General features: G+C 57.9%; 32 protein-coding genes and 1 pseudogene. 14 read left to right on the forward strand and 19 right to left on the reverse strand.

Going from position 1 to position 44,879, the window contains the following annotated elements:
- Positions 1-61 precede the first annotated feature (61 nt).
- Positions 62-880, reverse strand: coding sequence for a hypothetical protein (locus GVI59_RS15220; protein WP_242013148.1), 819 nt, complete (start codon positions 878-880; stop codon positions 62-64).
- Positions 881-1,133: 253 nt separating this feature from the next.
- Between GVI59_RS15220 and GVI59_RS19100 the strand changes: the two genes are divergently transcribed.
- Both GVI59_RS19100 and GVI59_RS15230 read left to right on the forward strand, forming a co-directional pair.
- The gene (locus tag GVI59_RS19100; protein ID WP_242013149.1) at positions 1,134-1,280 is read left to right on the forward strand and encodes a hypothetical protein; all 147 of its coding nucleotides are present in this window, start codon (positions 1,134-1,136) and stop codon (positions 1,278-1,280) included.
- A gap of 710 nt (positions 1,281-1,990) precedes the next feature.
- Positions 1,991-4,408, forward strand: a complete 2,418-nt coding sequence (locus GVI59_RS15230; RefSeq protein WP_173574994.1) for a TonB-dependent siderophore receptor — start codon at positions 1,991-1,993, stop codon at positions 4,406-4,408.
- Positions 4,409-4,675: 267 nt separating this feature from the next.
- Here GVI59_RS15230 and GVI59_RS15235 read toward each other — a convergent pair whose 3' ends face one another.
- The 3 genes from GVI59_RS15235 to GVI59_RS15245 all read right to left on the reverse strand — a co-directional run bounded on the left by GVI59_RS15235 (position 4,676) and on the right by GVI59_RS15245 (position 9,757).
- Complete coding sequence (locus tag GVI59_RS15235) at positions 4,676-4,954, reverse strand: hypothetical protein (RefSeq protein ID WP_173574995.1); 279 nt, start codon at positions 4,952-4,954, stop codon at positions 4,676-4,678.
- 134 nt (positions 4,955-5,088) lie between these two features.
- A complete protein-coding gene (locus GVI59_RS15240) occupies positions 5,089-6,681 on the reverse strand; it encodes a bifunctional aspartate transaminase/aspartate 4-decarboxylase (protein ID WP_173575021.1) in 1,593 nt (530 codons plus the stop codon).
- A 106-nt stretch (positions 6,682-6,787) separates the two neighbouring features.
- Positions 6,788-9,757, reverse strand: a complete 2,970-nt coding sequence (locus GVI59_RS15245; RefSeq protein WP_173574996.1) for an ATP-dependent DNA helicase — start codon at positions 9,755-9,757, stop codon at positions 6,788-6,790.
- 363 nt (positions 9,758-10,120) lie between these two features.
- Here GVI59_RS15245 and GVI59_RS15255 point away from each other — a divergent pair, with 363 nt between their 5' ends.
- From GVI59_RS15255 to GVI59_RS15265, 3 genes are all read left to right on the forward strand, one after another.
- Positions 10,121-11,155, forward strand: a complete 1,035-nt coding sequence (locus GVI59_RS15255) for a hypothetical protein (protein ID WP_242013150.1) — start codon at positions 10,121-10,123, stop codon at positions 11,153-11,155.
- Positions 11,156-11,221: 66 nt separating this feature from the next.
- Positions 11,222-12,064, forward strand: a complete 843-nt coding sequence (locus GVI59_RS15260) for a PhzF family phenazine biosynthesis protein (protein ID WP_173574999.1) — start codon at positions 11,222-11,224, stop codon at positions 12,062-12,064.
- Positions 12,065-12,293: 229 nt separating this feature from the next.
- Entirely contained in the window at positions 12,294-12,677 is a 384-nt protein-coding gene (locus GVI59_RS15265; RefSeq protein WP_173575000.1) for a hypothetical protein, read from the forward strand.
- A gap of 410 nt (positions 12,678-13,087) precedes the next feature.
- Here the strand turns inward: GVI59_RS15265 and GVI59_RS15270 are convergent, their stop codons facing one another.
- On the reverse strand, positions 13,088-14,005 hold the full coding sequence (locus GVI59_RS15270; protein WP_173575001.1) for a LysR family transcriptional regulator: 918 nt from the start codon (positions 14,003-14,005) through the stop codon (positions 13,088-13,090).
- A 172-nt stretch (positions 14,006-14,177) separates the two neighbouring features.
- Between GVI59_RS15270 and GVI59_RS15275 the strand changes: the two genes are divergently transcribed.
- Genes GVI59_RS15275 through GVI59_RS15285 form a run of 3 tightly spaced genes read left to right on the forward strand, consistent with a single transcriptional unit; the run spans position 14,178 to position 18,277 of the window.
- Positions 14,178-15,338: an iron-containing alcohol dehydrogenase gene (locus tag GVI59_RS15275; protein ID WP_173575002.1), complete on the forward strand. Its 1,161-nt coding sequence runs from the start codon at positions 14,178-14,180 to the stop codon at positions 15,336-15,338.
- A 16-nt stretch (positions 15,339-15,354) separates the two neighbouring features.
- Positions 15,355-16,743 (forward strand): MFS transporter, encoded by a 1,389-nt coding sequence (locus tag GVI59_RS15280; protein WP_173575003.1) that lies wholly within the window; start codon positions 15,355-15,357, stop codon positions 16,741-16,743.
- Positions 16,744-16,783: 40 nt separating this feature from the next.
- Positions 16,784-18,277, forward strand: a complete 1,494-nt coding sequence (locus GVI59_RS15285; protein ID WP_173575004.1) for a CoA-acylating methylmalonate-semialdehyde dehydrogenase — start codon at positions 16,784-16,786, stop codon at positions 18,275-18,277.
- Between the two features lie 216 nt (positions 18,278-18,493).
- On the opposite strand, the gene GVI59_RS15290 is transcribed toward GVI59_RS15285, so the two are convergent.
- Entirely contained in the window at positions 18,494-19,651 is a 1,158-nt protein-coding gene (locus tag GVI59_RS15290) for a glycosyltransferase family 4 protein (protein WP_173575005.1), read from the reverse strand.
- Positions 19,648-20,862: a glycosyltransferase family 4 protein gene (locus GVI59_RS15295; protein WP_242013151.1), complete on the reverse strand. Its 1,215-nt coding sequence runs from the start codon at positions 20,860-20,862 to the stop codon at positions 19,648-19,650. The genes GVI59_RS15290 and GVI59_RS15295 overlap by 4 nt, the downstream gene beginning before the upstream one ends.
- A gap of 180 nt (positions 20,863-21,042) precedes the next feature.
- On the opposite strand from GVI59_RS15295, the gene argE reads away from it, so the two are divergent.
- Both argE and GVI59_RS15305 read left to right on the forward strand, forming a co-directional pair.
- Positions 21,043-22,284: an acetylornithine deacetylase gene (gene argE, locus GVI59_RS15300; RefSeq protein WP_338422112.1), complete on the forward strand. Its 1,242-nt coding sequence runs from the start codon at positions 21,043-21,045 to the stop codon at positions 22,282-22,284.
- Between the two features lie 19 nt (positions 22,285-22,303).
- Complete coding sequence (locus tag GVI59_RS15305) at positions 22,304-23,320, forward strand: M14 family metallopeptidase (RefSeq protein WP_194299159.1); 1,017 nt, start codon at positions 22,304-22,306, stop codon at positions 23,318-23,320.
- A 42-nt stretch (positions 23,321-23,362) separates the two neighbouring features.
- On the opposite strand, the gene GVI59_RS15310 is transcribed toward GVI59_RS15305, so the two are convergent.
- From GVI59_RS15310 to GVI59_RS15335, 6 genes are all read right to left on the reverse strand, one after another.
- Entirely contained in the window at positions 23,363-24,955 is a 1,593-nt protein-coding gene (locus tag GVI59_RS15310; RefSeq protein ID WP_173575007.1) for an efflux transporter outer membrane subunit, read from the reverse strand.
- On the reverse strand, positions 24,952-26,136 hold the full coding sequence (locus tag GVI59_RS15315; RefSeq protein WP_173575008.1) for an efflux RND transporter periplasmic adaptor subunit: 1,185 nt from the start codon (positions 26,134-26,136) through the stop codon (positions 24,952-24,954). Before GVI59_RS15315 ends, GVI59_RS15310 begins: the two co-directional genes overlap by 4 nt.
- The gene (locus tag GVI59_RS15320; protein WP_173575009.1) at positions 26,136-29,309 is read right to left on the reverse strand and encodes an efflux RND transporter permease subunit; all 3,174 of its coding nucleotides are present in this window, start codon (positions 29,307-29,309) and stop codon (positions 26,136-26,138) included. Before GVI59_RS15320 ends, GVI59_RS15315 begins: the two co-directional genes overlap by 1 nt.
- 244 nt (positions 29,310-29,553) lie before the next feature.
- Positions 29,554-30,141 (reverse strand): WHG domain-containing protein, encoded by a 588-nt coding sequence (locus tag GVI59_RS19395; RefSeq protein ID WP_173575010.1) that lies wholly within the window; start codon positions 30,139-30,141, stop codon positions 29,554-29,556.
- Positions 30,142-30,803: 662 nt separating this feature from the next.
- Positions 30,804-31,571 carry an SDR family NAD(P)-dependent oxidoreductase gene (locus GVI59_RS15330; protein ID WP_173575011.1) on the reverse strand — a complete coding sequence of 256 codons (768 nt, stop codon included), beginning with the start codon at positions 31,569-31,571 and terminating at the stop codon, positions 30,804-30,806.
- Positions 31,572-31,582: 11 nt separating this feature from the next.
- On the reverse strand, positions 31,583-33,028 hold the full coding sequence (locus GVI59_RS15335; protein WP_173575012.1) for an amino acid permease: 1,446 nt from the start codon (positions 33,026-33,028) through the stop codon (positions 31,583-31,585).
- Between the two features lie 142 nt (positions 33,029-33,170).
- Between GVI59_RS15335 and GVI59_RS15340 the strand changes: the two genes are divergently transcribed.
- On the forward strand, positions 33,171-33,989 hold the full coding sequence (locus GVI59_RS15340) for a LuxR C-terminal-related transcriptional regulator (protein WP_173575013.1): 819 nt from the start codon (positions 33,171-33,173) through the stop codon (positions 33,987-33,989).
- A 184-nt stretch (positions 33,990-34,173) separates the two neighbouring features.
- Here GVI59_RS15340 and glyA read toward each other — a convergent pair whose 3' ends face one another.
- Positions 34,174-35,463, reverse strand: a complete 1,290-nt coding sequence (gene glyA / locus GVI59_RS15345) for a serine hydroxymethyltransferase (protein WP_173575024.1) — start codon at positions 35,461-35,463, stop codon at positions 34,174-34,176.
- A 172-nt stretch (positions 35,464-35,635) separates the two neighbouring features.
- On the opposite strand from glyA, the gene GVI59_RS15350 reads away from it, so the two are divergent.
- Both GVI59_RS15350 and GVI59_RS15355 read left to right on the forward strand, forming a co-directional pair.
- The gene (locus GVI59_RS15350) at positions 35,636-37,093 is read left to right on the forward strand and encodes an amino acid permease (RefSeq protein ID WP_173575014.1); all 1,458 of its coding nucleotides are present in this window, start codon (positions 35,636-35,638) and stop codon (positions 37,091-37,093) included.
- A gap of 295 nt (positions 37,094-37,388) precedes the next feature.
- A complete protein-coding gene (locus GVI59_RS15355; protein ID WP_173575015.1) occupies positions 37,389-38,705 on the forward strand; it encodes a CNNM domain-containing protein in 1,317 nt (438 codons plus the stop codon).
- A 12-nt stretch (positions 38,706-38,717) separates the two neighbouring features.
- Here GVI59_RS15355 and mutL read toward each other — a convergent pair whose 3' ends face one another.
- The gene (gene mutL, locus GVI59_RS15360; protein WP_173575016.1) at positions 38,718-40,595 is read right to left on the reverse strand and encodes a DNA mismatch repair endonuclease MutL; all 1,878 of its coding nucleotides are present in this window, start codon (positions 40,593-40,595) and stop codon (positions 38,718-38,720) included.
- An 80-nt stretch (positions 40,596-40,675) separates the two neighbouring features.
- Between mutL and GVI59_RS15365 the strand changes: the two genes are divergently transcribed.
- Positions 40,676-41,149 (forward strand): YaiI/YqxD family protein, encoded by a 474-nt coding sequence (locus tag GVI59_RS15365; protein WP_173575017.1) that lies wholly within the window; start codon positions 40,676-40,678, stop codon positions 41,147-41,149.
- A 146-nt stretch (positions 41,150-41,295) separates the two neighbouring features.
- Here the strand turns inward: GVI59_RS15365 and GVI59_RS15370 are convergent, their stop codons facing one another.
- From GVI59_RS15370 to GVI59_RS15380, 4 genes and pseudogenes are all read right to left on the reverse strand, one after another.
- On the reverse strand, positions 41,296-41,946 hold the full coding sequence (locus GVI59_RS15370) for a YoaK family protein (protein ID WP_173575018.1): 651 nt from the start codon (positions 41,944-41,946) through the stop codon (positions 41,296-41,298).
- A complete protein-coding gene (locus GVI59_RS15375; protein WP_173575019.1) occupies positions 41,946-43,115 on the reverse strand; it encodes an oxalate decarboxylase family bicupin in 1,170 nt (389 codons plus the stop codon). Before GVI59_RS15375 ends, GVI59_RS15370 begins: the two co-directional genes overlap by 1 nt.
- Positions 43,116-43,415: 300 nt before the next feature.
- Positions 43,416-43,546 (reverse strand): annotated as a pseudogene (locus tag GVI59_RS19465) (IS5/IS1182 family transposase); the annotation flags it as partial.
- Positions 43,547-43,950: 404 nt separating this feature from the next.
- Positions 43,951-44,879, reverse strand: a 929-nt coding sequence (locus GVI59_RS15380; RefSeq protein WP_173575020.1) for a LysR family transcriptional regulator substrate-binding protein, incomplete at its 5' end; no start/stop codon positions are given.

The following is a 44,879-nucleotide window of genomic DNA, read 5'->3' on the forward strand; positions in this document are numbered from 1 at the left end:
CGCCGCCAGAAGCAGAATATCGTCAATATTCCAGATCGGGCTCCTGTGGGATGACTGAATTCTACAAAATGACCCGAAATTGCCTCAAGTGTGAGAAATCCGCGTCGAAAGTGCCGTCAGCAAGATGGCGCACCCTCTCCCCTTCCCGCTGCTGGGATGTCGCAACGCGGATATCCAGCAGCGAGGCGATACAGAGAAGAAACACCATCGCCAGACCGCCCGACAGACACATGACGGACAAGGGAGAAAAGAGAGCGCTATCCGGTGTCTGGATAACCGTGAGCCACTGATCGAATGGCAGGATGGACCCCATCGAGCCAAGCGGCACCAGCGCCAGGGTGAGCGCCAGAAGAATACTGGTGACAAGCCGGGGACGAGTCGCCAGAGGGTTGCCCAGTTCCCAGAAGGCAAAGGCGCACAGGGTCGCGCCCACAACCAGGACGCTCATCACTGCGGAAAGATCATACGCCAGTGTAGCGGGGCTGACCGTCGCCACCAGAATATCAAAAGCCGAAAAGGCCATACCAAACGCAAGCAGGGCGCCGGACATGATGGCTGTTTTAATGGAGCGCCTGACTTCCAGATAAAAATAGGCGGCGCCAACGGCGAAAACAAAAGTCAGCAGCCCTGTGATTTCAGTCGCGGGATGAGGAAAATTCCAGAGCAGATTGGGATAGGTCGACCAGAATGTATCAAAGAAGATCGCCAGATCTGCGACAGAAATAACCAACGAGAACAGCAGTATCCGAACAACAGATGGCCATGTTTTTCTGGAAAGAAAGAAGATCGCCAGCGCCGCAAAAAGAAACGCCTGCAGTATCACCGTCATATGCGAACGAACGTGCTGCTCACTGAGAAGAAATGTAAACAGCCGTTCCATGAACAAATCATTCCGCTAAAGGGCACATCAACTTTCTCAGGACTGTCGCACGCACTTCTTAACGATCGTATAAGGTCGAGAGACGGTCGGCTTAAAAAAGAGACGACCTCCGGAATAGACTTTAGAGTCTGTTAGGATATGGGCGATTACCGGACAGATCATGCGGTCGGCCCTGCTGATTCATTGCGCGACTGAAGCATGACGGAACGAGTCTGCTGTCCCGTCACAACACTGCGGGTCAAGAGATGGATGGTTGTCCCTGACGACACATCTGATGCTGGTCTGGATCTGGCAGATGCTGCAGGACCTCTGGTATTTTACACTGGCGCAGAGCGTTTTCCGCAGCCGTCTGGATGCGCTGCTGCCGTCAGCGCCGTGGTTACGAAGATTCCTTTTCTGAAACCGCAGGTACTGCGGCCAGTGGAATAAGCGGCCTATCGAAAGGAACCACCAGAAAAAGCACACTTACGAGACAGCGTTCCGACAGCCTCTCGGACGCATCATGCTGGACCGGGAACGAGATAAAGCCCGACGGGACGAGATGGCGAACCTGATGCTGCTGGGAGAGCAAGGCGTGATCACATGTCAGGTTACGTCACCATGAACTTAAATGGAAAAAGAAAATACACCACAGAACAGAACAGATCCGATAATTTCCACATCAATAAAGAACAATATACCTGAAAATATAATATATTTCAAACAAAATTCAGAAATACCATATAATAACTACCAATAAAACGCTCTCGTTACACTACTTCAATCGGGCCTGCCGCCGCCATTGGTAACCGGTTCCAGGCGCTCCTTCACCGTGAAGGATACCAGACGTTTCGCCTCTCCATTTCGTCCCGCACCTATGACAACAGAGTCAGAAAAAAGAGGCGATCACGGATAATGCTGATTTTATCATGATATTTACAAATGGGTTTCACATCCTGATGGCAGGATCATCGGACATGATTCGAACCTGTATTATTCTGGCAACACTAATTAACAATCGTCCATCACCAGCATGACTCGCTACCACGATATATAGACAATGCGGTCGCAAGAAGGGAATAAGGGGCCGACACCGTATTCCCCTGTTCATATTCCGGACGCACCTGCCCCATGTCCTGCCGTTTCCCTACTGCTTTCATTGTCGGAACGTTTGCATCTGCTCTGCTGACAACGTCCGCTCTGGCCTCCCCGCCTGTTTCATCACAGCCGGGCCAGACAGACGTACAGCCGGCGGCCAAAACCGCCGCGCCTCAGCCAGTCGTCAGCAAACCGGTAGCGATCAGGGCAGCGGACAACAGGACAAAGACCAGCCCGTCGCCAACCAGAGCCGCTCCCATTGCCGGAATACTGGATGGCTCCAATGGCGAAACGCTGACCATTCATGGTCATCATGCCGCCGATGGCACTGGCGCCAAATACATGAACAAGACTGTCTATCTTGGACCGCTGGGCAATCGGGACACGCTGAACACGCCTTACTCCGTCATGGGCGTTACGCACGACGTCATCGTCAATCAGCAGATCCGCAACCTCAACGATCTGGCTCAGTATCTGCCTTCCGTGCAACTGGAAGTCCGCGGCGACCCCAACACATCCCGTCCGCAGTCACGCGGGTTCGAGGCTGATGTCATTTCCAACTCCCGTCTGGACGGACTGAACGTGGTCTCCACCACACCGTACCCAGCGGAGTGGGTGGATAACCTGCAGGTTCTGAACGGTCTGGCAGGCGCAATGTACGGACCCCAGAACCCGGCCGGCGTCTTCGAATATACCCTGAAACGCCCGACTGACCGACGCACCGAACGCCTCTCCGTCGGCGTGGATTCCGTCGGCACACCGACCGTAAACGGCGATATTTCCGGTCGCCTCGGCAATAATGGCTGGTTCGGCTACCGCCTGAACATGCTGCACGCCGATGGCACGGCCTATACGCAGGGCAGTTCGATACGCCGTGAAATGGTCAGCGGCGATTTCGACATCCATCTGGACGACAAGACGGTCATCGAGTTGGATGCCAGCCATTATACCTATGACCAACGCGGCACGGCGCCCGGCTTCGGCATTCTGGCGACCGGTGTCGGTGGCGACAAGCTGCCCGAAGCTCCTGATCTGGGTAAACGCCTTGCTCCACAGTGGAGCGGTTACAACATGGAAACCAACACGTTCCTTGCCAAGATCAAGCACCAGATCAACGAGAACTGGAGCTTCACCCTCGGCGGTCTGTATCAGGATGCTGCGCGTCAGTCCTTTGGCGTGGCCGATACGCTGTGCGACGGCGGCAAGACCTGCGGTGGAAAGACAGGCAGTGACGGCTGGTACAGCTCGAAAGCGACCGCCACGACCACAGCTGACGATTTCCGTGTCGGCAGTAACATGGCCTATTTCAACGGTCGTGTTTACACCGGTCCGATCCGGCATGATCTGGTCATCGGCACCAACGGCTACATGATGGGCAATTACAACCCGGTCGCCGCCGTGACGCCTGCACAGAACCTCGGCGTCATGAACATGTATGGCGCTTCCCCCAACGGCGGAACGCAGCCCTATTATCGTGGGCGTTACAAATCCAGCAGCGTGACCAGTCAGTCCTTCATCATCGGTGACACGCTGAAGATCAACGAGCACTGGTCGATCATGGGGACGCTGGCGTGGAGCTGGATCAATCAGGAAGGTGCGCTGAACGCCGCCAGTCCGCTCATGAAGAGATTCAGCAAATCGGCGGCTTTCAGCCCGACCACAAGCATCATGTACAAGCCGACCGAGAACCAGACGATCTACTTCACATATGGTCGATCGGTCGAAGCCGGACCCGTCACGCCGAACAGCGCCAGCTATACCAACACAAACATTGCGCTCCCGATTGCGCACTCGGAAGAATATGAAGTCGGCTACAAACTGCGTTTCCTCAAGAAAATGCAGTTCAACGTCGCCGGTTTCCGGATCACCTCTCCGTACGCCATGTATGTCGCTGCGGCGAACCCGTCACAGGGCTGTGCTGCGGAAACCAACTGCCAGACCTATCAATATGGCGGAACGCAGCGCAATTATGGCGTGGAAGCCCAGATTTCGGGTGAAGTCCTGCCCAACCTGTCCGTTCTTGCAGGCATGACCTGGCTGGATGCGGAACTGGTCCACGCGGCCTCCTCCACGCTCAACAAGAAGGAAATCGTCGGTGCAGCGCCTCTTCAGGCGAGCATCCTGCTAGATTACCGACTGCCGGCATCGCTTGGCTCCTTCGCTTCCGGCTGGGCCTTCAATGCCGGCGTGCATTACATGGGCAACCGCGCGGCCAACGTCACCAACACGCTGCATACCGGCTCATACACCACTCTTGAACTCGGCACGCGCTATGCCTTCCATGTCGCCAAGTTTCCGTGGGTTGCCCGGTTCGGTGTCAGCAACGTGACGAACGAACGCTACTGGGCCTCCGTTTATACCGGTGCGCCCAGCGGCACATCAGGCGCAGCGTCCAGCCTGTATGCCGGACTGCCCCGCGTCTATCACTTCACCCTGTCTGCGGAATTCTGACGGACAGGTTTTGAAGGGGCATCGTTGATCCGACGGTGCCCCGGAAAGAAGAGCAGGCCAAATTTCCTGCAACCGCGACCGACTCACGAATAGAAAACCTCGCATCAGCCAAGCGAACCTTCGCCACGTACAGGCTGCCAGAATAGCCGTCCGCGCACAGGATATTTACCCGGCGCGTCTGCCATTCACATCATAAGCTTCATCGCAAAGAAGAAGGCTGCCTCTCTGGCGCCGCACCTCTCGCGCTTTGGCTGGAGAGGATCTCTTTCAGAGAGACACACACCATTCAGCGGGCAGGCTTTGCTTCACGGCGGCGCGGGCCTGTAGATCCAGATCCAGCACAAACTTGAGCACCGTTGCGGACAGACGGATCATGTCTTCCGTGGTCTGATCCTCTTCGGCAAGGTTGCTCGCACATTGTCCCGCCCAGGCGATTATGACCGGATCGGTGGACGCAAATCGCGAAACGCAGGCCCTGAGCTCTGCCAGTTCCTCGGTCGCGGGTTGTTGGACATCACTGTCCGGATGGTGATTCTGAAATTCCATGGATTGGTTTAACCCCTGTGAACAACGATTTTTCGTTCCAGCAAGGGTCACAGAGAAGACTTAGCATTGGGTTAAGTCGGGCTCTCGTCTGCGGGAGTCGAGCCAACTCCCGCAGAAAAAACCGTTTTTCGACCTCAGTTGTGAGACTTCAGGAACGCCTGATAGTACTCATCGGCCATTTTCCGAAGCGACCGACCGATGGACACGTACTGATATTCATCAAGATTGGCCAGGGAAGCACGGGCCGCCGGGCGCTGAAGACCGAAGCCCTGTCCCGGCAACAGAACAATTCCCGTCTCGTCGGCGATCCGGAACAGAAGCTCGCTCGAACTGGACCGCGTAGCCACCCATTCGGCAAACTCATCGCCATACAGGGTGCGACAGATGCTCTTGAGATCGAGCATGGTGTAGTAATTGACCCCATTGGGATCATCCGGCGGCGCTACGCCGAGCGCCTTGTAAAGCGTCGCCTCACGGCGGCGGAGAAGATTTTTGACCGTCTGCTTGTAGTGGTCGTTCTCATCCATCAGGCAGAACAGACAGAACATCACCATCTGCACCTGCTGCGGCGTGGACAGGCCCGCCGTATGATTCAGCGCAACCAGACGACTGTCGGCCACAATTCGGTCAAGGAATTTCAGACTGCCCGGATCAGTCGTCAGACTGGAATAACGCTCCGCCAGTTCCGCCGTAAGCTTCGGCGGCAGTTTGCGGACAAGCTCATCAATCGCGTTGTCCTTGTGCATGCCGATAACGCCGAGACGCCAGCCCGTCGCGCCAAAATACTTCGAGAAGGAATAGACAAGAATCGTATTGCGTGGGCAGACGGCGAACAGCGAGCGGAAGTCGTCGGCAAAGGTTCCATACACATCATCGGTGATGATGATGAGATCCGGACGATCATTCTGCACGATCCCGGCGATGGCCTGCATGGACGCGTCGTCCATTTTCACAGCAGTCGGATTACCCGGATTGACGCAGAAGAAGATCTTGACCGCAGGGTCTTTCAGCTTTTCCAGCTCTTCCCGCGGATACTGCCAGCCTGTCTCCTGCGTGGCATGGATGCCGATTTCCTCAAGCCCGAACTCCTCGAGGTGCGGGATTTCGATATAGGGCGAGAAGATCGGCATACCGAGCGCCACCTTGTCACCCTTTTCAATCAGCCCGTTCTGCTTCAGCGAGTTGAAGATATACGCCATGGCCGACGCGCCGCCTTCGACACCGAAGAAGTCCACTTCCTCCCGCGCCAGCGTGCCGCCGGTCATCTCATTCAGCACATAATGCCCGGTAATCTGCTCGCTCAACGGCAGCATGCGGGGCGGCGTGGGATAATGGCAGCCCAGAATGCCTTCCGCCATTTCATGCAGGAAAGCTGCGGCGGACAATCCCATCTGATCGCGCACGTAACTGATCGCGCGGGTCAGAAAACGGATCCCGTCCTGCCCGCGTTTTTCGGACAGGAAGCGATCGAAGCGATCCTCGATCCCCTCCATCCGGGCATGTCCGCCAATCCCTGCCGTCAGATAGGAAAAGGACCGCTCGGACTCCGCCAGCGCGAACTGTCCGAAGTGAAAGAAAGCGGACCGCGGCAAGGTGGCCAGAAAGTTCGGATTGCCGCGACCGGCGTTGAGCATGGTGCGCCCCGACTTTCGGGTGGCCATGCGGATGAGTTTGTCCTTCAGTTCAAAAGGGCTGAGATTCTTGAAACGCCTGTTGTCGGAAACCATCATTCATTCCTTTCGGCGCAGACCGGTCGGGACAGACTGGGCCGGATCGTTTCTGTTGAAACCTAGGGTGCCTCAACTTACGCAGAAACATAACCTTTGCCGGTATTTAGTTTTCTTCTGCGAAAAAAGTTCTGATCTCTTCCACAGCTGCAGCGATTCCGAGCCTGTGCGGAATCACCCCCGAGGGAAACGCACTGAGCAGCCGGGACGGCGTGCGCCGATCCAGCAGCACAAACACGCCGCGATCCGTACGTGTCCGGATAAGGCGACCGAAAGCCTGCCTGAGCCGCAGACGCGCCAGCCGGTCATCATAAAGGCGCGGATTACCCTGCGAGAGATGCATCCGCCTCTCACGATGCAGAATGTCAGGACGCGGCCATGGCACCCGCTCGAAGGCGACAAGACGGAGCGCATGGCCCGGCACATCAACACCGTCGCGCATCGCATCCGTGCCGAGCAGGCAGGAGTCCGTCTCCGTGCGGAACACATCGACGAGCGTGGCGTTATCCATCGCATCGACGTGTTGCGCGTAGAGAGGGATGCCCTCTTCCTCCAGAGGCGCTGCAATCTTGCGATGCACCGTGCGCAACCGCTCAATGGCCGTGAACAGCCCGAGCCCTCCGCCCCCGGACGCCAGAAAGAGCGCCTGAAACGCTGCGGCAAGCGTGTCAGGATCGTCATGCGCGACATCGTTGATAATGAACACGCGGGTCTGGCGGGAATAGTCGAACGGACTGGCCAGAGAGGCCCGCAACGCTGGCGACGGCAGATGGCTGGCTCCGACACGCGCCTCGGCGGCTTCCCAGATCTGTTCGGCTTCGGCGGACTGATCGGTGTCCGTCTCGTCACGCAGGGTCGCCGAGGTGATGAGCAGGCCGTGCGCCGGTGCGGCCAGCACGGCGGCGAACGGCAGGGTTGGGTCAAGCCAGTGCTGATGCAGCCCGACATCCTGCTCGCCCCGCCGCTGGCCTTCCCGCGCCTCAAGGCGGATGAAGCGGATGAACTGCGGCGGTCCGACCTCGTCAGGCGGTGTGCAGAAAGTGGTGAGCATCGACACCCATCCGTCGAGACGTCCGATGGCGCGACGCTGCAACGACCGGATCGTCGCCTCGATGCGGGCGCGGGCGGCGGTGTCGAGAGTGTCCGTATCCTCGCGCAGCTTGTCTTCCAGCCGATTGACGAGCGTGCGGAGCGGCTCAGCGATACGGCTCAGCGCCCGGGCGAGCGTATCGGCGGCCTCGCCAAGCCCGTCGATCATCGGATGCAGATCGCACTCACTGCCATTCCGGCGCACGGGACCATTGCCGACCGTGCGGGCCAGCACCTGATCACGCAGCAACCGCAGCACGGCCTCGGTCGGATTGTCGATGACCGGCTCAACAAGCTGAACGGGTGCAGGCAGAGGGAAGAGCGAGGCCGTCACATCTTCCGGTTCCGGCGGCTCTTCCGCCCTGTCCGTCTGCGGTTCGATCCACAGACGACCGGACCAGCCCGGCGCGGGCAACGCCTTCGCGGCCAGCAGGGCGGCATCCAGCGGCGTTTCGAGGCGTGGATTGCCCGCCACGAGATCATCAAGGCGGCGACGCAATCCCCTCGCCCGCGAGCGGCTGCCTTCCGCGCCGAGCAGCCAGCGCCGGAGCTCCGCCGCTTCCAGTCCGGACAGTTCAAGCGCGAACGCCCCGTCCGCCGCATCGGCGAGATGATGCCCCTCGTCGAATACATAGCGCGTGGGGATGCCGTCCTCGTCGGGCACGGCTTCTTCCGGCGTGGCCTCAGGCTGGTCGCCCTGTTCCAGTGCGGGCAGACCCTGCGACTGCGCCCATGCCGCCTGCGCCATGACCAGTGCGTGATTGGCGATCACCAGATCCGCGTCCTGCGCCCGGCGGATGGAATGTTCCACAAAGCAGCGCTGATAGTGCGGGCAGGCGCCGTGGATACACTCGCCGCGCCGGTCGGCAGTCGCGGACAGCACACCATGACCGAGAATGTCGCCGAACCAGCCGGGGAGATCGCCGCCGAACAGGTCGCCTTCCATCGTCGCCATACCCCAGCGGGCAAGCAGAGCGAGGGCAATGACCGGCCCCGGACCACGCGTGGGGGCGATATTCACCGCCTCTTCCATGTTGAGCAGGCAGAGATAGTTCTCACGCCCCTTGCGCACCACCACATGGTTGCGGCGCACGGCGGGATCCGGGTGCAGGCGCGCCGTTTCCGCCTCGATCTGGCGCTGGAGATGGCGTGTATAGGTGCTGATCCAGACCGCGCCACCATTACGTTCGGCCCAGAGACTGGCGGGCGCGATATAGCCGAGCGTCTTTCCCGTGCCGGTCCCGGCTTCCGCCAGCACGACACGTGGGAAGCCCATTCCCTCGCGCGGTGCGAAGGCATGCGTGGCGACATCGGCGAAATCGGCCTGTCCCACACGGACTTCCGCGTCAGGACCGAGAATCTGACCCAGCCGGGTGCGGGCCTCCGCTGGCGTGACCGGATTGGAGCCAGGCGGTGGTCTGCGGGCCGTATCCTCCCATTTGGGAAGCTGGTCCCATATGCGCAGCGCCTCGCCGGGCTGCATCGCCTCACGCGACAGCGGACCGGTGATCTCCAGCGCTTCCATGACCGCGCCACTCCAGATCCAGCCGGTCTGCGCCAGACGGGTGGCGAGAGCGGCGAGGAACGGATGAGACGGCGTGTTCTTCAGGGCGCGCAGGTCTGTCAGCAGACGTGCGGCGAGGTCGGGCAATGTATTCGCCTCGACGCGCCGCCCATCAAAATCACCGAGACCAAGCGCGATGGCCAGCCCGCGCGGCGTAGGAGCGACGGAGCGGGCGGGATGCACAAAGGCGAAGAGCTCAAGCAGATCAAACCACGGAGCCGGTTGTCCGGGCGGCGTCATGCCCAGCATCCGGGCCGTCGCCGGTGCATGCACGACGAGGGGAGTTGGTTCCTCCTGCAGAAACTGCTTCGCCCGCGTCCGGTTGAGCGTCAGCAGTTCTCCGTCAACGGTGAGGCAGGAAAAGAAGCCATGACCGGCGACAAGAGCAGGCGCTTCATACGGAGAGGGAAAGGCAGCGGACATCTGGCCCGCAGTCTAGCGCAGGATGGCAGGGGCGCAATCCGGAAGCTGAACCGCTCCGGAGCAGGTGGAGGCCATGTGAAAGAGTGAAGAGCTTTTGATGGCGTCCTGACTGACTGATTTCAGACATAGCGCGATGTCCTGCCGCTCTGTCCTGTGGACAGGGCAGCGGTTCCTGCGCAGCAGCGCTGACCCTTCCGAGGAAGAGAAATCGGCGCCTGTCGCAGTCCGCCTGACCTTCATGTATGGCCGTCCGTCTGACCCCGGCTACGCAATCCGGTCCGGAGCATGGCGTGGCCGATGTTTCTTCCTTCAGACAGAAAGCCTAAAGTAAACATAATGTTTCTCCTGAGGAAGGCTGCCGCCATGACGTTCAACACTCATCGGAAGATGCTTCTTCTGCCGGCTTTGCTCCTGTCCTGCCTGTCCGTGAGTTGTCTCTCCGGCACCGCCGGGGCAGCGGACCCGGGAATAGAGGCTGACGCGTCCGTCACGACGGTTACGAAGGGCCTCACGCGGAAGCCGCTGTATCCTTTCCATGTTCCACCGGGACAGAGTCTTGTCGGAATTGACGGCTATGTGGAAACCACGTCCCCTTCCGACCACTTCAGTGAAGCCCTGATCTCCCTGCATATGGCCACCTCGCCCGCCTGCCCCGGTCAGGGCGAGGATGTCGGTGATTACGCCGCCATCAATGCGCATTTTCCGAACATCACGCTGGCGGCCCCCATCGTCAAACAGAACGCGCCCGACCACCAGCGCATCCCTGTGCACATTCACCTCGCCAGACCTTTTCCGTTGAAGTCCTGCCTGTTTCTCATTCTCGACGGCTCGGATTTTGCCGTAAAATCCTACACGATGAGGGCGCATCTGCATGTGACCACCACACCCACACCACAGCCTCCGGAACCCTTTGAACTCAGCGGCGCGATGTCGGACGAATTCCTCATGTCGCCGCAAAAGCATGAAACCGCCTACAAGGTTTATCATGTACCCAAAGACAGGATGATCTTCTCAATCGACGGCAATGTCGCAGCAGTCGCTGGACCCGGCGTGGTTTTCCGGACGCCGCTGCACTGGTGGGTCGTGTCGCATTCCGTCTTTCTCGAGCATGGCGGCTGCCCGCAATTTCCGCGTGACGGCACCTATACGGACAACCCCGCTCTGGATGCCTTCATGTTTCAGCCTCAGACCACCACACTGCATACGGTTTACCTCAAGGGAGAAGGCGTTTCGTATCCCAATACACCCTTCACCTTGCAGCCAAAGGATCCGATCCTTGTCCGCAAGGGAGATTGTCTGATTCACGGCGTAAGGGCGATGGGCGCTGACGAACCCGGCGGACGTCCGGCGGACGGGATCAACACGGAAAGCCAGATTTTCATGGAAATGACACCGTAACCGGAAAGAGTCTGAATCACGTAATCCGTTTCCTTATTCCGTCCCGATTCCAGCAGGACATCCCTGATGACGCAGCTTGAGTTCCAACAGGTCGACGTATTTTCAGCGACGCCTTTCAAGGGCAATCCGGTCGCCGTTGTTCTCGGAGCGGACGATCTGACGACAGAACAGATGGCGGCTTTTGCCAGTTGGACCAACCTGAGTGAAACAACGTTCCTGCTCAGACCGACTTCACCGCAAGCCGACTATCGGGTCCGTATCTTCACCCCCGAAACAGAACTACCATTTGCTGGCCATCCCACGCTGGGAAGCTGTCATGCATGGCTGATGTCTGGTGACCGTCCCCGCAGTAAAACAGTCATACAGGAATGTGGCATCGGGCTTGTGCCCATTCGTTCTACGGAAGAACGCCTTGCTTTTGTTGCGCCAGAACTTCTTCGGTCCGGCCCAATCGACGAAGCGCTTTTAAGTCGTGTTGCGCACGGATTGAGGATTCCACCTTCTTCCATCCAGGCATCCGCATGGACGGATAATGGTCCCGGCTGGCTCTCTGTTCTGCTCGGTTCTCGAGAAGAGGTTCTGGCGCTTGAACCGGATTACGCGAGCCTGGCAGATCTGAGCATTGGGGTGACTGGTCCATGGAATCCAGCCACTGATGGAACGGAAGCACAATTTGAAGTGCGTGCTTTCGCCATGAGTTCTGGTGTCAACGAAGATCCTGTTACCGGCAGTCTGAATGCCGGGCTGGCTCAATGGCTGATTGGAAGTGGGCGAGCGCCCCAACATTATATTGCCAGTCAGGGTGCCCGGCTCGGTCGGAATGGTCTGGTGCATGTTGATCACGAGAATGGAAAAGTCTGGATCGGTGGTTCAACCATCACAAGAATTACAGGGACGCTGCAGGTTTGAAAGCAGCCCGCACAACACAGAACACCAGAAATTCTTATCCAGTTCAGCAAGAAACTGGATGTATGTTAAAGGACGTTTTCTGACCTTCTGAAAAGCCCAAGGGTGAGTGAACTTCAGAAAATCGACTCAGACAAATCACTCCGTTATATGAGCAGTATTCTTCAACGTAGGTTTCAAGGGGCAGTCTGTGCAGTGTGAATGGCGTCGATCTTACGACAGGCTGGTTCCGATGCTGATCAAGGAACACTTCGGTAATCCCGGTGGCCTGACGCGGCAGTTTCCTTACATGAAATCGACATTCCCGTGGAAAGACGAAGACTTCATTCTCACGGCAGAAGCGCTCGCCAATCCAGACAACAAATATCATGGTCTTGAGCGACTTGCCGAAGAGTCCCATCGGGCCGGATCATGGCAACTCGCAGGAGAGTACTGGCTGATTGCAGCGGGCTGGCGTCGCAACACGATGGACGCCAATAACGAATACCACCAGGAAGCATTGCAGTTTGCCTTGCGCCATGTCGAATATAACAGAGCGCTGGCTGAGTGGAAAAAGAAGAAGCTCAGCAGAAACGCCATGCCCTATCCCGAACTGTTCGGGCTTGCTGACGACTGACTATCGACATTTCAAACGATAGAGACTGATTGCAGGCGCTTCTCTTTGTAAAACGAAAGAAGATGGGCAGATCAGAAACCTCGCTGGTCCACCTTTCGCCTTGCAGCCAAAGGGTCGGCCACGGGCGTCGATGTTTTCTCGGGAACAAAAGAGATTTCTGAACTGTTCGAAATATAAATGTCCGGGCTTACGCCTTGTCCGCCCATCGTCAGAAGCCACATGCGTGAGCGGATCAGTTCCTGACGTTACACACCACGTTTATACGTCAGCTTTGCGGAATCCTGTCCGGTCAGACGCTGCAATCGGCTACTCTGTTCCACAGGACAGAACGCGCATACCGATCCCCGTACACCCTGAGCGCCTGAATGACAGGCGTCTGTGTCTTTCCCAGAGCGGTCAGAACATGTCCCTCATGCGGCTGCAGTTCGGGACGGCAGGAAGAGCGCCTGCTCGGCACGGGTCTCATTCCGCAACACCCGACACAGATGGCCAAGCCGCGATGACCCCGCTTCATCTCCCCGCGTGATCAGCCAGTAGGTCCGGAGCAGACTGATCTCTTCCGGCATGACGCGCACAAGCCCGGGCGTTGATTCCGCCACAAACGCAGGCAGGACGCCAAGACAGAGTCCGGCCTGAACCGCTGCTTTCTGCGCCTGAATACTGGAGTTCTGAATCCGCACCTGTCGGGAATCGATTCCAACCTCCGCCAGATAATCCAGAGAAGGCGAGAAAACGAGTTCATCGACATAACCTGCGAAGATATGATCCGCGAGGTCTCCCCGGTTCCTGACCGGTCCATGTCGTCGCAGATAATCAGGGCTGGCATAGATGAACAGACGATAATCCGTCAGTTCTTCCGCATGAAACCGGTCTCCGGAAGGACGGGTGAGACTGATGGCGAGATCCGCCTGACGACGGGAAAGAGAAACGATCTGCTGGATCGTCACCATCTCTACGGTCAGATCCGGATTGGCTTCCAGTAGCGCGCCGATCCGCGGGGCGAGGAAGAAATTCCCGAATCCTTCCAGCGCGCTGATCCGCACCGTGCCGGACAGACCACCTCCGGCGCTGAACGCCACCTCCTGCGCCTCGCGCTCCATCGCCTCCACACCGGCCAGCAACTGTTCACCTTGTCGTGTAAGACGGTAGCCGCGTGGGTGCCGCTCAAAGAGCGTGGCGTCCATTGTCTGTTCCAGAGACTGAATCCTCCGGGCAACCGTCGTGTGCTCCACGCCCAGTTCCCGCGCGGCCACGGACAGCGCTCCACCGCGGGAAACAGCCAGAAAATACTGCAGGTCACGCCAGTCGAGCCCTCGTCTTCCGTGCATACTTCGCTCCTTCTCAGCCCATATCTCAAAATGTCCGTGCATTTTTGCACATGGGATGGGCGAAAACGCCAGATTTTCTGTCCGTTCGCATCGTGTCAGACACTTTCATCCGTACAAAAGAGATGGAGCAGGACCGAGGTCCGGAACTCCATCCGCGAAAAGGGGAATTCTGATGACTGCACTGGTCCTTCCACCTTTTGTCCGGCTCGGGGGCGGCGCGCTGAACGACCTTCCGGAAGCCCTGCAACAGGCCGGTCTCAAAGCGCCTTTCATCATCACCGATCCGTTCATGGCCTCAGGCGGCGTGCTCGAACGGGTCAGGGACATCCTCGAACAGGCCGGATACGCCATGCGAGCCTTTACGGAGACCGTTCCGGACCCGACCGTCGCATGCGTAAACGCCGCCCTCGCCATGCTGCGGGACGGTCAGCATGACTGCGTGATCGGACTGGGCGGTGGCAGCCCGATCGATACCGCCAAGATGGTCGCCGTGCTTGCACGACACGACACGACACCGTCCGGTCTCAAGGTCCCGCATATCCAGAACACGCCGGGACTGCCGGTCATCGCCATTCCGACAACCGCCGGAACAGGGTCGGAAGCCACGCGGGTCACCGTCATCACCGATGAGGTGTCCGATGAGAAAATGCTCTGCATGGGACCGGCCTACCAGCCTCACATCGCCATCGTGGATTATGAACTGACCCTGACGATGCCACGCAGGCTGACAGCCGATACCGGCACTGACGCCCTGACCCATGCGCTGGAAGCCTGGGTCTCGAAAAAGGCTTCTCCCTTCACCGATGCGCTGGCCCTGACCGCAATGCAGCGGATCTGGAGATGGCTACCCGTTGCCTGCGAGGAGCCCGGCAACCGCGAGGCCCGCGCCGCCGTGATGCAGGGCGCTTTCGAGGCCGGCATGGCGTTCTCGAACGCCTCCGTCGCGCTGGTGCATGGCATGAGCCGGCCCATCGGGGCGCATTTTCATGTGCCGCACGGTCTGTCCAACGCGATGCTGCTGCCGGAGATCACGGCGTGGTCCCTCTCCGGCGCGCCGGAGCGCTATGCAATGGCCGCCCGCATGATGGGGATTGCAGATGCGGGAGCATCCGATGACGCCGCAGGTGAGGCGCTCGTGGAAGGGCTGCGCCGCAGAAACCGGGAAATCGGTGTGCCGACGCCGAAAGAACACGGTCTCGATGTCGCACGCTGGGACAATCTTCTGCCGCTGATGGCGGAGCAGGCGCTGGCTTCCGGATCGCCCGCCAACAATCCGCGTGTGCCGACGGCGCAGGACATCGTCGCGCTCTACCACCGCGTCTGGGCCGCATAACAGGGAGGACCGCAGCATGAGCAGCGTTACAGCCTCTTCCAAAATCCGTTCGATGCATGGTCTGGTTTTTGCTTCCAGCGTCGGCACCATCATCGAATGGTATGATTTCTTTCTCTATGGCTGCCTCGCGATTTTCTTCGCGCAGATGTTCTATCCGCCCGGCAACGGAATGGCCGCCACGCTGATCAGTGTGGCGACGTTCGCAACCGGTTTCGCCGTCCGTCCACTCGGCAGTCTGGTCTTCGGTCATTTCGGAGACCGTTTCGGACGCAAGATCACGTTTCTCACCACCCTGCTGATCATGGGCTGTTCAACAGCCGCCATCGGTGCGCTGCCTGATTTCAAAACCGCCGGCTATGTCGCGCCGGTTCTGCTCATCACGCTGCGGATCATTCAGGGGCTGGCTCTGGGCGGAGAATATGGCGGCGCCGCCACCTATGTGGCCGAACATGCTCCCGCCACGGAACGCGGCAAATGGGCGAGCTATATTCAGGCCATGGCGTCCGGCGGCTTCGTTCTGGCGCTGGGCATCGTCCTCGGGCTGCGTCTGGGGCTGGGCGAGGAGAGCTTCACCGCGTGGGGCTGGCGTCTGCCATTCCTGTTCTCCATCGTGCTGGTCGGCGTGTCTTTCCGCATCCGTATGCGGTTGCATGAATCTCCCGTGTTTCTGGAGATGAAACAGAACCAGCAGGTCTCTTCTTCTCCCATCCGGGACGCCTTCACCATTCCCGGCAATGCGCGCCGCATTGTAACCTTTCTGTTCGGCGTTTCCTGCGCTCAGGCCGTGACCTTCTACACAGCCCAGTTCTACGCCCTGTATTTTCTGGAAAGCGTCCTGAAGGTCGCCTTCCTGCCCGCGACTCTCTCCGTGGCTGTCGGTGCACTGTGCGGCCTGCCGTTCTTCGTGATCTTCGGCCGCCTGTCTGACAGTATCGGCCGCAAGCCTCTTTCTCTGGCCGGCATGGCCACCGCTGCCGTTCTCTACCTGCCGCTGTTCATGGTTCTGAAATCCTGTGTTCATGACGGTGGAATTGACGCTCTTCCCATCGCCGCCATCGTGTTCGTCCTCGTGGTCATCGCCGCGCTGATCTACGGCCCCTATGGCGCATTCATCGTCGAGAGCTTTCCGGCGGCGGTGCGCTACACCTCGATTTCCATTCCCTACCATATCGGGAACGGTATTTTCGGTGGCTTCCTTCCGCTCATCAGCCTCAGTCTCGTCTCACGCACCGGAAATGTCTTCGCCGGGCTGCTCTACCCCGCAGCGATCTGCATCATCGGTTTCTTTGTCACGCTGTTTTTCGTGCCTGAAACGCTGCCTTCCGCCGTCAATGGTGAAAAACGCAGGGGCATTTCCCTATCTCACGAACCCCTGACCACCGCGACGGCCCACCCCGCCGAATAACCCCTAATTTTTCACTCTTTCCTGACAAGGACAAAATAAAATGAAAATCATTCCTCACTTCATTGGTGGCCGGAAAACCGAAGGCGCTGGCCAGCGTCGTTCGGATGTCTTCAACCCCGCAACCGGCGCAGTGCAGGCTCAGGTCGCGCTCGGAGATGCGGCGGATCTGGAAGCCGCTGTTGCCGCCGCACGGGCCGTCTTTCCGAAATGGGCCGATACGCCTGCCCTGACCCGCTCCCGCATCCTGTTCCGTGTCCGCGATCTGGTGGAGAAGCGCGCCGATGAACTCGCCGCTGTGATTTCCGCCGAACATGGCAAGACAATTCCGGATGCAAAGGGAGAAGTCACACGCGGTATGGAGGTCATTGAGTTCGCCACGGCGGCTCCGGAAATTCTCAAGGGCGAATATACCGAACAGGTCAGTCGGGGCATTGACGCCTGGACGATGCGCCAGCCGCTCGGCATCGCCGCCGGCATCACGCCGTTCAATTTTCCCGTCATGGTTCCGCTGTGGATGGCGCCGATGGCGATTGCGACCGGCAACTGTTTCATCATCAAACCTTCTGAGCGCGATCCTTCAGCGTCCGTGTTGCTGGCTGAGATTTTCAAGGAAGCAGGCCTGCCTGACGGCGTGTTGCAGGTGCTGCATGGCGACAAGGATATGGTCAACGCAATCCTTGAGCATCCCGAAATCAAGGCTGTCAGCTTTGTCGGTTCCACGCCGATCGCCAAGCACGTTTACGCAACAGGCACGGCGCATGGCAAGCGCGTGCAGGCTCTGGGCGGGGCGAAAAACCACGCCATCGTCATGCCAGATTGCGATCTGGACAAAACCGTGGACGCTCTCACGGGCGCGGCCTGGGGTTCGGCTGGCGAACGCTGTATGGCGATCTCGGTCGCCGTCGCCGTGGGGCCCGTGGCGGATGCACTCGTAAACAAGCTGGCCGAACGGGCCAGAACGCTGAAGATCGGCCCCGGCGAGGATGGCAGCAACGATATGGGACCGCTGATCACGGCGCAGCATCGCGAGCGTGTGTGCAGACTGGTGGATTCCGGGGTCGAACAGGGAGCGACACTGGTCGTGGACGGGCGTGAACATGTCATTTCCGGCCATGAGAAAGGCTTCTTCACCGGCGCCTCACTTTTCGACAATGTCACCTGTGACATGAAGATTTATCAGGAAGAGATATTCGGTCCGGTTCTGTGCGTCATGCGCGCTCCGGATTTTGAAACAGCCCTCAAACTGGTGAATGACAGCCCGTTCGGCAACGGGACCGCCATCTTCACCCGCGATGGCGACACCGCCCGTACCTTTACACACCGCGTTCAGGCGGGAATGATCGGCATCAACGTGCCAATCCCCGTGCCTATGGCGTTTCACTCTTTCGGCGGATGGAAAGACTCGCTGTTCGGAGACCACCACATGCACGGACCGGAAGGGGTGCGCTTCTTCACACGCCTGAAGGCCGTCACCAGCCGTTGGCCTGAGGGGATCCGCAACGGTGCAGAATTCTCCATGCCTACGCTGGGATAATGCCGCGCACTGCCATGGAAAATTCCTGAAAAGGAAGTCGTTATCACGCCGGTCTGAAATCCGGCGTGATAACGGACCACTGTTTTCAAAGATGCCGCTTACATCCCGCGAACACGACCTGAGACGTGCTGGCCACAGGATCGGACAATCTCCAGCAGGTAAAAAAGCGCAGAAGATCAGGACTCATTATTTCCTGCCACCATATTTCGTAAAACCTCACGAAAACGGTGCCACTACAACTCCCACCTGCGATGTTTCCTGACGACGTCTGCATTTCTCAACGTCACTCAACATAGTCGCCGCCATTTTCTCCCACAGGAAATCGGTTTGCTGCACGACCTGACACGGCGCGGCTGGTCCCGCCACGATCAACGCCTCCAACGCATCTCTCAGAGCGGTCACATCGACATCGCACAGGGTCACGCCCGGAAGCCCGGCGAACTGTTCTTCCAGCCCGCCTACACGCGTGGCCAGCACCTGCTTTCCTGCGGCGATGGCGACAGCTCCGACGCCGCTCTGGCTGGCTTCCCGATAGGGCAACACCATCGCATCGGCCCAGTCCACGAGACTGGGGATCTCCTCTTCCTCCACCCATCGGTTTTCCACCGACACATGTGGAAGCACCGCCAGCTTCTGCAATTCGCCTGAATCCGGGCCGCTGCCGACGATACGACACTCATATTCAAGGGTTGGCGGCAGGCGCTTCAGCGCTTCCAGAAGCAGATCAAGCCCCTTGTAAGCCAGCAGTCTCCCGAACATGAGCAGCCGCACAGGACCGGGCGGCCGTTCGGCAGGCGGCATCCTGCCTTTCCCCTGCATGGCCGGATAATCGAATGGAGGCAGGCTGGCGACCATGATCTCGCGTTCCTGCATCCCCACCTGCTCACGCAACTGGTTGGCGACATGATGCGTCAGGGCGACAATGCCCTGCGCCTGCCGGATCAGGATATTCTGCAACGTATGCTGGAGAGGGAAACCATCCCCGGGATGAGGAAGGGCATCGTGAACGATGACGATCAACGGGACGCCGGCACAGCGCAGAGCACACGCCATCAGAAGATCAATTGGTCCCGCCATGGCGCAGATGGCCAGATCAGGCCGCCAGCGCCGCAGCATCCTCAGCAGTCGCGGAATAACGACAGGCGCGCCGAGAAGACGAACCAGCAATCCGCTCAGACTCCCATAGGTTTCCACCTGCCACACTGTCATCGCATCATGGGGAAAGCCCGGGGCTGTGAGGATCTCGGCACGGCGGGACAGGGACAGCATGACTTCCCGCCCCGGCAGGCGCGCTATCGCCTGAGCAAGATTAAGCCCGAAACGCGGCCCGCCTCCACGCCGCCCCCACTGCCAGACCAGAACCCGCTTCATCATGCCGACACTCTCTGCGCGTTCGCGTGCGTCGTGGTCCCGCGTGTCAGTGCGTGGTGAGCCGCCAGCAGTTCGCTTCCGGAAAACCGTTCCGCAGCGACACGCGCCGCCTGCACGCCAAGCCTCTGGCGCAGGGCGGCGTCATCGGCGGCACGGGACAGCATCTCGCTCGCGGCCCGGCTATCCGCCTCGGCCCAGACGGCCCCTTCCGCCTCAAAAACACCACGGGGATCGCGGGCAGGCGCCAGACGATATGGAACAGGCAGGCCGCACTCCGCGTTCAGGAATTCCGACGTTGCCGACCAGTCGGTTGCGATCACGGTGCGCCCCAGACGCATGGCCTCTGCCGGAACGAGTCCGAAGCCTTCGCTGCGATGCAGGGAGAGTACGATGTCGGCGCACCGGATCAGGGCCTGCGAATCCTCCGCCGGAAACAGCCGTTCCTCAATGCGGATATTCCTCGCTCCGGTGATGGCGGCCCGCAGACGCTCCATATCCTCGGGGTAATGTCCGGCATGTGAGACTTTCAGCAGCAGGAACCGGTCTGAACGCTCACCGAACGCCCTGCGAAACGCCTGAATGGCCGCCAGCGGATTCTTGCGCTCGAAGCTGGAGGCCAGACTGAAGGAGACCAGCACGACAACGGCGTTATCCGGCAGGCCGAAAGAGCTGCGTTCCAGATGCGAGGGACGGAGCGGATCAGCGGCCAGCGCATGAGGCACCACCCTCACCCGACCGGGCATGATCGTTTCAAGCGCACGGGCGGAAAACAGCGACGGTGTCCAGACCTCGTGAACACAGCCCACAGCCGTCTTCCAGAGCGGCGGGACGACAGGCAGTTCCCACGCCCAGTATCCGATGATCCGACGATTGCGCAGAAATCCGCGTCCCAGCTTCAACAGAACAGAAGGCAAAGAAGGCGCGTTGACGTGCACTATCAGCGGGGACCGGGTCGGCGCGTCCGGGGGCGCTGACGCTCCCTCAAGCAGACTGGCCTGAAAGCCGCTGGCCGGAATCCCGAGCGCGCGGCAGGCCCGCAGCATAATGCGCGCACCTTCTCCCAGACCTGACGCCCTGTTGATCTCTCCTCCGATGAGCAGATGCTCGCCAGCAACCGGCGCCGGATGGTGCGCCTTCGGAGCCAGCCACGCAGTAAGACCCGCCGCCCCGCGTCTGCGCGGTTCTGCGGGGAGCTTGCGCCAGAGGCTGTGCAAAGGATGATACTCTTTGTCAGAGAGGGGATTCAAATCCAGAAAATCCGCATATTCTCAAAAATTATTCAAATCTTTCAAAGACTTGAACAGATGCCTACCCGTGCCGCAAAAGCAGCGACGCGTCCAGTCATCACAGATGGTCATCCCTGAATGATCCGGGATTGCAGCGGACGCCCAGACGTGAATACTCTCCCCGTCATGGATGACGCCCGCTCCTCTTTCCCGGCCCCACACCCCGGCTCGACCGACAGCGTCGCCATGCTTGGTCATATCGTGTCGTTCAACACGACCAGCACGCACTCCAATCTTCCGCTCATCAACTGGATCGGAGAGTGGATGGATGCTCACGGCGTCTTCTGGTCGCTCAGCTACAATCCAGAGAAAACCAAGGCCAATCTGCACGCCATCATCGGGCCGCGCACGGCGGGCGGCCTCGCTTTTGCCGGACATGTCGACACGGTGCCGGTCGAAGGACAGCACTGGTCATCCGACCCGTTCCAGCTCCACGAAAACGGCGCCCGCCTGACCGCCCGCGGAGCCGCAGACATGAAGGGTTTTGTAGCCTGCATGCTGGCGGCCGTGCCGGATCTGGCGGCCATGGACCTGAAGCGCCCCATTCACATGCTCTTTACCCATGACGAAGAGATCACCTGCGATGGCGCACGGATCGCCATGCAGCAGGCGCAGGCAGACCACCTCCTGCCGTCATGGTGTGTTGTGGGTGAACCGACTCTCATGCTGCCGGTCATCGGGCACAAGGGGCGTCTGTCGGTGCGTCTGACCGCTCACGGCAAGGCGGGCCATTCGGCTTATCCTGCGGAGGGCGTGAACGCGCTCCACGCTCTTGGGGAAGCCATGGCGTGGGTTGCCGAGGAAGCGCGGCGCTTTGCGTTCGAAGGACGACAGGTGGACGGGTTTCATCCACCTCACTCCACTATCCAGATCGGACTGGCCAGAGGCGGTGTGGCGCTCAACATCATCCCCGATCACGCGGAAGCCGAGATCGAATGGCGCACCGTCCCCGGCGATGATGCACACGCTCTTCTTGACCGCATGAAGCAGGCGCTGGCCGGGACCGACCAGTGGATGAAGAAAGCTTCACCTGAGTGCGGACTGACCTTTGAGGTCATCAACGAACTGCCTCCCCTCGCCCTTCCGAATAATGACCCGCTCGCTACGGTGGTGAGACAATCCGTCGGAACCAACGCGGAGGGCTTCATCTCCTACGGAACGGAAGCCGGGATTTATCAGCAGGCGGGAATGACGAGCATTGTGTGCGGTCCCGGCAGCATTGAGCAGGCGCATCGCCCCGATGAATGGATCGAACGCAGCCAGCTGACAGCCTGCGACCGATTTCTCCGTGACATGACCCGTCGCGTCTGCCTTGCCGACACAGCGCCTCTCCCCACCAGCACAATGTGACGCCGGATAGCCGCACATCATGGAGCCCCCCACGTCAGGTCGAGACTTTTCTGTCCGCACCACTCCCAGAAAGCGGTTATCCGAACAGTTACCCCCCGCGTCACGCACCCTCCCCTCTCTTCCCGTTGAATTACCCCAGCCGGATCTCTCACCATGGTGCGAGGGGAATGTCGGCATTCCCGGTGTGCATCGGCTGACTGGCGCCCTGCCCGGTCCTCACGTCGCCATCACCGCACTGATGCATGGAAATGAATATGCAGGGGCGATCGTTCTTGCAGACCTGCTCAGGCGGGGTTTTGTCCCCCAACGCGGCACACTGTCACTGATCTTTCTCAATCTCGCTGCTTTCGCCCGTTTCTCTCCGCAAAACCCGATCATGTCCCGCTTTGTCGATGAAGACATGAACCGGCTATGGGACATAACTCCAGAAAAGTCGATCTCTCATTCCAGCGAACAGGCGCGCGTGCGCCAGCTTCTGCCCTATATCGAGACAATCGACAGACTTCTTGATCTGCACTCGATGTTGTGGCCTTCCGGGCCGCTGATGCTGGCGGGTCCATCCGAAAAAGGCGTGTCTCTGGCGTCCTCTATCGGCACGCCTTCGCTCATCGTGGCGGATGGGGGGCATCGCGCCGGGCCGAGACTGATCGACCTGCCTCATTTCACCAACGCAACCTCGGCCACACAGGCCTGTCTTCTGGAAGCGGGCCAGCACTGGACATGGGCTTCCCTGAAAACAACACAGGAAACTGTCCGTCGTTTTCTATCCGTTTCGGAAATGGAAAAAGAGACCGAACACTCTGAAGGCCCTCTTACGATTGCAGATGTCACGCACCGGATTACCGCCCATACGGGGAACTTTCGTTTCATTCATCCCTTTGCGAGCGGCACTGTCATTCCAGCCCGGGGCACGCTCATCGCGCAGGACGGTCCGGATGAAATCCGAACCCCTTACGACCATTGCCTGCTTGTGATGCCCAATTTCAGAACAGCGCGAAACCACACGGCCGTGCGGCTGGCCCGTATCCGATCATGACAATGGCCTGAAAGGGTTTCCTTCAGGCCATTCTGTTTTCGACTACTGCATTCTTTCCTGCGCAGATCGGCCGGTTACGAGATTCTCGAACTGCTCGGGTGGCTGCGCCGCAATGCCGCCTGCCGCTTTGGGGTAATGCAGGTTGCCATACTGCAGAACGTCAAACGTCATTGTCTGGTCAGGGGTTGGCAGCAGCTTGTCATTCCAGCCTCCTCCCGTGGAGCGGATCAGGCTGACAACCGCCTGTTCTGCCCGGACTGCGACTTCCACTTCGGCAATACGCGCATCAAGAGCGGCTTCCTGCGCCACGATCGCTTCAAGGTAGTTCGAGAGCCCACCTTTATAAAGCGTCATTGTCATGCTCTGCATATCCATGGCCGTGCCGACGGCTCCCTTGAGACGCATATCCTCCTGACGCAGCAGTCGGACACGGGACTGTTCATCTTCCACTTCCCTGAACGCCGAGAGAATGGTGGAACGATAGGAATCCCGTGTTTCACGATAGACGGACCATGAATACTGTAACGCTGCACGACGCAGGCCGCCTTCAAAAATCGGCATGGAGGCCGAGGCTCCATAACTCCACATGCTGTTGGCCAGTTTTGCGAGATCGAAACCGTTGGCATTGAAACCACCATTCGCCCGCAGGGAAATGTGCGGATAGAAGGCTGCCCGTGCGACACCAATGGAGCGATTGGCCTGCGCCATCACCCGCTCGGCCGCCGCGATATCCGGACGCCGTTGCAGCAGTTCAGAAGGAACGCCAAGCGACACATCCACCGCGCGAAACGAGAAATTATCACGCGGCTCGATATGAAAACTCTCCGGCGCCGTGTTGGTGAGAACCGCAATCGCATGTTCCGTCACCTCGCGCTGCGCCCGCACATCCAGTTCGGCAGCCTGCGCCACGTAAAGTCTGTTCTGTGCACGTGCAAGATCGAGACGGGGAGCGGCCTGATTGTCCAGCTGCGTGCGCGTCATGTCCACCGCTTTGCCGTAATAGCCGATGGACTGACGATAGATCGCATCCTGCGCGTCATACCCTCTGAGAGCGATATAATCCGACGCCAGATCAGCAGCGAGACTCAGACGGACACCGGCAAAATCAGCGGCCTTTTCCTGAGCAGCGAATTTCTGCATCCGTACCTGATTGCGGATTTCCGACCAGAAATCAGGCTCCCAGGAGGCAAGACCGCCATAGAATTCGTCGGTCGCGGTCGTAGCGCCCTTGTAGCGGAACAGCGCGTCGGCTGACTGCTTGTTGTCGGAAGCGCCAAACGCCAGTCCGAAATGCGGCAATAGATCGGCACGCGCCTTCATCACCAGCGACCGCGCCTGCACAAACCGTTCGGCCGCCGCCTGAAGATCCGCATTCTGCTCCACAGCGCGTTGCTCAAGATCGTCCAGAACGGGATCACCAAGAAGTGTCCACCAGTTTACAGGAATCTGGAGTTCCGCAGGCGTCGCTTTCGCAAAAGGCGTCTGGCCGGTCCAACTGTCTGGCACGACAAAATGCGGAGCCTCGTAACGGGGCGCGAGATCGCACCCGGACAGGGCCGCAACCGACGCCAGAGCGCATGTCCCCGTCATGATCCGTTTCAGAACGGACGAAGATCTGATCGAAAGCTGGCTCATCCTTCGATTTCCTCATCTTCACGCTCGTAGCCTTTGGCCGGAACCACAACGCGGACTTCCTGATTGTCCAGAAGATCGGCAGGCGGATTGCGAATGATCCGATCGCCCGGCTGAAGCCCGGAAATCACGTCCGTGCGTGTATCAGCCATTCTGCCAACCGTGATGGACCGGAAATGCGCGTGGTTGTCATTGGACACAACGGCCACCTGCATTCCCGCTTCCTGAAACACCAGTGTCGAGGTCGGGATCTGCCAGATACCACCTTCTGCCGGTGATGTCAGATGCACGGACGCAAAGGTGCCCGGCCAGAGCAGGTGATCCGGATTATCGATCGTAAATTCCGTGACCGCTGTGCGTGTATTCGGATCATAACCTTTGGCGATAGTCAGGAAATGCGCCTCGAATGTCCGGTTCGGAAACTGGGGGACCGACACCGTTGCGGTGAGGCCCGGCTTGAGCATGTAGGAAAAGACTTCCGGAACAGAAATAAACAGTCTCATCCGGTGCATATCGGAAACCACGAACATCTGGTTCGCATCGCCGCTGGCGGAATGCTCTCCCCCGCCCGCGCTGACATAATCCCCCACATTGATATCACGGGATGTCACGACACCATCAAAGGGCGCGACCACGGTCTTGAATTTTTCGAGTGCCGAAAAACGATCCAGATTATGCTGCGACGCCTGCATTTCAGCGTAACCGGATTTCCTGTTTGCATCGGCTACGGAAACAGACTGACCGGAGACAGCCTGCGACTGAGCCATCGCATGCCACCTGTTCGCACTGACAACCGTCAGGTTGTACTTCGCTGCCTGTGCGTCGAGATCAGCTTTCGCCTGAGCAAACTGGGCATCGAGACCGGGCGCATTGATGTCCGCGAGAACGTCTCCCGCTTTCACATCAGAACCGAAATCCTTATACCACATCTTAACATAACCGGATGCCTGTGGATAGATCGGCGCCTGATACCAGGCGTCCACTGTTCCTGGCAGGGTCAGGGAGAGAGTCTTTGCTCCCGGCTCCGGCGTGACAACCTCCACATCCGGAATGGCGCTGTGTCCAGTAACCAGCGTCACCTCATGATCGGAATGAATCCGTTCAACGATGACATAGCCCGAAGCCAGAACGAGAACGCCAGCAACCAGAAACAATCCGGAATATTTACGGATCGAACGCGCCATCACACGGCCTCCTTGCGAGAAGATTTTCGGCTGTAGAAAATTGCATAGACACAGGGAACAAAGAGAAGTGTCGAAACCGTCGCGACAATCAGACCACCAATGACGGCCTTGCCCAGCGGAGCGTTCTGGGAGTTGCTGATGGACATGGGCACCATGCCGACAATCATGGCGCTGGCCGTCATGATGACCGGGCGTATACGTCCATAACCGGCTTCCAGCGCCGCTTTCAGTGGTTCTCCATGCACGGCCAGTCTTTCTCTTGCGTAATCAACGACAAGAATGGAGTTGGCCGTCGCCGTTCCCATGCACATGATGGCTCCGGTCAGTGCTGGCACGGAGAGATGCGTGCGCGTCAGGAACAGGCTCCAGGCAATACCAGCCAACGCCCCCGGCAGCGCCGAGATGATGATGAACGGATCAAGCCAAGACTGAAAATTGACGACAATGAGAAGATAGATGAGGACGACGGACACGATCAGTCCACCCACCAGTTCCTTATATGCCGAACTCATGGTCGTCGCCTGTCCCTCGACATCCACAACGGATCCCTGTGGTACGTCTTTTTTCGTCAGTTCCACTTCGCGTTTGACGCCATCAAGCACGGAGCCAAGATCGGTGCCTTCCGCCGACACATAGATATCGAATGCCGGCATGGAGTTATAATGAGAGACTTCGCCCGGCGTACCGATTGCCCTGATCCGGCTCATCGCTCCCAGAAGCTGCATGGATTTTCCGGAAGGGTCACCGTCACCCTTGTCGATGGGAATGGTCAGGAGATCATTGTAATGAATCAGCTGATCCTGTGACACATACGTATTCAGCGTGAAGGTTACGCCCATTTTCGGATCAAACCAGTACTGGGGATCGACCTGCGAACTGCCAGACAGAGTCATCAGTTCGTTATCGGCAAGATTGCCCTCATCAATCCCGGTAGCCTGTTCAAACGTGCGGTCCCCTTCCACAAACAGGGTTGGCGTGCGCATCGTCTGCTGGAGAGAAACATCGGCTGCACCAGAGACCTTTCGGATTCTGTCGGCCAGAACGACAGCGTAGTTATAGCTTGCGCGAAGATCCGGTCCGCCAATCTTGACGTCGATCGGTGACGGTGAACCGAAATTCAGGATCTTTGCTGTCAGGTCAGCAGGCTGGAAGGTGAAGACCGTTCCGGGAAAACTCGCGGACAGACCACGACGGAGAATGGCGCGATAATCCCAGACTGGCGATGCTTCATCAGTCAGTGAAATCGTCAGATCGCAATCCTGTGCACCCAGTGTAGGGGTAGGAATAAATGCCTGATTATGCGCGCCTTCCGGCAATCCGCAGTTACTGACAACATCTTCCACCTTACCGGGCAGAAGCTCCCCGATCCTGTCACTGACAAGTGTCGCGATACGTCCGGCAACTTCGATGCGTGTCCCGAGCGGTGTGCGCATGTGCATCTGCAACTGACCGGATTTGATTTCCGGGAAGAAGTCACGCCCGGACACGGCATAAAGACCACAGGACAGCACGGAAATTCCAAGGAAGATTCCGACAAAAACTGTTCTTTTACGGATCAGGCCTTCCAGAAGCACACCATAGGATTCACGAAACCGGGTAAATTTCCTCTCGAAACCCTTCTGGAACCGCGTAAAGGCATTATTTCCATGCGGAAGCGCCTCATGCTCTTCACCATGTGCACCTGGATGAACATGCCCGGCGAAAAGATATTTCGCCATGGTCGGCACCAGTGTCCGGGACAGAATGAAAGAAGCGACCATGGCGAAGATGATGGCTTCGGCCATCGGCATGAAAAGCCAACCCGCTACACCATCGAGTTCAAAAAGGGGCAGCCAGACAATGCAGATACAGGTTGTGGAAACGAATGTCGGGATGACAATCTGGTTGGCGGCGTCAATGATCGCCTCTTCCAGTTCCTTTCCCATTTCAAGATGCGTATCGATATTTTCGATCATGACCGTTGCGTCATCAACAAGAATACCAACAGCCAGAGCCAGACCACCCAATGTCATGACATTGATCGTCTGTCCGACCCAGCCAAGTCCGATGATCGAGCAGAGAATGGCCAGCGGAATGGACGTGGCGATAATGACAGTTGATCGCCATGATCCAAGAAACAGCAGAACAACCAGTCCCGTCAGTGCGGCGGCCGTCACCATTTCCCGCATCACGTCGTGAATGGAATCCTTCACAAAGCCCGATGCATCACTAAGAATGCTGATTTTGACACTTGATGGCAGCACCGCCTGAAGACGCGGCATCATCTTTTTTACATTGTCCACCACGTCCAACGTGGAGGCTTCGCCGCTTTTCATGACCACCATGATGACGGCCTGCTTGCCCTTGACCAGAACGCTGTTGCTCTGGGGGTGGCCGCCACGATAGACCTGCCCGACGTCACGGATATAAACGACCGCGTTGCCAACACGCTTGATCGGAATATCCGCGATATCGTCAAGGCTTCTCGGTGTTGCGTTCGTCTGCACCATCCAGTCTGTCGGACCGATTTTCTGATCACCCGCCGGTCTGACGACGTTCTGATGATCCAGCGCATTCTGCACATCCATCGCCGAAAGATGATGGGCCTGAAGCTGCTGCTGGCTCAGCGAAATCATAACAAAACTGTCCATGCCGCCATAAGGTTGCGGCACGACGGCTCCCGGCACCGTCACCAGCAGGGAACGAATACGGATAAAGGCCAGTTTCCACAAATCTGATGGTGTCATCACATCAGATGTCAGTTTCAGGGTAACAACAGGAACCGACGAAGCCTCCAGTCGCATGATCATCGGTGCAGCAATATGCTGGGGCAATTGCTGGATGACTGTCTGGGAAATGGCGGTTACGTCGGCTTCCGCCGCGCCGATATCCGTTCCGGGCTGAAAATAGATTTTCACGATCCCCCGGCCATAATAGGAATCGGCTTCCATGTGCTCGATCCCCTCCACGGTGGAGGTCACGCCCTGTTCGAAATTGTACATGATGCGCCCGGAAAACTCTTCGGGAAGCATACCGGAATAGGACCAGACAACTGCGATGGCCGGAATTCTGATATTTGGAAAAACGTCAGTTGGTGTCTTTTTTATTGAAAGAAGACCGAACATGACGATCAGAATTGAAAGAACAATAAACGTGTAAGGCCGCCGCAGAGCGGTGACGACGATTGCATTCATCGAACTGCCTTGCGTTAAGAGAGCAGGAGCCTGTCACTGCGCCGGACGCAGCAGTGCAAATGACTGGCTGTCCGGCCGCGGAAGCGGATGGCGCCCAGACATCTTTTGACATATCCACTTTTGAGGAATGGCTGATATAAAATTCTTTTTTAAATATGAGCCGACCCGGCCTTAAACCTCGCCTCTGGCGGCAAAGTCCGCCTTACAAGCACAGTATCTTTTGTTCAGGCTTTTTTTGATTGTTTCAGCTCTTATTGCTCATTCTTTTAACAAGAAGCCGGATTCGCGTCTCGACATCCTCATGACTGCCTCCAAGCCGACGATCAAGTCCAAGAACGACGACGCCATGCACCGCTTCATACATCGTGCGGGCGAGAACAGATCGCTCCTGCACTGAGGCAGGCATGTCTTCAGCGAATAAATTAGCGATGCGGTCCAGAAGGCTATCGCGCAGGGCGAGGTAATCGGCAGGAAGCTCCTCCTGTGCGCCCCAGCGTAAGGCGAACAGCGCTTCCCAGCGATTCAGATGATCACGGGCGTATCTGAAATATCCCAGCGCCAGCGCTTCCAGCTTCTGCTGCGTGGAGCCGGGCATATTTTCCGCTTCGGCAAACATGAAGTTTCCCATTTCCAGAAGCGTGCGGGCGTTCACGTCCAGAATCACATTGTCCAGTCCGCCGAAAAGATAACCAAGGGATCCCAGTGCGCAGCCGGCTTTTCCGGTCACGGCGCGCGCAGAGCAGGATCGGAACCCTTCTTCAATGATGATCTGTTCCGCCGCATCCGTGATGGCGCTTCTGAGTGCTTCCGGATCCTTGCCTTTTCGTGCCACGCTTCATTCTCCTGTTCGTCTGCTTACTTACCCTTATGACATACGGGGAGAAAAAATGAACGATGTTCAGCAACAATACATCAATAAGGAATTCATCATGAGCGCACCTCGCCCTGCCTCAAGCATCATCGTTGCCTCAAGCTGGTGGTGTTCATCTGGATCAGCTTCGAGGGTATCCCGCTCCATGCCGGTGGAAGGTTGGCGGTAGGCTTATCTGAGCCTTTCAGGACTGTTTCTGCTGCAGTCTTCCATTGCCCTGTCACGAACCCTGCGCATCAGACCGAAGTAGAAGCTGTGAAAAATTCCTGAGTGAAATGCAGTGTGTTTTGCAGACAGATTTCCCCTTACCAGCCTCAACTAAAAACAAGTAAGATCAAAAAATCTGCGTCCCTTTGTGAAGATGGAGAAAAACTCACAAAAGAACGCAGTCATAAAACAGCAAGAGAAAAAAGCCATTTTGTTTCGGAGATACACCTATTGAATAATGAGACAGCTCTTGGTCTGTGTATTTCACAGCTCCCGAGCAATAATGTTCTCACTGCCTGCAATCGAAAACTACGCACATGGTACATGGCTTCCTTCGTTCAACGGCTTTTTCGGCAGCGCGATGCCCTTCCCTGTCGGGAGAAAGCATCGCTTATCAAGATCCCCGGGCAATGCACCTACCCGGCGGTAAAGCCGTTATCCACATAGAGATACGTACCATTGATAAAACGAGCATCGTCGCTGGCAAGAAACAGGACAGCATCAGCAACCTCATCGGGCGTAGCTGCACGTCCCTGACGGGCCGTCAGTTCCTCTTCGGATGCTCCCACCCCATAAGCCTGTAATGCCGCAATTTCCTTTCGACCATGGGGTGTATCAATAAAGCCGGGGCAAACAGCATTGCACCGTATGTTTCGGTCGCGGAACTCCATGGCGATGGCGCGCGCGAACATATGGCATGCTCCTTTGGTAGCGTTATACGCGACTTCAGTAGGTGTCGCAGCCGTAGCGGAGATGGAAGATGTGCAGACAATGGCGCCGCCGCCACCTGCGATCATGTGAGGCAGCGCCGCTTTAGTTACGAGAAACATGCTTTTTACATTGATGGCAAATAACTCATCCCACTCTTCCGTCTCAATCTCGAGGAATGGCTTGATGAGTATCGTCCCAGCGTGATTGAAGAGCACATTGATCTTGCCAAAAGTGTCGATACAGGCCTGCATCCCTCGACTGACCATGTGAGGGTCAGAAACATCGACATGGAAAAAGGCGACCTGATGCCCGAGAGTCGAGAGCTGTTCCGCAAGTTTCTCACCCGCAATGACATTGCGGTCAAATATGGCGACCTGAGCTCCCTCTTCAGCAAAACGGACGACACTGGCCGCACCCACTCCGGTTGCTCCTCCTGAGACGATAACGGTTTTATCCAGAAATTTCTGTTTCATTTTCTATTTCCTTACCGGGATTCATCGACTGTTACGGAACGACGTGCGGCGAGCACGACCCCCACACAGAAGACTGCGATCAAGACGAGAGGAATCAGCATGACTGAGACAATGCTCTGATCTGGCGAGGAAGGGCGGGGCCATACCAGGTTGATCAATGCACCGATCTCGAAAGCAAGAGCGACCAGAGTGAGAAGCCAGCCCAGCCGTCCCAGATGGAAGGGACCCGATGGCTTCCAGCCACGCAGGCGGGCAAAAACGGCGGCAAGCAGCACCATTGTAAAGGTTGTGTAGATGCCCGCCGTAGCGAAATTGATGACGGCTTCCGCAATATGAGGGGCAAAGCCGCCGATGAGCAGGACGATGCAGGGCAGCACGGTTGCGGCAAGCACAGCGGCCGTTGGCAGACCCGTGCGTGGATTGACCTGAGACATTGCGGCAGAAAACGGAATCATCCCGTCCCGCCCCATGGAAAAGAGAAGACGACTTGTCGACGCGATCACGGAAATGGCGGCGCTGAATGCGACCAGCATCAGACATCCGAACATGGCGGTCGCCCCTACAGGACCAATCGCGTTTCTCAGGGCCGCATCAGCCGGATTGGCGACTGCCCCTGAAACGGCGCCAACCATGTCAGGAACAGCCAGAATCATGCCAAGAGCGATCAGAAGAGCCGATCCGCCACCAGCAAGCATGGTTGTGAGCATGGCGCGCGGCACTTCCCGTGAAGCATCATGCACCTCTTCTGCCAGATCGCCGCACGCTTCATGTCCAAAGAATATCCATATTCCCAGCAGACTCGCCGCAAACATGGCGCCCGTTGAATGCCCTGCACCGGCACCAAAGTCTTCGAACAGGACGTGGAAAGGCTGAATACGGGCAAAAAGCAGCATATAGACGCCGCAGACGCCCAGTCCGATCAGACCGGCCCAGACACCGAGTTCGGTCATTTTCCCCAGAACTTTTGTGCCTATCAGGTTGAGCGACGCAGAGAGGATGATGATGACCAAAGCGACGCAGGTATCGAAAGTGTTTGTGGCTTCCATGCCTGTCAGGGCCGCCAGATAGGGCGCAACGCCAGCGGCAAGTCCCGCGGCGACACCCACGAGCGCAAGAAAATACATCCAGCCCGTGAGGAAGCCCCAGCGATCTCCGACAAGGCGTCGCGCCCATTGGTAAACACCACCCGCGATTGGATACTGGGAGGATATTTCGGCAAAAATCAGCGCATTGATCGTATGACCAAGCAGAACCAGCGGCATCGTCCAGAAGAAGGCCGGGCCTGCTGTCGTGAGGGCGTAGGCGAACAATGCGTAAAAGCCCGCGAGGGGGCTCATATAAGAATAGCCTACGGAGAAATCTGCAAAAAATCCAAGAACCCGATGGAATTCCGGCTTATAGCCAAACTGTTCGAGGCTGCTGTCATCGGACTGGAGGGCGGGGTCGTTGCCTGACATAATCTTCTCCGTTGTCGGCGGACATTCCACTCAACTTTATGGTTTCTTTGTCGCAACAATATGCTGGGGAGAAAACTTGGGGTATATCCCGAAAGGGATAGTCGGATGATGTGCCGCTTTAAAATGCGGAGAGGAAACTCTTGTGCCCAAGCTGATTGATGCTCTTGTGGAACTGTCAACTTTCGTCATCAGACACATGGATGAAAGCGCACTCTTCAGGGAAATTGATTCGATCCTCAATCGTGTGGCGAGCTTTGATATTTCCGTAGTCTTCGCATACCCGCTCTCAGAAAAACCTGTGGTTCTTCATGATGGTCTGAAAGAAATATCCCTTCCAAACGCCATGGAAGACTATCTGGCAGGAGGGTATCTTCTTGATGCAGTATATGTCGCCTGCATGCAGGGCCTGCCGGATGGTCTCTATCGTTTGAGCACGTTGGCTCCGGACGCCTTCTTTGAAAGCGAATACTTTCTCTCTCCTCTCATTCATCCCTGCATCTCAATGGAAAGCGGGAGTCTGGTTGAGGAAATCGCTTTCTGTACACGGGCTCCAGACGGCACGGCTCTGGTCTATTCCCTGATGCGCTCCAAAGGATCAAAAGCATTCTCCGAACAGGAGTTTTCACAACTCAAATCATTTTCCTCCATCATCAATGCCGTGATGGTGCGGCACTGGCGTCAGCAGGTGGAGCGAAAAACATCAGGACAGGAAGAGACAAAATTCAGCAGGGAAGCCTTGAATATCTCTTTTCATAACTTTGAACGCGACCGCCTCTCCACACGGGAGCAGGATGTCGTTGCGCTTCTGTTGCGTGGACACAGCTCCTTATCTGCTGCAAAAAATCTGGGAATTACTGAGGGAACCGTTAAAATTCATCGCAAAAATATCTATGCGAAACTTGGCATTTCAAGCCAGAGCATGCTGTTTTCTCATTTCATTACATCCATGATCAAGAACTGATCTGAAGATTCGAAAACTGCCAGAGTTCAGCAATCAGCAAATCGCACGACCACCCTCCGAACGCATGTCCATTTCGTCATTTCCCTGCTGATGCCAGCGTTCATATAAGAAAGGCCGTATCTCCCCTCAGGAAGATACGGCCTTTTTCGTCAGTGAAACTGTCCTCACTTAGGAACAGGCAGAATCACTTTTTATAGATCGGGAACTTCGCGCAGAGCGCCTTGACGCGCTCGTGGACGGCGTTCTCGACAGCCGCATCGCCCTCGCCACCAGCGGCGGCCAGCGCGGTCAGAACCTCGTCGATCATCTCGCCGACCTCACGGAACTCGGCCTCGCGGAAACCGCGCGCCGTCGCCGCCGGACTGCCCAGACGGATGCCCGACGTGATCGCCGGCTTCTCCGGGTCAAACGGCACGGCGTTCTTGTTCGCCGTGATGCCCGCGCGTTCCAGAGCCTTTTCCGCGATCTTGCCCGTCACTTTCTTCGGACGCAGATCGACCAGCAGCAGATGGCTGTCCGTGCCACCCGTCACGAGGTCGAAACCACGCGCTACCAGCGTCTCGCCCAGCACCTTCGCGTTGGCGGCGACGGCCTTCTGGTAGTCCTTGAACTCCGGCTTCAGCGCCTCGCCGAACGCGACGGTCTTGGCGGCGATCACGTGCATCAGCGGACCGCCCTGCAGGCCGGGGAACACGGCGGAGTTGATCTTCTTCGCCAGCGCCTCGCTGTTTGTCAGAATCAGGCCACCACGCGGACCACGCAGCGTCTTGTGCGTCGTCGTGGTGACGATGTCGGCGTGCGGAACCGGGCTCGGATACAGACCGGCCGCCACCAGACCGGCGAAGTGCGCCATGTCGACCATCAGGAAAGCGCCGACCTCGTCAGCGATCTTGCGGAAGCGGGCAAAGTCGATGATGCGCGGATAGGCCGAGCTGCCGGCGACGATCAGCTTCGGCTTGTGCTCGCGGGCCAGCGATTCCATCTCGTCATAGTCGAGATAACCGTCCTGCTTGCGCACGCCATACTGCACGGCGTTGAACCACTTGCCGGAATAGTTCGGGGCCGCACCGTGTGTGAGGTGGCCACCAGCGGCGAGGCTCATGCCCAGCACCGTGTCGCCCGGCGCGACAACCGCCATGAACGCCGCCTGGTTGGCGTTGGCGCCCGAGTGCGGCTGCACGTTGGCGAAGCCCGCGCCGAACATCTGTTTCGCGCGCTCGATGGCGAGGACCTCGACCTTGTCGACCTCGGAGCAGCCGCCATAGTAGCGACGGCCCGGATAACCCTCGGCGTATTTGTTGGTCAGAACGCTGCCCTGAGCCTGCAGCACAGCCTCCGACACCATGTTCTCAGACGCAATCAGCTCGATCCCGTCGCGCTGACGCTCGAACTCGCTCGCAATCGCCGACGCGACCTCGGCGTCAACCTCAGCCAACGAAGACTGGAAAAAGCGATGCAGATCCGTCTCGCTCATATTGAAACTCCCTGTCCCAGAGCCACTCATCACAAAGCAGGTAGCCCCGAAACCGGACGCCCAACCCGAAACGTACCTTGCTGTTGGCGTGGTTGTAGCCTTTTCATGGACGGAAAACCACACCTCGCGCATAGATGGTCCGCACAGAGACGTTTCAAGGACAGCCTTACCCATGCCTCAGCCGCCCCGGCCCAGCTCATCATCCCTTTTCCGTCGCAAACCCATGGATGCCGCCCCGGAAGACAGTGGCCTGAAACGTGTGCTGGGTCCGGTCACTCTGGTCGCCCTCGGCGTAGGGGCGACCATCGGCGCCGGGCTGTTCTCGCTGACAGGCATTGCGGCAGGCGACAATGCGGGTCCGGCCGTGACGCTGTCCTATATCATCGCCGCCATCGCCTGTGGATTTGCGGGGCTCTGTTACAGCGAACTGGCGGGCATGATTCCTGTCGCGGGAAGCGCCTACTCCTATGCCTATGTGACGATGGGCGAACTGATCGCATGGATCATCGGCTGGGATCTGGTTCTGGAATATGCCGTCGGGGCCGCGACCGTCTCGGTCAGCTGGTCGGGCTATGTGACCTCGCTCCTCGCTGGATGGGGCATTCATCTCCCGGCGCGCTTCACCGCTTCACCGTTTCAGACCGTTCATCTGGCGGATGGCAGCACTGCCAGCGGCATCGCCAACCTCCCGGCAGCCTTCATCATCATTCTCGTCTCCCTGCTGCTGATCCGGGGCACCTCCGCCTCAGCGAAGGTGAATGCGGTCATCGTCGCCCTCAAACTCTCGGTCATTGCCGCCTTTATCGGCTTTGGCATCCCGTGGATCGATACAGCCAACTATCACCCGTTCATTCCGCCCAATGAGGGGACATTCGGTCATTTCGGCTTTTCCGGCGTCATGCGTGCGGCGGGCACCATCTTCTTCGCCTATATCGGATTTGACGCGCTCTCCACCGCCGCGCAGGAGACCAAAAATCCCAAGCGCGATATCCCCATCGGTATTCTCGGCAGTCTGGCCATCTGTGCGCTGGCTTATGTGACCTTTTCCTTCGTGCTGACCGGAATCGTGAACTACGCCGATATGGCTGGCGACCCCGCCCCTGTCGCCACGGCCATCGACCGGACCCACATCACCTGGCTTCAGATCGCCATCAAGTTCGGCATCATTGGCGGCTTCACCTCCGTGCTGCTGATGCTGCTGCTGGGACAGAGCCGCGTCTTTTTCGCGATGTCCCGTGATGGCCTTCTGCCCGCACTGTTCAGCCGGACCCATGCCCGCTTTCACACACCGTGGCTGTCCAACCTGTTCTTCATGATGCTGACGGGGCTGCTGGCCGCCTTCCTGCCGATTGCCGAGCTGGGCCATATGACGTCCATCGGCACGCTGCTCGCCTTCATTATCGTCTGTGTCGGCGTACTCGTGCTCCGCCGTCAGGCTCCCGACGTCGAGCGCAAGTTTCGCGTGCCCGGCGGCCCGGTCATTCCGCTGGCCGGTATCCTGTCCTGTCTGGTTGTCATGGTGTCTCTGGACGCCCTGACCTGGCTTCGGCTCTTTGTGTGGCTCGGGATCGGTCTGGGCGTCTATTTTCTTTACGGACGTCAGAAAAGCAGACTCGCCGGAGCGGACTGACCTTCCGGCTGACTCAACGAGACAAATCATGATCCGGTATTGAAACGGTCCTTAACCTGAAAGAACGCCCTTTTTACCGGATCATGTGCACCATTTAAGCAAGACGGGCGTTTCTTCTGGTGGTGTAGTGTCGGCGCTCTTACTATTACCGACAGGTAAACAGCAGACCGGCATTGCATAAAAACGACATCGCCTTTGAAAGTATGCTGGAACTTTCCTGCGTTGACGCGATATACACCAGCATCAGGCCGCGCTTGACCAAGGCACGGCTCCCATAAAAACATCGGTTGATCCCGTGCTGCTTCTCCTGATGGGCGTCCTTGCCGTCGTCCTGCTGATTGCCATCAACATCCTCATTTCTCTATCAGAAATCTCGTTCGCCGCCGCGCGCGACGTCCGCCTACGATCCCGTGCCGAAGCCGGTGACGAACGGGCGACAGCCTTCCTCGCCATGCGCCGCAACAGCGGACAGGTGATGACGGTGCTTCAGATTCTTCTGAACGCCGTGGGAATCCTCGGCGGTATCGTCAGCTCCGACATGCTGACCCCGCCCCTTTCAGACATTTTCAGAAGCTGGGGACTCAGCAACGCCTCCGCCGACAGTCTCGGCGCGACAGTCAGCTTCATATTCATCACCGGCACGTTTGTCGTTTTCGCCGATCTGCTCCCCAAGCGTATCGCCATGAACGCGCCGGACCGGATCGGCCTCGCCATCGGATGGTTCCCCTCCACGGCGCTCCATCTGCTCTATCCGTTTGTCTGGGTCTTCTCCAAGATCTCCGACGCGCTGCTCCGCGCCCTGAAAATACCGGCCGCCTCCGCTGTCGAGCCGGTCACGCCGGAAGATCTGCGCGCCATCCTCGCGGCAGGCACCGCCTCGGGCGTGCTGCTGGAGCAGGAACATCTGATGATCCAGAACGTGCTGGGCCTTCAGGACCGCGCCGTCAGCTCCGCCATGACGCCCCGTGACGAAATCGTCTTTCTCGATGTGCAGGAAACGCCGGACACCCTGCGCAACAAGGTCCGCCACGACTCCTATTCCCGCTATCCGCTCTGCAATGGCGGCCTTGATCACGTCATCGGCTCGGTGCGGATCGAGGATATTTTCGTCGCCTCCGCCGATGAAAAAGGCGCTCTGCCTCTCGGTCGTCTGCGCCGCGATGTGCTGTCCGTCCCGGAGACGCTCAATCTGTGGGATACACTCGCCCAGTTCGATGCCCACGGCGCAGGCTTTGCGCTGGTCATCAGTGAATACGGGCTTGTCGTCGGACTGATTACCTTCAAGGACATCATGGGCGCGCTGATGGACGGACTGGCGACCCCGTTCGAGGAGCAGCTTATCGTTCAGCGTGACGAGAATTCATGGCTGATCGACGGCGCAGCCCCGATCGGCGACGTCATCCGTGAACTCGGCATCGCCGATCTGCCTGACAGCAACTCCTTCGACACGATTGCAGGCTTTGTCATGCACCGCCTGCGCCGGATGGCCCGCAAGGCGGATCACACGGATGCTTCCGGCTTCCGTTTTGAAGTGGTCGATGTCGAGGGTTTCCGTATCAACCAGCTGCTGGTGACCCGCCTGCCCCGTACGGAAGAACTCGAAGCAACCTGACGGTTTCACGCTTTAACGACGACGGAACAGCAGTTCCAGATCGTTGCGTGTCAGTCTCACCCATGTCGGGCGCCCGTGCGAACAGGTGCCCGCACGCGGCGTTTCCTCCATGCGACGCAGCAGCGCGTTCATCTCCGGTATGGTCAGGCTACGCCCCGCCCGGATGCTGCCATGACAGGCCATGCGGGCGATCACCGCATCCAGCTTTGCATCCAGAGTGGGTGTTTCCTCGATACTGGCGAGGTCATCCGCATCCAGCTCTTCCGCCAGATCCCGTAACAGATTCACGGCTGAGGCATTGCCGAGCAGCGCAGGCAGAGACCGGACGAGTACTGCGCCAGCGCCAAACGGCTCCAGATCAATACCCAGTTTCGACAGCGCGTCGGCGCGCGACACCAGCAGGTCCGCCTGACTGCGGGAAAGCTCCACCACGTCCGGCACCAGCAGGCGTTGGGCGCGGATGGTGCCGGAGAGGAACTGCTCGCGCAGAACCTCATGCGTCAGACGCTCATGAGCGGCGTGCTGATCCACCAGCACCATGTTGTCATCGGCGGTCACGGCGATGATGTAGGTGCTGAGCACCTGCGCCACCGCCGCACCGAGGGGATGATCTTTCTCCGGACCAGCGACTGGAGAAACCGAATAAGCCGGCGGATCATCTGGCCGCAAAGGGGGATCTGGAAACTGATTTCCAGCCTCCCGTCCTTCCGACATCATAGCCGGACGGTCTGAAACAGGCTGCTCCGGGGCAAAGGTTCGTGCTGCGGGTTGGGCACCCAGTGCCAGAAACGGCTCGGCAAATCCCTCCGAGCGTGGGGCTGCCGGCGGATAGACGATCCGTGCCGGACGGGGCGCGGAAAAGCCGGGCCGCACACCAGCCGTTCCGGCTCCCAGCCCAAGAGCACGCGTGATGGTGCCGATGACCAGCGAACGCACTCCGGCCTCATCGGCGAAACGGAGTTCCGTCTTGGCGGGATGGACGTTCACATCAACCTGCTCATAAGGCAGGGACAGGTTGATGACCGCAACGGGATGGCGACCGGACTCGATGACGCGCCGGTAGGCGACGCGGATCGACGTGCGGAGCAGCGGATCGACCACGGCGCGACCATTGACGAGCATGAACTGTCCGGCCGTCGTCGGCCTGTGGACGGACGGGCTGCACGCGAAACCGGACAGCTTCATGTCGCCGCGCACACCATCCAGTTTCAGCAGGCCGTCCGCATCTTCGATCCCGAGCAGCGCCGCCGCCCGCGCTTCCAGCGTTTCGGCTGGGCGATCGAGGATGGTGCGTCCGTCCACTTCCATGAAAAACGCCACGTCGGGAGCCGTCAGCGCCAGACGACGGACCGCCGCTTCCGCATGCGATCCCTCCACCCGTGCGCTCTTGAGAAACTTCCGGCGGGCGGGCGTGGCGAAGAACATATCCTCCACCAGAATCGAAGTGCCCTTTTCACCCGAACAGGGCTCTGGAGGGGAAATCTCACCTCCCGCGACATGGATGCGCCATGCGCAGTCACTGTCCGCCTTGCGGGAGGTAATGGTCAGACGGGCCGCCGCTCCAACAGACGGCAGAGCTTCGCCCCGGAAACCGAGCGTGGCGATCCGCACCAGCGTCTCATCGGACAGCTTGGACGTACAGTGGCGTTGCACGGCCAGCGCCAGTTCATCGGGCGTCATGCCGACACCGTCATCCGTGACGACGATCCGGTCAGCGCCGCCGTTGACAATGGCGACCCGAATGCGCCGCGCCTGCGCATCCAGCGCGTTTTCCACCAGTTCCTTGAGGGCTGCGGCAGGACGCTCGATCACCTCACCGGCGGCGATACGGTTGATGACGGCGTCGGAAAGCCGACGCAGGACGGGCTGGAAAGGAACGGGTTCGGACATGCTGGGAAGAGTCTAGCCCATTCGGGGCAGTGACGGAATCACGCTTTACCTCCTCCGCGCAATAAGGCACGACGAGGCTCATGACCCGTATCTATATTGATGCCGACGCCTGTCCGGTTAAGGACGAAACTTACCGTGTGGCAGGCCGCTACAAGCTGTCCGTCGCTGTTGTGTCGAACCGCATGATCGTCATCCCTGACTCGCCGCTGATCGAGCGCGTCATTGTGGAAGCCGGGCCGGATGTCGCCGACGACTGGATCGCTGAGCAGGCGCAGGAAGGCGACATCGTTGTCACCGGCGATATTCCTCTGGCGGCGCGCTGCGTGGAAAAAGGCGCGAGCGTGATTGACTCGAAGGGAAAGATATTCGACGCCAACTCCATCGGAATGGCGCTCGCCATGCGCAATCTGATGACCGATCTCCGCTCCGCCGGAATGGAGACGCCGGGGGGAGCCTCCTTCAGCAAGCTCGACCGTTCACGTTATCTCTCCGCGCTCGATACGCTGGTGGTGCGCCTGCGGAAACCACGCTTTCGTATCCCTGTCGCGCCATAGGACGTGTCGCCCGTTAGCAGTCTGTTCTCCCGATCCCTGTGATGTTTTCACCCGTTTCCGGAACGTGCAGCCAATGGAAACCGGAGACTTGTAATCAGGGAACGAGTGGGGCGGATTGCGTCAGCTGCAGGTAATCATCACCCCCATCATACCTGCTCCGGCCAGAGGAAAAACAGGCCGATCAGCAGCGGCACCGGAACCAGAAAGAACCCCGAAGTCGCCCCGCGCGCAAAAACCGACAGAAAGGCTCCAGCAATACACCCGGCCCAACCAAGTCCCGGCAGCAATGAAGCCAGCGAAAACTCTCTCTTTCCTCGCCAGATCCCACAGAGAAACTCCGCAATATTATCAGAGAATTTTACAATATTATTGGTAACAACAATCGTCTGCACGGAAATACCGGAAAAGCGTGAAAGCGCCTCGCCCTGCATCGCCATCGCAACCGCCAGCAACAGCGTCTCAATTCGAGCACTGCCGCCTGTTGCATGAGACCAGTGGACGCCCTGAGCCAGAACCAACAGTCCCGCCATCCACAGCCACTCATGCCGGTATGCCGGCAAAGCCCGCCGTAGCAGACTCGCCGCCAGCGCTCCGGAAAAAAACAGTCCCAGAACCGTGCCGATCGCACCTGCTCTGGCCAGATCCCGGTCGGCCAGGGAGATCCCGAAGGCGGTCGAATTTCCTGTCATCGCGGCCGTGAAAATGCCGTGGAGTTCAACATACCCCACGGCATCCACATACCCCGCCACAAGACTCAGCGCGAGAACGCGCAGGGCCGAACGTATCAGCGGTGTCATCAGACGATCAGCGGTTTGTCCTGCCGCAGCTTCGACAACGTTTCATCGTCAAGATTGAGATGTTCCTTCACCATCTGACGCGGCGACAGGCCCAACCACTGATTGGCCGAGAAATCAGCGAAGTGATCGCTCTTGAACGCTTCCAGAAAAACCATCGGCTCATCACCGATATTTTCCAGATAATGCCCCATCCCGAGCGGCACATAACCCACATCGCCCGCACAGTAATCGAAGGTTCGCGCCTTCCCACCCGATGCGAAAACCGTCATGCGCGCACGGCCACGAACGAAATACTGCCACTCGTCATTGTTCGGATGCCAGTGGAGTTCGCGCATCCTCCCCGGTTCCACAACATTAATTGCAGCGGCAATGGTCGAGGCCGCCGGAAAGTTACGGGAATCGACAACCCGCACGGTTCCGCCAGCAGCTTTCGCAGGCTCCTGCTTCAAAAACCGATGCGTATACCGGATCTGCGACGGACCCTGCGGACATTTGATTGCATCTTCCTTTGCAACCGTCGGTTCGGTTCCATTGAAGATCCAGCGCGTTTTTTCCACATCCGTTGGCAGATTGGCGAAAGCGGATTCCGGCACACCGAAATTCTTTGCGAGAATACGCCGGGGCGTATGCGCGAACCAGTCGCTGATCAGGAAAGTCTCGTTTTCAGAAAAATTCGCGTCATCAAAAACAAGAAGGAATTCGCATCCCTCATCGCCAAGCCCCTGAATGGAGTGAGGAATCCCGGCGGGAAAGTTCCAGATATCCCCGGCTTCGACATCATCAACAAAAGGATGTCCGCTTGTATCCAGCGCCGTGACCCGCGCTTTCCCAGCGATCATGAAACCCCATTCAGCTTCCTTGTGATAATGGAGCTCTCGATACCCGCCTGGTTTGAGCCGCATGTTCACTCCCGCAAGCGTTGTAGCCACCGGAAGTTCGCGAATGGTAATCTCACGCGCCCAGCCACCGGAACCAAGACGATTGCGGGCGTCGGCATAAGAGAATTTCAGATTGGGAATTGTCCCCGCATCCGTGTCCGGTGACGCCAGCAGATCGGGAACCTCGCGTTCACGTGGAAGATTGCGCGGTCCAAGAATGCTCGCCCCACGATCACCGCGAACGGGTTCCGGGGCCTCACGTTTTGAGCTGGTCCAGGGAAGGTCTGCCATTGGGGTATTTCCTGCCTGATGTGAATTGCGACAAAATATGTCACGAGTAGGAGTGAAGCATTGATGTCCATCAAGAATGCTGTTTATGGTTGAATACTCACAAAAATGTGAATATTCACGAAGGTGATATACTCACAGCAAGAATATGATTAATTTTATCAAATATATAAATTATATTTAAAAATTCTCGAAGCAGTTATTCTTATAAATAGACGGATTTTGTGGGTAGAGTAAAGAGATATGTCCGTTTCTGACAATGAAAGCAACAATACGGACAACTCTTTATGGAAGCACCACTGTCCGATTGACGAAGATGCCTCCGCTCAATATGCAGAGTTCGTCAACCTGAGCTGTGCCATGGCTTTTCGGGAAAAAGGCCGCAGACGCACTACCTGTTCGTCTGTCAGCCAATGCAGGTCGCCATCTTCAATCCTTTCACGAAGCCTGAAACAGATTTGAACGAAAGTCTGCGTCTGACTGTCGCCTCCACGCCTCGCCATGACGATCCTGCTGACGTATTGTTATCCTAGAACATACCACGATCTGGAATAGTATGCGGATCAGACTGGATATTTTTTATCGCATTGTACACAGATTGCCTGTTGTTTGCTTGCTCTGCCATATCCGCACATCCTGAGAGACCCAGAAGGATCGTGACAAATGCGGCAATGCAGCACGCGTGTTTGCAGTTTCTAAAGACCATTTACGTTCTCCAAAGTAAAAACCCTATATGCGCTCCATAAAAGAAGTGCATACTCTACGTTTTTCGAAAAAAGTTGGGTGTCCTACACTTTTCCGATCAGAATCAAAAAGTATATTGCTCCCTAATTTATTTTTATTTCTCTGTTTCAACCGGAGTCAGACAGGATTTTTCAATGGCATGAGCGTAGTCGATTGCGACAGCAGTGTCCCAGGCACGAGATGCAAAAGTCGTTATCGGTTCGTCCTTCATCCTGCAAAGACCAATGGAACCTGGTGAGAACCCCTGAAGAGCCCGCTTTTGCAGCTTTTGTTCACCTGATATGCGCAAGGGAAAAGAGGCGATGGGAAGTATCGTTACGACATTACCAAGCATCAACTCGGCGTGTATGAGTTCCAGAGAATCTGATTCCATCTGTACATTGGGAGTAACACCAGCGATTTGAAATCCGGTATCAATCAATTGCCGACAATGCATACCTTTTGTCAGTAATGCCAACGGAAGAGTCGCTGCTTCTTCCCAGGTGATTTCCGGTTGAAGCGGAAGCTCAAAATCATCTACGGCAGCCAGAACCTGATATTCCGCGTAAAGTGTACGCACCTCGAACGAATTGGCCTGAGGCATTTGATCCGTGTACATAATGCCGAAATCAATTTCCTTTGAAATCAACTTCGAAATGATGTCTTCATTTGGAATGACCTGTACGGCACTGGCGCATGGTCCGGCATGTTTCCTTATATCCTGCAGGATCAGGGGAATAAGATGAACTGCCGTCGGAATGACGCCAATACGTATGATTCCGGAAAGCCCCTGCCTTGCCAAGGAAGCATCCTGACGCAATTCCGTGATCCCACGCAGAATATCGTGAGCCCACCGGATAACCCGCTTCCCTTCTTCTGTAAGCGTAAATGCTTTTCTCTTTCGTTCAACAATCGTTACGCCCAAATCCGCTTCAAGCTGGAGACCCGCAAAAACCGGGTAATTTCTGGCGAAGCGGGCTGGCTTTATGACGTCGAGGTTGCGGGGCGCACCAAGGGTATCATTCGGACCGATTTCCACGATGC

It is taken from the genome of Acetobacter sicerae (assembly GCF_011516765.1).
In the GTDB taxonomy this organism is placed as follows: Bacteria; Pseudomonadota; Alphaproteobacteria; order Acetobacterales; family Acetobacteraceae; genus Acetobacter; species Acetobacter sicerae.

What these genes read in the sequence shown, in the direction of transcription:
- GVI59_RS15220 (WP_242013148.1), bottom strand. Translation starts at nt 880, where the DNA reads ATGGAACGGCTGTTTACATTTCTTCTCAGTGAGCAGCACGTTCGTTCG.
- GVI59_RS15230 (WP_173574994.1), top strand. Translation starts at nt 1,991, where the DNA reads ATGTCCTGCCGTTTCCCTACTGCTTTCATTGTCGGAACGTTTGCATCT.
- GVI59_RS15235 (WP_173574995.1), bottom strand. Translation starts at nt 4,954, where the DNA reads ATGGAATTTCAGAATCACCATCCGGACAGTGATGTCCAACAACCCGCG.
- GVI59_RS15240 (WP_173575021.1), bottom strand. Translation starts at nt 6,681, where the DNA reads ATGGTTTCCGACAACAGGCGTTTCAAGAATCTCAGCCCTTTTGAACTG.
- GVI59_RS15245 (WP_173574996.1), bottom strand. Translation starts at nt 9,757, where the DNA reads ATGTCCGCTGCCTTTCCCTCTCCGTATGAAGCGCCTGCTCTTGTCGCC.
- GVI59_RS15255 (WP_242013150.1), top strand. Translation starts at nt 10,121, where the DNA reads ATGACGTTCAACACTCATCGGAAGATGCTTCTTCTGCCGGCTTTGCTC.
- GVI59_RS15260 (WP_173574999.1), top strand. Translation starts at nt 11,222, where the DNA reads ATGACGCAGCTTGAGTTCCAACAGGTCGACGTATTTTCAGCGACGCCT.
- GVI59_RS15265 (WP_173575000.1), top strand. Translation starts at nt 12,294, where the DNA reads ATGCTGATCAAGGAACACTTCGGTAATCCCGGTGGCCTGACGCGGCAG.
- GVI59_RS15270 (WP_173575001.1), bottom strand. Translation starts at nt 14,005, where the DNA reads ATGCACGGAAGACGAGGGCTCGACTGGCGTGACCTGCAGTATTTTCTG.
- GVI59_RS15275 (WP_173575002.1), top strand. Translation starts at nt 14,178, where the DNA reads ATGACTGCACTGGTCCTTCCACCTTTTGTCCGGCTCGGGGGCGGCGCG.
- GVI59_RS15280 (WP_173575003.1), top strand. Translation starts at nt 15,355, where the DNA reads ATGAGCAGCGTTACAGCCTCTTCCAAAATCCGTTCGATGCATGGTCTG.
- GVI59_RS15285 (WP_173575004.1), top strand. Translation starts at nt 16,784, where the DNA reads ATGAAAATCATTCCTCACTTCATTGGTGGCCGGAAAACCGAAGGCGCT.
- GVI59_RS15290 (WP_173575005.1), bottom strand. Translation starts at nt 19,651, where the DNA reads ATGATGAAGCGGGTTCTGGTCTGGCAGTGGGGGCGGCGTGGAGGCGGG.
- GVI59_RS15305 (WP_194299159.1), top strand. Translation starts at nt 22,304, where the DNA reads ATGGAGCCCCCCACGTCAGGTCGAGACTTTTCTGTCCGCACCACTCCC.
- GVI59_RS15310 (WP_173575007.1), bottom strand. Translation starts at nt 24,955, where the DNA reads ATGAGCCAGCTTTCGATCAGATCTTCGTCCGTTCTGAAACGGATCATG.
- GVI59_RS15315 (WP_173575008.1), bottom strand. Translation starts at nt 26,136, where the DNA reads ATGGCGCGTTCGATCCGTAAATATTCCGGATTGTTTCTGGTTGCTGGC.
- GVI59_RS15320 (WP_173575009.1), bottom strand. Translation starts at nt 29,309, where the DNA reads ATGAATGCAATCGTCGTCACCGCTCTGCGGCGGCCTTACACGTTTATT.
- GVI59_RS15330 (WP_173575011.1), bottom strand. Translation starts at nt 31,571, where the DNA reads ATGAAACAGAAATTTCTGGATAAAACCGTTATCGTCTCAGGAGGAGCA.
- GVI59_RS15335 (WP_173575012.1), bottom strand. Translation starts at nt 33,028, where the DNA reads ATGTCAGGCAACGACCCCGCCCTCCAGTCCGATGACAGCAGCCTCGAA.
- glyA (WP_173575024.1), bottom strand. Translation starts at nt 35,463, where the DNA reads ATGAGCGAGACGGATCTGCATCGCTTTTTCCAGTCTTCGTTGGCTGAG.
- GVI59_RS15350 (WP_173575014.1), top strand. Translation starts at nt 35,636, where the DNA reads ATGCCTCAGCCGCCCCGGCCCAGCTCATCATCCCTTTTCCGTCGCAAA.
- mutL (WP_173575016.1), bottom strand. Translation starts at nt 40,595, where the DNA reads ATGTCCGAACCCGTTCCTTTCCAGCCCGTCCTGCGTCGGCTTTCCGAC.
- GVI59_RS15365 (WP_173575017.1), top strand. Translation starts at nt 40,676, where the DNA reads ATGACCCGTATCTATATTGATGCCGACGCCTGTCCGGTTAAGGACGAA.
- GVI59_RS15370 (WP_173575018.1), bottom strand. Translation starts at nt 41,946, where the DNA reads ATGACACCGCTGATACGTTCGGCCCTGCGCGTTCTCGCGCTGAGTCTT.
- GVI59_RS15375 (WP_173575019.1), bottom strand. Translation starts at nt 43,115, where the DNA reads ATGGCAGACCTTCCCTGGACCAGCTCAAAACGTGAGGCCCCGGAACCC.